Here is a 55,751-nt window from a genome sequence, read left to right as displayed (position 1 = left end):
GTTCAACCGTTCTTAGTGTCAACCTAATTCAGGACGGGTCAAGGGCTTCGTGCATGCATCGCAGGCGTGCGCAGGGCGGTTTGTGCCGTACCGGCCGGTATGCGATGGCCCGACGCCTGCTGTTAAATTGGTCTTATATTGGTTTTGTTGGATCCAAGATGGCTGCCGTGCTCCGCGCTCTGACCCCAGGTGTTTCCGTCCTCGCTTCGTGCCTGCGTCAGGCGTGCCGTGTTGCGGTTGGCAGCATGGCCTTGCTGGCCGCGTTTCCCGCCGGGGCGCAAGCGCCCAGCCTACCGTCCGGGCTTGCCCCGTCCGTGTTTGCTTCCAAGCTGGCCAGCCTGCCTGTGGAACAGTTGCGCTTGCGCAGCCTCTCTCCCGCCGACGAAGACTTCAGTGATCTGGCGCCTCTGGCCAAAGAGCTCGACGGTGTGCGTGTTTTGGCTCTTGGTGAGCAAACCCACGGCGGGCGCGAGGAATTCATGCTCAAGCTGCGCTTGCTGCGCTATTTGCACGAGAAGCTCGGTTTTGAAGTGCTGCTTCTGGAGAGTGGTTTCTACGACATCGGTCGCCTGTCTGAGGCCATGGCTGCCGGCCAGAGCCTGGACGACCTGGCGCCCGGCAATGTGTTCTTCATGTACTCCAAGACTGCCGAAGGGCGGCTCCTGCTTCAGTACCTGGACCGTCAGCAGCGCAGCAGCCGGCCCCTGCTGTTGGCGGGTTTTGACAGCCAGCACAGCGGCGAGCTCAGCCTGAAGGGCTTGCTGCCGGGGCTGCGCGAGCGCCTGCAGCAGCGAGCGCCCGAATTGGCCGTGGAGGGCACTTGGCGGCCCTTTGAGCAACTGGCCCAGCCACTCTTGAGTCTGCGTCCGCCGGTGCCAGAGGCCGCGCGCCAGGTCGACTTTCTGCAGCGGCTCCAAGCTCAGCGCCAGGCGCTGTGCCTGAAGCTCCCGCAGGATCAGCTTGGCGGCGTCGGCTCGGACGGCTGGTGGTGCCAACTGCTTGGCAGTATCGAGTCCCAAGCTCGGAGCCTCTGGAGCCAGGGCCGCGATTTTCAGCGCGACATCCAGATGGGCAAGCATGCCATCTGGCTGATGGAGCAGCAGTTCCCGGGCAAGAAGGCGGTGGTGTGGGCGCATACCGTTCATGTGGCACGTGGTTTCGAACGCAGCCCCGAGCACCCCCAAGCTGGTGAGGTGATGGCCCGCCATTGGGGAGCGGCTTACAAAGTGCTGCAATTCAGCGCCAGTGGCGGTGAGGTGCTCGATTACCTGCGCACCGTGCCGCTGTCCGTACCACTGCCACAAGCCGGCAGTCTGGAGGCCCTGCTGGCGCAGCCCGGCCCGGCCAGTCTTGCCGCCACCGCCACCTTGCTGATTGCTCGCGGGCCGGTGCCGCTGCCCCAGCACAGCTTCGAGTACCAAAGCGGCGGCATCGAGTCGTCGCTGTTTCCGGGGCAGCTGGGGCAGAACTGGGACTTCTTGATTCACATCCCACGCATGAGCCCGGTGCAGATGGTGCGATGAACCTCAAAGCATGCTCAGCCTGCTGTCAGCTTGCTTGGTAAGAATCAGACCTGACTTATCTCCATTCTTTTTCGGGAACACACCATGTGGAAACTGCTCGTCGGATTTTTTCTGTTTGCGGCTCTGGCCATTTTCATCATGAGCAAGGGTGGTGACATCGACATGAGCGGCGAGAAGCATGATGTGACAGCCGGCCATGCCGAAGCACCTGCGGCCGCCTCCGAGCCGGCTGCTGCCGTGGCAGCCTCCGCACCTGCCTCTGCTGCCTCCAACTGAGGGGTTCGCGCTCGGGCTGCCGATGCAGTCGTCAGCGCTGCATTGAAGAACTCTGATGCGGCGCTTTAGTGCAGTGCTTCTTCGCTGCCGCTGCCGCGCTGCGGCGCGACGATAGGCAGGTGCATCACCATGCGGGTGCCTTGACCGACGGTGCTGAATACTTCGATCTGGCCGCCCAGCACGTGGGTGACGATGTTGTGCACGATGTGCATGCCCAGACCAGAGCCACCGGTTCCCAGCTTGGTGGTGAAGAAGGGGTCGAAGATGCGGCGCCGCACCGACTCATCCATGCCTCGGCCATCGTCCTCGACGCTCAGTTCGACTTCATCGGCGCTGGGTAGGCTGCAGCGCACCAGAACTTGGCCCTGCTCACGCCCTTCGAAGCCATGCACCAGGGCATTGATCAGCAAATTGGTCAGCACCTGGCCCAGCGAACCTGGGTAACTGCTCATCTCGATGCCCCGCACCAACTCGGTCCGAATCAAGAAGGGCGTGTGCTTGAAACTGGGCTCGACCATGACCAGCACATCCTCGATCACCCGGTCAAGTTCGAAGTCGCGGCGCGAGTCGGTGGTCTGGTCGATGGCTACGCGCTTGAAATCACGCACCAGATCGGCCGCTTTTTGCACATTGCGTTGCAGAATATCCTGGCCTCGACGGGTGTCGCGCACCAGGTCCTCGAGCACGCTGCGCCGCATCGGTGTGTTGTTGCTCAGCATTTCGCCGAGTTGCCGGTAGCGATCCTCCAGCGAAGACACCACCGTCAAGGAGTTGCCCAAGGGCGTGTTCAGCTCATGGGCCACGCCCGCCACCAGGCGTCCGAGGGATGCCAGCTTTTCAGATTCGACCAGTTCATGCTGGGCGGTCTTCAGGTTGGCCAAAGCCTGGGTGAGATCGCCGTTGCTGGTGGTCAATTCAGCGGTGCGCTGCTCCACCTGTTCCTCCAGGGTGTTGGCGTGTTCGCGCAAGGCATCGAAGGCCTGCAGCAAGGACTGGCGCATGCGCTCCATGGACAGCCCGACGCGGGCAATCTCATCGCTACCGCCCAGTTTCAGCGGCTGCTGCAGCTGGCCGGCGGCCAGGGCCTCGGCGGCCTGGGTCAGTTGGGTCATGGGCTGCAAGACGCGGCGTTGCATGACCCAGAGGATCAAGGCTGAGGACAAGGTCAGGGTCAGGAAGCTGCGCCACAAGGTGCGCAGCATTTCGGCCTGCTTGGCCTCGAGCAAGGGCGCGGCGCTCATTTCCACCGTCAGCTCGGCGATCTTGCGGCCGTCGCGCATGACGGCTCGGCTTTCGCTCAGAGTCAGGTCCGGTTCGGTGGCAGCTTCTTGCTTGCGGCGCAACTCTTGAAACGGGGCGACGGAAGAGGGCTCGCGCACCACCACGGAAACAAAGCGAGGGTCATCGAACTGGGCCTTGATCATGGGTTCGGCCAAGTCGGGCGAGACTTGCCAGACCGGCTCGGCCAGTGACAGGGCCATCACTTCGGTCGTGCGCACCAGATCGCGCTTGAGATCTTCCAGCGCCGTGCGCCGCGTTTTTTGCGCGTCATAGAGCAGGACCAAGGCCGTCGGCACCAGCAGGCCAATCAGCAGAGCGACGATGACCGCGTAACGAAGCGACGCGCGTTCAAACATCATCAAGCCCGGGCCAGGTGAGGGCGGCGATGCAAACCAGGGTCGGCAGGGGCAGGAAGCGGTGCGTCATCACGTCAACAGGGGCCGAGGTGCACCGAGTGTATGGGCAGTTGCTCGTGGGTCAAGCGGCGCACGGGCCCGGCGTCGTGCGCGCGCGTCGCAGGGGGGTGCTGTCTTGCGTGGCAGCCATCAAGCGGCTTGTGCGCTCAGCACCGTGACACAGTTGCGGCCGCAGCGCTTGGAGGCGTAGAGCGCCCGGTCCGCCCGCGCGAAGAAATCGTTGGCACTCTCGCCGGGGTGCATCTGGGTGACACCCATGGAAATGGTGATGCGCTCCAGCGCGGCTTGGGTCTGCGCGGGGCGAATGCGACTGGCCGCCACCGAGGCGCGCATCTGCTCGGCCACGCTCCGCGCTTCAGCGAGCTGAGCCCGCGGCAGCAGCAGGGCGAATTCCTCCCCACCGACGCGCGCCGGCAGGCTGTCGTGCGTGGCCACTCCTTTCAGCGTCTGAGCCACGGCGCGCAGCACATGGTCTCCGAACAGGTGGCCGAAGCTGTCATTGACACGCTTGAAGAAGTCGATGTCGCCGAGCACCAGGCAGGGTGCCGTGTGCCCCGCGTCCGGCGCTGCGTCTGCCGCGCTGCCCGGCCCGCGATGGCTCGCCGCGCACAGGCTCAGTTGTTGCTCGAAGGCGCGCCGGTTGGCCAGGCCGGTCAGTGCGTCCACCAAAGCATCGGCACGGGCTTTCTGCACTTCGGCACGAAGGAGACGGATCTCGTTCTGGCTGCTGTCCAGACGACCCTGCAAGTGCTGCAGACTGGCGCGCACTTCCCGGGTGCTGTCCAGCAGTTCGCGGACCACGCCTGCCGGGTCCTGTTCGGCGGACGGCGGGTGCAGTGCGGCGTCGGCCAGTACATCTTGGACCCAGCGCTGCAGCGAGGATTCGAAGCCGGCAGTGCACTGGCCTGCCTGTGCGGTCGAGGCCGACAAGCTGTCCAGCACCCGAGCCATGCCGTCGCCTATGGTCTGAGCGGTTTTAGGGTTGAAGTCGCTGACATGGGCGTCGTAGAGCTGCCAAGTCTGGGCTTCGTCAAGGCTGCGGCCCTCTTGCGTGAGCTTGTGCAAGGCGCGACTCAAGGGCGGGTTGATGCCGCTGACATGCTCGTACCAGACCGCATAGCTGACCGGGTGCAGTGCCGCGCGCTGCCGGGTCATCAGGGGCAGGGCGGCGCGCAAGTGTTCGGCGCTGCGTGACATCGAATCCTGGTATTTCATCGGGCTTGCCTTTTCTTGTCCTGGCGCGGTTTTGGCCAGACGCGTCGCGGCGGAGGCAGGGTTGCTGTGCCGCCTCGGACCGTGCCGCCTCGCTCTTGCAGCGCCGTCCTCCTGGCTTGCTGCGCTTTCGGCCTGTGATTGGCGAACTCAAGCGTGGCGGCAGATCGTGATCGCAGCGCTGCTGACTTTCGTCAATTAGTACCGCCTCTCTTGGCCTTAGTCTGCGCCCTGATCTTCTTTTCAAGGCGCCGACAGCGCCATGCCATGCCCATGACCGCAAACCTCAGTCCTCAGCAGCAGCTGCAAACGGCTTTCGAACGCAGCGGCTTGCTTGCCCTGGAGCTGCAGGGGCGCCGTCTCTTGCCCATCGTGCAAGGCGGCATGGGTGTGGGTGTCAGTGCCCAGCAGCTGGCCGGCACGGTGGCCTCGCTCGGGGGCGTGGGGACTTTGAGTTCGGTCGATCTGCGCCGGCTGCATCCCGATCTGATGGCGCGCACAGAAGGCCACTGCGCGGGCGATGCGGCCAAGCGCCTGATCAACGAAGTCAATCTGATCGCGCTGGAGCGCGAGATCGCGGGGGCCAAGCAGCGGGCCCAGGGTCGCGGCTTGGTGGCGCTCAATGTCATGCGTGCCGTCGCCGAGTATGCGCCGCAGGTGCGCCGGGCGCTTGAGTGCGGCATCGAGGCGGTGGTGGTCGGCGCCGGTCTGCCTTTGGACCTGCCGGATCTGGCCGCTGCCTACCCTCGGGTGGCCTTGATTCCCATCCTCAGCGATGCCCGCGGTGTGCAGCTGATCGTACGCAAGTGGGAGCGCAAGCAGCGCCTGCCCGATGCCATTGTGATCGAGCATCCCCGCCTGGCTGGCGGCCACCTCGGCGCTGCCAAGGTGAGTGATGTCAATGATGCGCGCTTCGACTTCGAGCGTGTCATACCCGAGTGCCTGGAGTACTTCGAGAAGGCCGGCATCGCCGGCAAGATTCCTTTGATCGCGGCCGGTGGTGTGCGCACTTTTGAAGACATCCAGCGCTTGCAGGCCCTGGGCGCAGCGGCCGTGCAGCTGGGCACGCCGTTTGCCGTCACGCTGGAGGGCGATGCGCATCCTGAGTTCAAGCGTGTCCTGGCCGAGGCCAGCGACACCGATCTGGTGGAGTTCATCAGTGTGGCCGGCCTGCCTGCGCGCGCTGTGGCCACGCCTTGGTTGCGCAACTATCTGCGTGCAGCTCCCAAGTTGCAGGCCATGGCTCAGGTGAAAAGCCGCTGCACCAAGGCGTTCGACTGTCTGGCGCAATGCGGGCTGCGCGATGGCCTCAAGGAGGCCGGCCAGTTCTGCATCGACAACCAACTGGCCGCCGCCCTGCGCGGCGACGCCAAGCACGGGCTGTTCTTTCGCGGCGTGGGCACCTTGCCTTTCGGCAGCCAAATTCGCAGCGTTGCCGAGTTGATGCAGTGCCTTATGAGCCCCGGCGCTGGACGGGCCGCACAGGGAGTCTGAGTCGGGCGTTTAGCCCGTGCGCGGAGCACCTGCGGAGCCTTGGGTTCACGGGTTTGTCCGGGTGCCGATGGTCACCCGGCAGGCCTTGCCCTGCGCCACAATCGCGCCTTGAATTTTCGCTGACGGCTCCTTCGTGGCCGGCGAAAGACAAGAGACGAGGGTGAGGGGGAGAGTCATGCGTGACGCTGGAGGAAGGGCTGCAGTGGCGGCCCGGCAGCAGGGCACCGTGGTGCCCGTGTGGAGCAGGGCTGCTCGTGCAGCCCTGCTGGCCTGCCTGTGTGCGACAGGCCTGGCACATGCCCAGATCAAGATCGGCCAAACGGCTGGTTTCAGCGGACCCGCGGCCGCCGGGGTGCAGGAGATCACCGATGGCGCACGCTTGTATTTCGATGCCATCAATGCCCAGGGCGGCATCAAGGGTCAGTCGATCGAGCTGATCTCGCTGGACGACAAGTACGAGCCACAGCTCAGTGCCGCCAATGCCGAGCGCTTGATCGAGCAAGGCGTGGTGGCTCTGTTCCTGAGCCGTGGTACAGCCCAGAGTCAGGCCCTGCTGCCCTTGCTCAGCAAGCATCAGCTGGCCCTGGTGGCGCCGTCCAGCGGCGCCATGGTCTTGCACCAGCCCTTCATCCCTCAAGTCTTCAATGTGCGGGCCACCTTTCAGCGCGAGGCGGCGCGGGCGGTCCAACATCTGGCCACCATCGGCGTCAAGCGGGTGACCGTGGTGCAGGTCAATGACGCCTTCGGCAACGACGCTGGTGTTGGTGCGATCAAGGGCCTGGAGGCCCAGGGCATGAAGGCCTCGGCGATCCTGCGCTTCGATCGCGACAAGCCCGAGCTCGCTCCTTTGATGGAGCAGGTGGCCAAGGCGGGCGTCGAGGCGGTGCTGTTCATTGGCCCCAGCTATGCCGTGGTGCAGGGTGTCAATGCCCTGCGCGCCACGGGCTCCAAGGCCCATATCGCCACCCTGTCGAACAATGCGTCCACGGACTTCGTCAAGGCCTTGGGAGAGAACGCCCATGGCGTCATCGTCACCCAAGTCTTTCCGTATGAACGCTCCAGCAACAACCCTCTGGTGCGAGAAGCCCTGGGCCTGGCCAAGGCGCGCGGCCGCAACGAGCTGAGCCCGGCGCAGATCGAAGGTTTCGCGGCCGCCAAACTGATGGTCGAGGGACTCAAGCGCAGCGTCAAGGACGTCAACCGTGCCAGTCTGCTCAAGGCATTGGAAGGGGTGCAGCGCTTGGACCTTGGCGGCGTCGAGCTGCATTACGGCCCCAAGGACCGCAGCGGCCTCGATTTCGTCGACATCTCCATCATCGGTCCTGACGGCAAGTTCTGGCGCTGAGCCTCTGCCCCCTGCGCGGCAGCCTCGCCGAGGAGAGAAGGCCCAGTTCGCCCACGGGCAGAGCCCGGCTTCTATGATGGCCGGCGATGTCTTCCCCTGTACCGAGTGAGTGTTCCCCCGCGCCCGCACGCCTGTGGCCGGGTTTTGTCTTGGCGACGGCCGGGGCTGTTGCTTTCTCGGGCAAGGCCATCATTGTCAAACTGGCCTATCGGCACGGTGTCGATGCGGTGACGCTGCTGATGTTGCGCATGCTGATGGCGCTGCCGATGTTTCTCTTGCTGGCTTGGTGGGCCGGTCGGGGCAAGCCGGCGCTGAGCCGGCGTGATGTGCGCGTGGTGCTGGGCCTGGGGTTCAGCGGCTACTACCTGGCCAGTTTTCTGGACTTCGCCGGCCTAGCCTACGTCAGTGCCAGTTTTGAGCGCCTGATCCTGTACCTCAACCCGACCTTGGTGCTCTTGCTGGGCTGGGTGTTTTTCAAGCGCAGGGTCACGGGTCGGCAGTTGATGGCTTTGGCCATCAGCTACAGCGGCGTGCTCTTGGTGTTCGGTCAGGAGTTGTCCGTGCAGGGCCCCGATGTCGGCCTGGGCGCCGCGCTGGTTTTTGGCAGTGCGCTCAGCTATGCCTGTTATTTGCTCTTCAGTGGCGAGGAGGTGCAGCGCCTGGGCGCGATGCGCCTGACCGGCCTGGCCACCAGCGTGGCCTGCTTGCTGTGCATTGTTCAGTTTCTCGTGTTGCGCCCGATCGGTGGCCTGGCTCAGCTGGCGCCCGAGGTGCTGTGGTTGTCCCTGCTCAATGCCACGGCCTGCACCTTTGCGCCGGTGTTGATGGTGATGTTGGCGATTGCTCGCCTGGGCGCCAGTTTGGCGGCGCAGACCGGCATGGTGGGGCCCATGTCCACCATCGTGTTGGGCGCGCTGATTCTCGATGAACCCTTCACCGTCTGGGTGCTGTTAGGCACCTTGTTGGTCCTGGGTGGGGTGTGGTTGTTGACACGTTGGAGGTGATGACGATGGATCTGGGACTATCGGGCCGTTGGGCCTTGGTGTGTGCGGCCAGCAAGGGCCTGGGTCGAGGCTGTGCCGAGGCCTTGGTGAAAGAGGGTGCCCATGTGGTGATCACAGCGCGCGGCGCCGAGGTACTCGAGGCCACGGCTCAGGAACTGCGGGCTCTGAACCCTGCCGTGCAGGTGCACGCCGTGGCCGGTGACATCACCACGCCCGAGGGCCGTGCCGCCGCCCTGGCCGCCTGCCCGCAGGTCGATGTGCTGGTCAACAACGCCGGCGGCCCACCGCCGGGCGATTTCCGTGACTGGGACCGTACCGCCTGGCTGGCCGCCATCGACGCCAATATGCTCACGCCGATCGAGCTGATCAAGGCCACGGTGGATGGCATGGCGGCGCGCGGTTTCGGCCGCGTGGTCAACATCACTTCGGGCGCGGTCAAGGCGCCCATTGATGTGCTGGGTCTGTCCAATGGTGCCCGCTCGGGCCTGACCGGCTTCGTCGCCGGTCTGGCGCGCCAGCCGCAGCTGGCCGGCCGCAATGTCACGCTCAACAACCTCTTGCCGGGCGCCTTTGACACCGAACGCTTGCACAAGACCTTGGTGGCCGGTGCCAGCAAGAACGGCCTGGCGCCCGAGGAGTTTGCGCAGCGCCGCAAGCAAGGCATTCCGGCCCAGCGTTTCGGCACGGCCGCCGAGTTCGGCGCGATGTGCGCCATGTTGTGCAGTGCCCAGGCCGGCTACCTGACTGGGCAGAACATCCTGCTCGATGGCGGCGCCTACGCTGGAGTGTTCTGAGCGGGGACGGCCCGGACTTGGTCGGTCGCAATTTGTTACTGCTCGCTGCCCTTTTTGGGGATGGGTGAGCGGGCCGCACTTGGGCACAATGCCCGGCTTCGTGTGGCTATGCCTGAATGGGAGTGCATCTTGATGATGAAGCAGAAGGTCTTGGTCCAGACCGGCCTGGTGGCTGCGGCCGTGATGATGCTGTGGTCGGGCAGTGCCCGTGCCGAGGAGCAGGGCTCCAATGTCGAAAAATGCGCCAAGAAGCTGGGCGTGATCGCCGTGGCCGAGCCGCAGACCGGCTGGCACCACCTGTCGCGTTACGGCCTGGGTTCGCCTGAGGCCCTGCTGCGCATGATGATCCAGCAGTCGGGCTGCTTCGATGTCGTCGAACGCGGCGTGGCCATGCAGAACTTGCAGCAAGAGCGCGCTCTCGGTCAGAACGGTGAACTGCGGCAGGAGTCCAATGTGGGCAAAGGCCAGATGCAGGCGGCCGACTTTGTCATGACGCCCAATGTGCAGGTGGCGGCTTCCGACACCGGCGGCATCGGCGGTGCCTTGATGGGTCGTCTGGGTGTGCTGGGCGCCATCGCCGGCGGCCTGAAGTTCAAGGAGGCCTCGACCAGCCTGCTGATTGCCGATGTGCGTTCCAGCATCCAGGTGGCCGCAGCCGAAGGCAAGGCCACCAAGACCGATTTCGGCATTGGCGGCTGGGCCTACGGCAACGGCATGCTGGGCGCCCTGGGCGGCTACACCAAGACGCCAGAAGGCAAGATGGTGGCCGCCAGCCTGCTGGACAATTACAACAAAATCGTCCAGTCCGTTCGTGACCAACCCCAGCTGATTCGTAGCAACAGCGCGTCGGGCGATGCCAACGCCGCCGCTTCACAGAAGGCCGAAGCGCCGCAAAAGCCCGGCCAGACCCTCTGCCCCAAGATTGCCAATGTGAAGGCCTATGCCAGCGCCTCGCGCGAGGGCAAGGTGGTGGCCACGCTGACCAAGAACGATGAACTGATCGCCTCGGGCGAGCTGAGCAACGGTTTCGTGTATGTCGACGCCGCCAACTTCAGCGGCTGGGTGCAGCGCACCTTGGTCAGTGCTTGCGGCCTGGTCTCCAGTGCGCCGTCGGCACAGCCGGTGGCGCAGTCGGTCGCACAGCCAGTCGCCGGGGGCATCTTTGGTAATTTCTCGGGCAGCTTCAGCGGCCCCGAGCAGGGCAGTTTCACGGTCAGCATCTTGCCCGGCCTGAACGGCAGCGGCACCGTGACGGGCAGCGGCATGTCCAGTCAGACCGGCGCCTTCAGTGTCAGTGGTGCGGTGCAGCCGAACGGGCGCCTCACCATGGTTGCCTCGGGTTCGGCCGGCTCCGCCCATTACCAGGGCGGTGTCGACCCGATCAGCGGCACGGTCAGCGGCAGCTGGAGCTACGGTGGCGGCCTGAAGGGCGGCGGTTCCTTCAGCGGCCAGCGCAGCTGAATCCTCCGGGCTTGGAATTCAAGGCCGGGCTGAAACCCAGATCCCGGCCGCGATCAGACCCAATGCCGCGCCGTGGTACCACTGCGGCCATTCGCCCAGCAGGGCGGCTGACATCAGTCCAGCAAACACCGGTGTGAGGTTGCCGAAGAAGGCCGCCACCGCCGGTCCGGCCTGAGCAACGCCCAGGCCCCAGCAGCGGTAGGCAATCAGCGAAGGCCCCACCGCCACGTAGATTAGGGTTAGGGCAAGACCTGGCCCCCAGGCGATGGGTGCTGGCTTGCCCATCGCCTGCTCGGCACCTGCCATGCCACCGGCAAAGACCAAGCCGAAGAACAGTTGGGCCATCAAGGTCTCGGCCCAGTCCCAGTTGGGGCGCTGCTCGCCGCGCATCGAGGCTGGCGGCCGTGCCAGCAGCCAGCTGTACAGGGCCCAAGACAGAATCGCCAAGAGCATCAGCAGATCGCCGCTGACGAAGTGCACCTGTGCCAGGCTGGCCAGTTGCCCGCGCGCGATCACCAGGGCCACGCCGGCCAGCGAAAGCAGGGCACCCAGCAGCTGGCGCCGCTGGGGCCGCACGGCGAACAGCAGTGCGCCGATCGCCAGCATCCAGACCGGCAGGCTGGCGGCGATCAGGGTGACGTTGAGCGCGCTGGAGCTGCGCAAAGCCTGGTACTGCAGAGCGTTGTAGCAGCCCATGCCCAGGAAACCAGTCAAAGCCAGATAGGCCCAGCGCTGGCGCAGCAATTCGGTCTGCCTCAGCAGCCGCCAAGACAGTGGCAGCAAGAGCAGGGCCGCCAAGGCCCAGCGCAGGCCGTTCAGTGCCAGGGGGCTGATGCTGTCTACCATCAGCCGGCCCAGCACCGCATTACCCGCCCACATCAGGGGAGGCAGTGTCAGTAACAGGGCCAGGCGCGGGTTCAAAGGCCGGTGTCCGAGCGCTTGGAGGCTTCGCGGCGCTTGCTGTTCTTGCTGCCGCTGCGCAGGCGCCAGCGCAGCAGCAAGCCCACTACCACCGTCAGGCCGGTCAGCAGAGGCAAGGCAGAGCGGGTCTGGGTGGCTTGTGCTGAGCCCAGTGTGCTGACGGAGTCCATCAGCCAAGCGAACAGGCCGCCGATCAGGGCGAGCGAAAGCAAGGCCAGGGCTCCCGCCAACAGCAAGCCCCAGGCAAGGCGGCGATAACGGGCCTGGCTCGTGAGGTTCATGTCCATGGCAGGCGGAGGATCAAGCTGTGGTGGAGGGCGGCGTCGCGTGGCTGTCTGCGGCGGCTGTCGAACCGTCGAGCGCCACTTCAAAGCTGAAGCAGGAGCCCGTACCCGGTTGGCTCTCGACCTGCACCTGGCCACCCATGAGGCTAACCAGACGCTGAACAATGGTCAGGCCCAAACCCGTGCCGCCGTAACGGCGGGTGATACTGCCGTCGGCCTGACTGAAGGGCTCGAAGATCTGCTGGATCTGATCACGTGTCATGCCAATGCCGGTGTCATGGACACTGAAGCGCAGGCGCAGCGCCGTTGCGGCGGCGCTGGTGGGCGGCAGCTCGTTGGCCTCAGCGTCGATGCGTTCCACTTCGACGCGGACCTCGCCTTTTTCGGTGAACTTGAGCGCGTTGCCGACCAAGTTGACCAGCACCTGGCGCAGGCGCAGGGCATCTCCGGTCGCGTGTTGGGGCACCCCAGGCTGCACGCGTGCATGCAGGTGCAGGCCTTTTTCATGGGCTTGCAGCAGCAAGGGGTGCAGGGCCTCACGCAAGCAGTCGTGCAAGGAGAAGTGGGCTTGTTCGATATGCACCCGGCCCGACTCGATCTTGGCGACATCAAGCAGGTCGTTGATGATGACCATCAAGCCCTTGGCCGAGCTGTGCGCCAGCTCGATGAACTTGCGCTGCTTGTCGCTCAATTCGGTCTGCAACACCAATTCGGTCAGTCCCAGCACGCCGTTCATGGGCGTGCGGATCTCGTGGCTCATATTGGCCAGGAAGCTGCTCTTGGCCTGGCTGGCGGCTTCGGCCACTTCGCGCGCGGCTTCCAGAGCGGCCTGGCTGGCCTTGAGGTCGGCGATGTCACGGGCGTTGAGCAGCAGCACCTGGTCCCCGGTCACCGGGTCGCGCATGGGGCGGGCGTTGACCCCATGCCAGCAGCGCCCGCCGTCGCTGAACAATTCCAGGTCGGCCTTGAAGCTGTGCCCCGCCCGAACCTGGTTGAACACTTTGATCGCATCGGCGCGGTCGGCAAACAGGGCTTCGAAATCGCTGATGCGATGGCCGTCGCTGGCCGGTTTGCGGGTGTCGAAGGCCAGCGCAGCGGCTGGGTTCCGCATCAGGGTGTTGCCATCTTGCAAGCTGAAGACGGCGATGCGCACGCTGGTGTGCTGCAAGGCTTCGACGCCGCGCAGCATGGCTTTGTCACTGCCGCTGGACAGGGAGTCGGCCGCGAACAGCATGACCTGGCGACGGTCGGGGGTGAGGATGCCGCGCGAGACCAGCATGACAGTGGCTGGTTGGCCTTTGGGGTAGAGCGTCCATTGCTCGCGCACGATCTTGCCTTGGCCATGGTCGGCGGCGGTCACTGCCAGGCGCTCTCGCACGGCTTCGCTGGTGTCCGAAAAATCACGTGACAGGAATTCTTCGGCACTGCTGGCGCGCCAGAAGCTCAAGGCGGCTGCATTGGCCCAGAGATTGCGCTGGCGTTCGGGATCGAATACCCACATCGGCACATCGAGCCAGTCGTAGTGGGTCAGGCAGGCAAAGTCGAGCATGGAGGATCAGTGGGGCAGTGGGCTGCCGGTCCGTAGGCGGTGGGGCGCGGAATGCTGCGCATTGTCGCCTGCGCGACCCCATGCTCGGGCCCGCCTGGACGCTGGCTCACGCAAAAATTTGCGCAAACAAGGCAGGCCTCCCTGGTTCCAGCGGCATGTGGTCAGCAGGGCCCTTCAATCGACCACGGCCGCCCGGTAGGCGTGCCAGCTGGCATGCCCCAGCACCGGCCCCACCACCAGCAAGCCGGCAAAGCCGGGCAGCAAGGCCAGCACCACCAGCACTGTGATCATGGCCCCCCAGCACAGCATGACGCCGGTCTGAGTGAGTACCAAACGCAGGCTGGTCAAACCGGCCGTGACCGCGTCGGTGGGCCGGTCCAGCAGCATGGGGATGGAGACCACGCTGACGGCGTAAATGAGACCGGCAAAGAAACTGCCGATGCCGAGGTAGGCGGTGATGAAGCCCAGGTTCTCCGGATTCAGCAACTTGCCGAGCGAGCCGCTCAGGTCTGGCATGCCGTCAAAGCTGACCGCGAACACCACCAGCGCCGCGCGGCCCCAGATCATCTCCAGGATCAGCAGCACGGTGCCGAAGATGGCGATCTGCGACATGCGCTTGCGCCAGGCGGTCAGGCAGTCCAGCAGTCGCGGCTGGAAACCCTGTTGCAGCCGGCGGCTGACCTGGTACAGACCCAGACAGAGAAAGGGCCCCATCAGCAGGAAGCTTGCGGACAAAGCCAGTGTGTAGATCGGCGCATGCTCGTAGACACCGAGCAAGCACCAGCCCATGAGCATGAAGCAGGCGCCGAAGAAGAGGCCGATCAGGGGCGCACGCCGAAAGTCCCGCCAGCCCGCGGCCAGCCAGCGAAACGGGTCGGCAAAGCTCAAAGGCCTCAGCTCGATGGCGAAGGCGCTGTCGGCGGGAATCTCATCGCTCGGGCTGCTGGCGTCAGCGGGAGGCGTGGGCGGCGTAGCTGCGTCGGGCGAAGGCAGGTCGGCGGGTTTCATGGGCGCAGCTTAGGCGCCCAGGCGGCCCGCGCACCAGCGGGCTTTCCAGCAGACTGCGCGCCGTGCCGGCCTTGCGGCTTGCTTTGCGCTGCCTTCAAAGTTCAGCGGCAGCGCCGCAGACCTCAGCCTTTGCGTACCCGGCGGATCTCGTCCCAGATCAGCAGAGCCGCGCCGACTGAGATGGCACTGTCGGCCACATTGAAGGAAGGGAAAGCCCGGCCGTTCCAGTGCAACTGGATGAAGTCCACCACATAGCCGTGTAGCATGCGGTCGATGACATTGCCGAGGGCGCCGCCCAAGATCAGGCTCAAAGCGGTGGCAAACAGCGTCTGCTGGCCATGGCGCTTGAGCATGACAAGGATGAAGACCGTGGCCGCGGTGCCCAAGCCGACAAAGAACCAGCGCTGCCAGCCGGCCGCCCCGGCCAGAAAATTGAAAGCGGCGCCGGTGTTGTGCCATCGCACAACGTTGAAGAAGCTGGTCACGAAACGGCTGTCGCCGAGCTGGAAATTGCCCAGGATCAGCACCTTGGTGAACTGATCCAGGACGATGATCAGCAAGGCGATGGCCAGCCATAAGGGCAGCTTGTTGCCGCCGCTGCTGCCGCTGATTTTTTTGATCGTATTTGCCATCGCTCAGGCCACCGTCCGGGTTTCGCCGCTGCCGTGCAAATTGCTGTCGCAACGGCCGCACAGGGTCGGGTGGCTCGCGCTGAGGCCCACGTCGGCGCTGTAGTGCCAGCAACGCTCACACTTCTGATGAGCCGACGGTGTGACCGAGACGCTCAGCTCCTCCGCAGCTATCAGGCTGGCGGCTGAGGTGATGAAGACGAACTTCAGGTCCGCACCCAGCGATTGCAGCAGGGTCAGGTCTTGCGCATTGACGCCCAAGGCCACCTCGGCCTGCAGGGAAGCGCCGACGCTGCCGGCTGTGCGCAGCTCCTCAATGGACTTGTTGACCGCCTCGCGGATCTCGCGGATGCGGCCCCACTTGGCCAGCAAGGCCTCGTCGGGTGCGGCGAAGGGCCAGTAGGTCTCGACAAAGATGCTCTCGCCGCCTTGGCCGCCGTCGAAGATGGCCCAGGCTTCCTCGGCGGTGAAGCTCAGGAAGGGCGCCATCCAGCGCAGCATGGCCTGGGTGATGTGCCAGAGCGCGGTTTGCGCCGAGCGGCGCGCCAGGCTCTTAGGCGCGGTGGTGTAGAGCCGGTCCTTGAGCACGTCCAGGTAGAAGGCGCCCAGGTCTTCCGAGCAGTAGACCTGCAGCTTGGCCACCACCGGGTGGAACTCATAGCGCTGGTAGTGCGCCAGGATGTCGGCCTGCAGCTGCGACGCACGGGCCAGAGCGAAACGGTCCACTTCCAGCAGCTGATCCAGCGGCACGGCATCGGTTTTGGCATCGAAGTCTGAGACATTGGCCAGCAAGAAGCGCAGGGTGTTGCGGATGCGACGGTAAGCGTCCACCACGCGGGCCAGGATCTTGTCGTCCAGGCCCAAGTCGCCCGAGTAGTCGGTCGAGGCGCACCAGAGGCGGATGATCTCGGCGCCCATCTTCTCGCTGACGGCTTGCGGCGCCACCACATTGCCCTCCGACTTGCTCATCTTGCGGCCCTTGCCGTCGACGACGAAGCCGTGGGTCAGCAAGCCCTTGTAGGGCGCGCGGCCGTAGAGTGCGCAGCCGATCAGCAGGGAGCTGTGGAACCAGCCGCGGTGCTGGTCATGGCCTTCCAGGTAAAGGTCGGCCTCGGGGCCGCTGTCGTGGGCGGCGCCGGCATGGCTGCCCTTGAGCACATGCTGGAAGGTCGAACCGGAGTCGAACCAGACGTCAAGGATGTCACTGCCCTTGCTGTAGTGCTCTGCCTCTTCGCCCAGCCACTCGGCCGGGTCCAGCTTGGCCCAGGCCTCGACGCCGCCGGCTTCCACCAGCTGCGCGGCGCGCTCGATGAACTCCAGGGTCTTGGGGTGGGCCAAGCCGCTGTCCTTGTGCAGGAAGATGGGCAGGGGCACGCCCCAGCTGCGCTGGCGCGAGATGCACCAGTCAGGGCGGCCGGCGATCATGTCGCGCAGGCGGGCACAGCCGTTCTCGGGGTAGAAGCTGGTGGCGTCGATGGCTTCCAAGGCGGTCTGGCGCAGGGTCTTGGCGGCCGGGTCGACGGCGAACAGGCCTTCGCCTTCATCCATGCGCACAAACCACTGCGCAGCCGCCCGGTAGATCACCGGCGTCTTGTGGCGCCAGCAATGCGGGTAGCTGTGGGTGATCTGCACATGCGAGAGCAGGCGGCCGGCTTCTTCCAGGGTCTGGGCGATGACGGCATTGGCCTTCCAGATGTGCTGGCCACCGAACAGGGGCAGGCTGGCTTCGTAGGTGCCGTTGCCGGTGACCGGGTTCAGGATGTCCTTGAAGGCCATGCCATGCGAGATGCAGGACTGGAAGTCATCCAGGCCGTAGGCGGGCGCCGAATGCACGACGCCGGTGCCGTCCTCGGCGGTGGCGTACTCGGCCAAATAGACGGGGCTGTTGCGGTTGTAGCCCGCATCGACATGGGCCAGCGGATGCTTGAATTCCAGGCCGGCCAGGTTCTTGCCGAGCGTGGTGGCCAGCACCGAGCCCTCGAGCTTCCAGCGCGCCAGGCATTTCTCGACCAGAGCCTCGGCCACCACGTACAAGCCGCGCGGCGTGTCCACCAGGGCGTAGCTCAGCTCGGGGTTGAGGTTGAGCGCCTGGTTGGCCGGGATGGTCCAGGGCGTGGTGGTCCAGATGACGGTGAAGGCATCCTTGTCCAGCGAGCTCAGGCCAAAGGCCGCGGCCAGGCGCACCGGCTCGGCGCTCAGGAAGGCCACGTCCACGGCCGGGCTCTTCTTGTCCTGGTATTCGATCTCGAATTCGGCCAGCGAGGAGCCGCAGTCAAAGCACCAGTAGACCGGCTTCAGGCCGCGGTACACGAAACCGCGCTCGAACATGCGCTTCAAGACCCGGATCTCACCGGCCTCGTTCTTGAAGTCCATGGTGCGGTAGGGGCGGTCCCATTCGCCGAGCACGCCCAGGCGCTTGAAATCAGCGCGCTGGGCGTCGATCTGCTCGCCGGCGTAGGCGCGGCTCTTGGCCTGCACCTCGTCGCGTGGCAGGCCGCGGCCGTGGGTCTTCTCGATCTGGTTTTCGATCGGCAGGCCATGGCAGTCCCAGCCGGGGATGTAGGCTGCGTCCAGGCCTTCCAGCTGGCGGGCCTTGACGATCATGTCCTTGAGGATCTTGTTGGCGGCATGGCCGATGTGGATCTGGCCATTGGCATACGGCGGGCCGTCATGCAGCACGAACTTGGGCGCGCCGCGGCGCGCCTCGCGCAGACGCTGGTAGGTGCCTTGCTCTTCCCAGGCCTTGATCCAGCCCGGCTCGCGCTTGGGCAGATCGCCGCGCATGGGGAAAGGGGTGTCGGGCAGGTTCAGCGTGGCGCGGTAATCGGCGGGGGTGTCTTTGGCGGCTGTCATGGTGAAGCGATGGCTTTCAGGCGTGAGCCCGTTCAGGTGGGGCGCCGCGCAGCAGGGCGCGGGCGGAACGTGCGAGCGGGCGATGTGGAGCCCGCTTGGGGAGCTGCGGCAGGTCGGTGCTGCTCACCCGACCCCCGCGCCGATCAAATTCGATCGCGGGTGGTCTGCCGGCGTTGGGCGGCATGGGTGGCCAAAAAGGCGCGTGCCTGCTCGGCATCCTGCCGGATGGCGGCCGTCAAGGCATCGAGCCCGTCGTAGCGGGCTTCGTCGCGAAGTTTGTGCAGGAGTTCCACGCGCACGAGTTTACCGTAGGCCTCCTCACGCCCCAGCGCAGTAGGCCAGGCTAAGCAATGCACCTCGAGCAGCACGCGGCCGGCGTCTTCTACCGTGGGCCGAACGCCCAGGCTGGCCACGCCGTCGAGTGGCTCGGCGGCCAGGCCATGGGTGCGCACGGCGAAGATGCCGTGGGCGGCCGGCTTGTCATGGCTGAATCGCAGGTTCAGGGTGCGAAAACCGTCCAGTGCGCCGGGGCTGGATTCGCCCAGGCTGCGGCCCAGCTTCTGGCCATGAACGACATGGCCCGAGATGGCGTAGGGCCGACCGAGCAGGCGCGCTGCACCTGCCATGTCACCGGCGGCCAAGGCTTCGCGGACCGCCGAGCTGCTAACCCGCAAGCCATGGACCTCATAACTCATCATTCGGGCGACATCAAAGCCACGCTGGCGCCCGGCGGCGTCCAGCGTGGCGTAGTCGCCTTGTCGTTTGGCGCCGAAGCGGAAGTCATCGCCGACCAGGATGTAGCGCGCCCCCAGGCCCTGCATCAGCACTCGCTCGATGAAAGCTTGTGCGCTCAATGCCGCCAGCGCCGCATCAAAGCGCAGCACGATGACCTGATCGATGCCGCAGCGCTCGAGCTCGCTGAGCTTGTCGCGCAAGGTGGCAATGCGTGCTGGTGCAAGCTCGGGCTTGCCGGCGAGCTGGGCGAAAAAATCGCGTGGGTGGGGCTCGAAGGTCATCACGCAGCTTGGCAAGCCGCGGTGGGAGGCCTCGGACTTGAGCAAGGCCAGCATGGCCTGGTGGCCGCGATGGACGCCGTCGAAATTGCCAATCGTCAGCGCACAGGCGCTGGCGATGCCGGGATGATGGAAACCGCGAAAAACCTGCATGGCGCCGATTATCGTGCGCCGGCGCAGCGGCCGGATTTGCCCTTCAGACCAGGGCGGCCGAGCGGCTCAGCTGCGCGACCTGCATATGGCGCTGCACCACGGCCACGAGGTCGTCCATCTCGAAGGGTTTGACGAGGTAATCGTCCATGCCACACTGGATGCAGCGTTCGCGGTCGCCGTTCACGGCGCTGGCGGTCAGAGCGACGATGGGCACAGGCGGCAGGAGCTTCTGGCGCTCCTGGCTGCGCCAGCGGCGCGTGGCCTCGAAGCCATCCATGCGCGGCATCTGGCAGTCCATCAGCACGAGCTGGTAGTCCTGTTGATTCAGGCAAGCCAGCGCTTCGACCCCGTTCTCGGCGGTGTCTACCTGCAAGCCACAACATTCAAGCATGGAGGAGGCCACCAGCACATTGACCAGGCTGTCGTCGACCAGCAGTACGCGGCCGCTGAGCTGTGGCGCCAGTTCACTGGTCGGCGTTGTTGCTCCGAGCTTGCGATAGTCGCTGGCCACTGGCGTGCGTGCCGCAGCTGGCTGGCAGGCTTGCAATGGCAAGGTGAATTCGAACAGCGAGCCCTGGCCGGGGACCGAGCTGCAGCGCAAGTCGCCGCCCATGGCGCGAGCCAGTTCGCGGGAGATGGTCAATCCCAGGCCGCTGCCGTCCTGGCGCACAGCCTGTGCCTGCTGTGTGGCTTGCTCGAAGGGGGCGAAGATACGCTCCATCTGGTCGGCGGCAATGCCTTCACCGCTGTCGCGGACCGCGAAACGCAGCAGGGTACCTGCGCGCATGTCCAAGGTGGCGCTGACTTCCACCTGTACGGTGCCGCGCTCGGTGAACTTGATGGCGTTGCCGATCAGGTTGTGCAGCACCTGCTTGATGCGGGAGGCGTCACCGAGTGCATGACTGGGCAGGGCGGGGCTGAACTGCAATTCGAACGCGAGGCCCTTGTCTCGCGCAGTCTGCACCAGCAACTGACAGACATCGTCCACGACCTCACGCAGGCTGACCGGTCCGGCGTCGACCGCCAGCTTGCCCGATTCGATGCGCGCCAGATCCAGGATGTCGTTGACCAGGGCCAGCAGATGGCGGCCAGAGCGTCGCACGATGTCGATCTGTTCCCGTTGCTCCGGGTTCAGCTCACTGCGCTCCAGCAATTGGGTCATGCCCAGGATGCCGTTCAGCGGTGTACGTATCTCGTGGCTCATGACGGCCACAAAGCGGCTTTTGCTGGTGCTCTGGTGCTCGGCCGATTGCAATGCTTGCTGTCTCTGCTCGGCCACCCAGGCATTCGCAAAGCGCAGGCGCAGCAGTTCGGTCAGGCGCAGCTCGATTCGGCGTGACTCGCTCAAGCCAAGGCCGAGAAAGAATCCCAGGCCAATGGCAATGACAGCGCCGGTCTGCGTGCCGAGGCTCAGTTGGTAGGCCATCAAGGGTGCGAGGGCCAGAGTGGAGAAGACCAGATTGGCTTGGAAGCGGCCTCCCAGCACGAACAGGCCCATGGCGCTCAAGCCCAACATCGATGCCAGCATCACGCCTTCGAGCTCAGGTGCTTGCGGTGTATGGAAGAACCAGCCCATGGCGCCCCAGCTCAGCGCATCCAGGGCCAGCAAGCGCAGGGCGCGGCGGCGCCAGGGCAGCAGGTCCTCAAGCGCCGGGCTCTCTTGGCTGCCCTTGCCTTGGAACTGGCGCTGAAAGTGCAGGGCTTGGGTACAGCGCCACAGGGTCACGGTGGCGCGCACCGCCAACCAGGCCAACAAGAGTTCGTGAGAAAGGTGGGGCCAGAGCAGATAGACCGGCAAGGCACAAAAAGCCAAGCCCAACAGGGTGCGCTTGACGGTGCCTTCAAAGAGCCCGAGTATTTTTTCGACCTGAACCTGGGCAGAAATGTCGGGGCTTTGGCGCTCCTCACGCGTCAGCCCCATGTCTTGGGGCCACACCGAGGCCATGCTTGCGCCCGCCCTGTTCGCGGCCCATGAAGCCGACTCTGAAGTCATCTGGATACCCCTCGACGTCCCGGCTGCCACTTGATGGGCCGCTCGTTATGCGCAGCTCTGCGGCTGCGACCTTCGCTCACTCTCTCGGTCGACTTTCTACAGGGGCTTGATGACAAACTGAACGGGGTCAACCCTCGAAAAACAGATGCAGGCAGGAAATTTCCGGGAATTCCCTGGGTGAGCCGACGCTGGAGCGGCTATCCGCAGCGCAACTCAAGGGGTGATCAAGGAGGGACTGCTGACCCACTGCCACTCACCGGGTTTCAGATCGCTGGGCAGGACCAAGGCGCCGAACTCCGATCGATGCAGGCTTTCCACGCGGTTGCCCACAGCGGCCACCATGCGTTTGACCTGGTGGTACTTGCCTTCCGTCAAGGTCAGGCGCAGACCGTGGCTGCCAAAAGCTTCGGCGCCCTCGGCCTTGACCATCTCGGGCGTGAAGCCCGGGCGGTCGCTAGGGCTGGGTTTGTTCGACTTTTCAGGCTTGCGGGCCTCACTGGCGCGCCGGGCAGCCAGCTCCGGCGGTAGCTTGGATTCCGCAGGCTCGCGCAACTCCACACCGGCCAGCAATTGGGCCACCATTTCGGCAGTGACTGGATGCTTGCACTGTGCCTCGTAGACCTTGGGCACATGGTGCTTGGGGCTGGTCAGCTTGTGAATCAGGGTGCCGTCGTCGGTCAGCAACAGCAAGCCGGTGGTGTCTTCGTCCAATCGCCCAACGGGCTGGACATTGCGCTCGCGCAGCGGCGCGGGCAACAGGCTCATGACGCTGGGGTGGTGCTTGGGTTTTTGAGAGCACTCGTAGCCGGCCGGCTTGTTCAACAGGATCAGCGCCTTCTCATAGAAGGGCCAGGTCTTGCCGCTGACCTCAAAGCTGAAGCCCTCGGTCTCGAACTCGGCATCGGCGTCGTCGACCTCTTCGCCAGCGATGCGAACTTCGCCGTTGTAGATCAGGCCGGCACAGAGGCGGCGGGTGCCAAAGCCTTGTGAAAAGAGGATGTTGGAAAGGCGCATTTTCATGGGCCCTATTGTCCATGAGGACGCTGCGCTGTCCGCACGCGTCTGCCCATGTGGAGGTCGGTGCTGGCTATCATGATCCGACTGCCGCACGGCACAGCTGTTTCCCTGTGGAAGTAAGCGCCATGTCGCAAAGTCAGCACTTGGCTCGTCGCGATGTATTGATGTCGAACATCCCCCTTACGCTTGCGAGGAAGCCCCCAAGATGTCTAGCCCCCCAATTCATCATCCAGTGCCCGTTTTGGCCATTCACGGAGGCGCTGGCACCTTGACGCGTGGAGCCATGAGCGCTGATCAGGAGGCGCTGTACCGCGACGCCCTGAGTCGTATTTTGATGGCCGGGCAGGAGCAGTTGGCGGCGGGCGCCAGTGCGGTCGATGTGGTGGTGGAGGCCGTTCGTATGCTGGAGGAATGCGAGCTCTTCAACGCTGGCAAAGGCGCGGTGTACACCTCGGCTGGCACACATGAATTGGATGCCTGCGTGATGGATGGGCGTGACTGCCGTGCCGGGGCGGTGGCGGGTGTCAGTCGTACGCGCAACCCGATTTTGGCGGCGCGCGCGGTGATGGATCACAGCGCCCATCTGCTCTTTGTTGGTGCCGCTGCCGACGAGCTGGCGGCGCGCCACGGCTTGGAGCAGGTGGCTCCCACTTGGTTCGGCACGCCGCATCGGCTGGAGCAGTTGCGGCGCGCGCAGCGTTTGCAGGCGGGCGCGTTGCGTGATCATGATGGGCAGGATCTTCTGCGTCAGGCGACACCTAGCGAAACCCCTGGTCCGATTGATGAGGAAACGAAGTTCGGTACCGTCGGCGCCGTGGCACTAGATGCTGCCGGCCATGTGGCAGCTGCCACTTCGACGGGCGGCATGACCAACAAGCAAGTCGGTCGTGTCGGCGACACGCCGTTGGTCGGTGCGGGAACCTACGCCAATGATGCCACGGTGGCAGTGTCCTGCACGGGCACAGGAGAGTTGTTCATTCGTGCCTGTGCCGCGCACGATGTTTCCGCTCTGATGGCTTATGCCGGCATGTCGCTCGAAGAGGCTTGCGATCGTGTGGTGATGCAGAAGCTGCCAGCCGATGCCGGAGGCTTGATCGCTGTGGCCGCGAATGGCGATGTCTGCCTGCCGTTCAATTCTGAAGGCATGTATCGTGGATACGTCCGTGCAGGTGCTGCACGGCCTGTGGTCGCGGTGTATCGCTCGGAATGAGTCTTTGTGTTCGGTGGCCTTGCACCCGGATACACAAAGCGTAAACCGAGCGAGTGAGTCGGGCAAGAAAAAAGCGGCCAAAGGCCGCTTTTTTGTCTGGATCCGGATGAGCCGAAATCAGCTGTTCTTTCCCTTACGACGCGTGTACACCACGCCGAACACAGCCAAGCTGACCAAGGCCAGCGAACCCGGCTCCGGTACGGCGTTTGCCGTTGCACGGATCAGGGCTTGGCCGCTACCGCTCGGATTCGGGTTGTAGACCGAGAAGGTGTAGTTTGTGGTGCCGGTCAGACCAGCGGCCCAGGTTCCGTTCAAGCCATTCAAGTAGGTATCGACTTGAGCCCTGAATGTGGTGCCTGTTTCGTTTGCGTCCAAGCCGCTGTTAGAGTATCCAGCGCTGTAGTACTGCTTGTTGCCTGACTGACCGGCTCCATCGCCGAGGATTTCCCAGATAGCGAACTGGAAGGCGGCCGATTTGACCGAGGATGTGATGCTGTCAGCGTAAGCGTGCTGGAACAGGTTGGTCAGGTCGCTCAGGACACGAGCAGTCGTCGTGGTTGAGTCGTCATACATGGTCTTGACGCCTGCCGCCTGGTAGTTGGCGCCAGCAAAGATCGAGGCGTAGCCCATGGTCGCGCCGCCGGGCGTCGCCTGATAACCGTTGACAAAGTTGCTCAGGGAAACCTTGTCGTAGGTGTCCGGAGAGATGTAGTTGTTCAGTGGGTCGAGGCAGTAGACCCAAAAGCTGCTTGCGCCCAGGGTGCTGCTGGTGCCCTCGTTGACCTTCCAGGCACCCATATTGACGTTACGTGCAGCTGTGCTGCCGAACACCAATGAGTGAGATTCCACCAGGGAGGATCCCGTGCCGGTCGCCTTCGTCAAGGTCGTTGCACCTTGAGCGTAAGCGGAGCCTGCGGCCACCACAAGCAGAGCCGACGCGGCGAAAGACGCAAATCGACCGGTGGTAGTTGTCGCTGTAGCAGCGTAGTTCATGGTGTGGACCCTGTCGGCGTAGATGGTGTTACGAAATCTTGGGTTGCATCCTACGTGTCCGGTGATTCCGAACAATCCCGCGAACCGGGGGGTGCTTGGAAAGCGTAAAAATTCACAGCTCGATTCTGCTGCCCAAACCAGGATGCAATCTCAGTTCTTGTTTGGATTCTGCCTGCTCAATAGCTGACAAGTGAACCCCCGATTTCGAGGGTCGTGAGTAAAGTCTCAGTTGAATTCAAGGTGAACGTGAATATTTGTATGGCCCATTCGGAAGAATCGCTTCAACTTGCCGCGCCATACTTTAGTCACGAAACAAAAATCGAGTTTTTGATTACAAACCCAATTCGATTTTCAGGCGATTCAGTTCCGGTGTCATTGGCAGCTTGGGCTGGCTGTTGAGGGCCGCGCTCAGCTCTTCCTTCGCCTCTGCTTTGCGGTTCAATTTCGCCAGTGCAAACGCCAAGTGGTAACGGATTTCTCCGCTGTTGGGGCTGCGGAGCCGAGCTTCGCGCAAATGGCGCAAACCGCCTTCGATATTGCCGCGCTGGACGAGGATCCAACCCAGGGTGTCGGCCGCATCGGCATTTCCTGGTGCTTGTTTCAAGGCTTTTTCTGCGACGGCGACCGCGCCGGCGTCGCCCATGCGCTGCAGCAACTGGGCGTAATTCAGCTGAATCCCGATGTCGGCCGGTTGCAGCGCCAATATTTGCTGGTAGTTTTTCTTGGCTGCCTCGTTGCGACCAGCCTGCATTTGGACTCCAGCCACGGCTTTAAGGGCGGTGATGTCACTTGGAGATTTTTTTGCCCAGGCTTCCAGCATGGCCAAGGCCTTGTCCAGCTCGCCAGCGGCAACCATGGCACGGGCCAGCAGGATGGCGTTGGGTGTACTGGGCTCCTTCTCAAAGACGGTGCGGTAGCCCGTTTGCGCAGCAGCAAACTGGCCGCGCGACATGGCCACATGAGCGCCAACCAAGGCCACTTGTATCTTGCCTGGGTGGGTGCTGTTCAAGGTCTTGAGAGCGGCATCGACCTTGGCAGGGTCTCCGCGGCGGGCTTCCACCTCAACTTGGAGCAGCAATGCTCCGAGATCCCCTGTCTGGGATTGCAGGGCCTTCTGCACGTTGTAACTGGCGCCATCGATGTTGCCGGCTGCCAGTTGCATGCGGCCAATCTGCACTTGCTGTTGGGCATCAAAGTCTGCCACTCGCGTCGCTTCCTGAAAGATTTGGCGAGCATTCGCGCCATCGTTCAGGGCCAGATAGACGCGACCCAAGGCCAATAGGGCGGGCAACTTGCTGGAGTAGTTCGCAGCCAAAGCCTTGGCCAGCGGCAGTGCCTGGTCTACCTGACGCTGTTCCATATAGAGGTCGACCAGCATCAGACCAGGACGCGCGTCAACGCGTTGCACCTCGTGGGCGTGCTTCAGGTGCGCAATGGCTTCATTGGGGCGTTTGGCGCGCAGCTCGAGAATGGCCAATTGATAGAGCAATTCGGCGTCGTCTTTGTTGCCGCCCTCCATGAGCTTCTCCAGCCGCTTGCGCGCCGGCTCGAACTTGCTTTCCTCCATGTCCAGCCAGGACAAATTGATCGCGGCGGGCCGGAAATTCGGCTCCTTTTGCAGCAGTTGCAGAAAGGCTTCTCGCGCCCCCTTTTTGTCGCCGGACCTGCCCTTGATATTGCCCAGGAAGTTGAGCATGGTCAGGTTCTCGGGCTCCCGTTTGACAATCGCCAGCGCGGTCTGCAAGGCTTTGGCTGTTTGGCCTTGGCTCAAGTACACATTGGCCAGTTGAACGCCGGCACGGCCATCGCCTGGTGTGGCAGCGAAGGCTCTTTCCAAGTTCGCCAGGCCCAGCTTGTCTTGACCGAGGCTGAGTTGACTGAAACCCAGTTCACGGATGGCCGAGGCCGAGCCACCGCGTGCGGCCGATTTTTCAAAGAATTCACTGGCCTGGGCATAGCGTTTGCGCGCCATGTTCACCGTGCCGAGAAGGAACAGCACCTGCGGGTCGTCCGGGTTGATGCGCTGAGCACCCTCCAGCAGGATCATGGCCCGGCCATAGTCGCGGGTGTCAACCAAAATGGACGCCAACATCACCTGGGCGGCGTAGTTCTTGCTGTTGAGTCCTAGCAGGAGATCGAGGTAGCCGCGAGCTTTCTCAGGATTGCCCAAGGCTCGGTGTGACATGGCTCCAGCCAGCAGCAAGGGGTCATTGCCCGCCAGCACCTCAGGAGCGATCGCGTCAATCAGGTCGACGGCGTTGGCGAAGGCCGTCTTTGCGCTTGCGAGGTCGCCTTTGCGATTGGCCAGAAAGCCGCGCAAAAATGATGCGCGCGGGTCTTCCAACTCCCATTCCAGCAATTGCGCCAAGTCTTTGCTGGCCTCGGCTTCCTGGTTCAGGCCGATCAAGATGGAGGCTCGTGCAACGCGGGCGTCGACCTGTTTGGGGTTCAATTTGAGAGCGCGTTCCTGTGCCGCGAGGGCGCCTTTCAAGTCTTGTTGACCCTGCAAAATCGTGCCAAGGGTGTACCAGGCACCGGCTTCGCCCGGTGAAAGTTCCGTTCCTTTTGTGGCCGATGCTTTGGCCTTGTCGCGCTCTCCCTGGCGCAGCAGCATGGGCGCTTCCGCGGTCCAGGGGCTGCCCGAGCGAGGGTTCAAGGCCTTGGCTTCGGCGAAGCTCTTGGCCGCCAAGGACACATTACCCGACATGGCGTAGGCCGAACCCCGCAGCGTCAGGACTTCGGCCTGGGCGTTGGTCGGAAGGCCGCTGGTGTTGATTTGATCGATCAGCTTTTTCCGGTCGCCCAGCAGCAAATAGATCTGCGCCAAGGGGATGGCCACCTCGCTGCGGCTGACCCCCTGCTTCAGCGCCTCTTCCAGAGCAGCTTCCGCGGCCTTCAGCTCCCCTTGACCCAAGAGCACCTTGCCCAGCAGCAGGTGGGCCGCCAACATCTTTTGATCCTCCTGGATGGAGTTCTTCAGCTGGATGACGGATCCAGGAAGGTCGCCGCGTTCGAAGCGACGCAGGCCATCTTCGTAATAGGTCGAGGCCTTGTCGGCCGCCGCCAAGCTCCAGCTTGTGCCGCTCAACAAGAGCATGCCCAGGACCAGGGGCCGCAGCAGGCGAGGTGCAACAGAGAAGCTCGAATGAAGTGCAGTCGAAGAGGCGGGCGTTTGTTTTGATCGCATGGGCGAAGTATCGTCAAGCGCCAAGAGCGGCGGGCGGAATTTATACCGGGCAGAAGTGCAATTGTGCAGCTTGGGTCGACCCGCCTGCAGCAAGCAAGCCGTGCCCTGAGTTGCGTCTGAAGCGCAGCGCCTGGCGCCTCTCAGTAGCGCAAGTCCAGCGTTAGCACATCATTGTCGCGTCGCATCTGGAAGCGGGTCAGGAAGCTGTTGCCCAGCAGGACGTGGCTCATCTGGCCTGGAACCACGATGGCCTCGACGTTGCGCACTTCGACGTCGCCGATGCGCACGGTGTCAAGGTAGAGCGCATGGGCGGGCACGATGCCGTTGGCGGTCTGGGTTTGCAGGCGGCGGCCATCCCGGTACCTCAAGCTCAGTCGTTCAGCCTCTGCTTGGCTGATGGAGATGGCCGTAGCGCCTGTGTCGACCAGGAACTGGGTGGTGCCGCCATTGATGGTGCCGCCCGTGGTGAAGTGCCCACCCTGGCCCGAGGCCAAAACAATCTGGCGCCCGGTGTTGGGCGCTGGAGTCGCGCTGCCCACGCGGCCCGGCGAGGCGCCCAGCAGCAGGCTTTGACGTCGCCCGGCGATTTCAACGACGGCCTGGGTCTCGTCCAGGGACAGCAGCTTGACGCCACGCACACGTTCGCCCACGGGCACGGTGCGCGGCTCGCCGTCGATCAGGAGTAGGGCCGCTTTGCTGCCCAGACTGCCGTTGAAGCTGACGATCTGGGCCACTGCCGCCGAGCCCGACAGGGCAATGGCCATTGCAAACAGGCCCGACCGCAGTGTCTTAATCACGGAAATTGCCGTAGTCGAGCGGCACATCGGCCATCTCTTTTTTCAGCATATTGATGGCCACCTGCAAATCGTCGCGGTTCTTGCCGGTGATCCGCACCGTGTCGCCTTGGATGGAGGCCTGCACCTTGAGTTTGCTGTTCTTGACCGCAGCGACGATCTTTTTGGCCAGATCCGATTCGATGCCGTTCTTGATCTTGTAGACCTGACGCACCTTGTCGCCACCCATCTTCTCGACCTTGTCTTGCTTGTCGAGGAAGCTGATCACCACGCCTTGCTTGACCAGCTTGGCATACAGCACGGCTTCGATCTGCTCCAGTTGGAAGTCACTTTCGCCGACCGAGTGAATTTCCTTTTCTTTCTCCTTCAGCGTGACTTCAGCGGCCGTGCCTTTGAAGTCGAAGCGGGTGCTGATTTCCTTGATGCTGTTGTCGACCCCATTGCGGATCTTGACCATATCGGCTTCAAGGGTGGTGTCAAAGCTGGGCATAGGTTTGGGTTTCTTATTTCTGTTGGACGGCGGGAGATGCCGCCTTGATCTGGGAAAATTCTGCCATGCCGGAACAAGCTGTAAATCCCCCGAATGAGCTGACTGCGCCATCGCTGCTCCTGGAGCGCGAGGTCAATCTGAAGCCCTACAACACCTTTGCGCTGCCCGCGACGGCGCGCCGACTGGTGCGCATCCGCGAAGCGGCCGATGTGCGCCGGGTCCTTGATCACCCTGAATTGGGCCGGGCACCCAAGTTTGTCCTGGGTGGCGGCAGCAATCTGGTGCTCAGCAAGGACCTCGATGCGGTGGTCTTGAAAATGGAGATTCCTGGCCTGCGCCTGCTGGAAGAGCGAGCGGACGCCTGGATTATCGAGGCAGGTGCTGGAGTGCCCTGGCATGAGTTGGTGCAATGGACGGTGGACCACGGCTTCCCGGGCCTCGAGAACCTGGCCCTGATCCCTGGCACCGTGGGTGCAGCGCCGGTTCAGAACATCGGCGCCTACGGCCTGGAGATGAAAGACCGACTGGACAGTGTGGAGGTGGTCGACCTGGTCACCGGCCGACCGGTGTTGCTGCCGGCTGAGGTCTGCAAGTTGGGCTACCGGGACAGCGTCTTCAAGCACAGCACCGATGGCGGTCTGGCAGGCAAATGCGTGATCACCCGGGTGCGCCTGCGTCTGCCCAAGCCCTGGCGGCCGGTGCTCGGCTACTTGGAACTGGAGCGCAAGATGGCTGAAACCGGCATCAGCGAGCCCAGTGCCCGGCAAATCTTCGACTGGGTGTGCGCCGTTCGCCGTGCCAAGCTGCCCGACCCGGCCGTCATCGGCAATGCAGGCAGCTTCTTCAAGAACCCGGTGGTCACCCCCGAGCAATGCCGCGACATCATCGGCCGCGACCCCGGCATCGTTCACTACCCCATGCCCGACGGCAGCATCAAGCTGGCGGCAGGCTGGATGATTGATGCCTGCGGCTGGAAGGGCAAGGCCGTCGGCGGCGCCGCGGTTTACGAGAAGCAGGCCCTGGTCTTGGTGAATCGAGGTGAGGCGCGTGGTGCCGAGGTGATCACGCTGGCCCGGGCAATTCAGGAAAGCGTCTACGGCCGATTTGGCATTCGCCTGGAACCTGAGCCAGTCCTGATCTAAGAGCCAGGCTCAGGCCAGCTGATGCTGCTGGCAGAGCCTTTCGCTGTGGGTCAGTTCGGCCTGCAAGGCCAAACTCAATGCTTGCAGCTCGGCCCAGTCGAGGTCGTTCGGCATGGCCGGCAGGAGCTTGATGCGAAGCTCCAGGGCTTGTGCCGCCCGCGCGACCGCTCTCAGCCCCAAGTTGGCCGCGGCACCCTTGACGCCATGGGCTGCCTCGCTCAGCTGACGGGTATCACGTGCCTGCAGGCTGGCCTGGATGGCATCTCCGGTGTTCGCCAGGCTGCCCAGATAGCTGTTGTAGAGCTGACGTACGGTTGCGGCCGGCAGTAGCTCGCGCAAGGCTGCCAAGGCCTTCATGTCTAGCGCGGTCTCCGCGACCTGGCCTTCGGCATTTTCCAGACCTGGCGCGCCCGCGGCCACATCCACCATGTCGCGAGGCGGTGGGCGCAGCTTCATCGCCAACTGGTTCAAGGCCCGGGACAGCGCTTCCACGCCGATCGGCTTGGGCAAGAACTCGTCCATGCCGGCTTGCAGGGCGCGCTGGCGTGATTCGGCAAAAGCATCGGCCGACAGGGCAATGATGCGCACCTGGCATTTGGGCATGGGCAGGCGACGCATGGCTCGGGCGGCATCAAAACCATCCATGACCGGCGTGTGCAAGTCCATCAGCACCAGGTCGAAGTCCTGCTGTGCCAGGGCCTGCAAGGCTTCGTGACCGTTTTCGCAGAAAAACGCGGCATGGCCCAGACGTTCCAGCACGGCTTGCAGATAGCTGCGATTGGTCGCGTGGTCTTCTGAGACCAGGATGCGCAGCCGTGGCGGCGTGTTGTTGGGCGCCTCTTCGCTGGCTGAGGACGGGTTGACAGGCGGCGCCGCGCAACTCAACAAAGGCAGGTCGACAGTGAACGTGGAGCCTTGGCCCGGGCTGCTGACCACCGAAATGTCGCCGCCCATGGCGCGCGCAAGATTGCGCGAGATTTCAAGGCCCAGACCGGTGCCGCCGAAGCGCCGCATGCGCGTGCTGTCGCCTTGGCTGAAGCGTTGAAACAGCTTGCCTTGGGTGTCGGCGTCCATGCCCAGGCCGGTGTCGCTGACGTCGCAGCGCAGCAGGGTCTGACCCAGGGCGGACTGCTGGCGGCTCAGGTGCAGCATGACCTGACCTCGCTCGGAAAACTTGAGTGCGTTGCCGAGCAGATTGAGCAGGATCTGGCGCAGTCGGGTCGGGTCTGCGCTGATCCACTCGGGCACATCGGCATCGGCTTGCAGGCGCAGGGCCAGCGCCTTGGACAAGGCTTGCGGGCGGCTCAGTTCGTCGAGCTCCTGCAGCAAACGCGGCAGGTAGACGGGTTCTGGCTGGATGTGGATCCCGCCAGCCTCCATCTTGGAGACATCGAGGATGTCGTTCAGCACGCTCAGGAGGTGGCGGCTGGAGTCATGCGCGGCGCGCAGCTGGCTTTTCTGCGAGGGCGTCAGCGCCGTGTCTTGGAGCAGGTCCAGCATGCCCAGCAAACCGTGCATCGGCGTGCGCAGCTCATGGCTCATATTGGCCAGGAACACGCTCTTGGCTCGGCTCCCCGCCTCGGCTTCGGTCTGGGCTTGCAGCAGGCGTTCGGCCAGATCATGCTGTTCCTGCCCGTACTGTTTGAGCCGGCGGAATTGGCGCAGAACCAGGGTGGCGAAGCTGAGTGTCAGGGCGCACAGCAGCACCGTCAGCCACAAGCTCATGCGGGCTTGTTCGCGCACCAGCCGGTTGCGCTCGTCGACTTGCTCGGCGACATGGTGTGAGGCGGTGAGCGACAGCTCGCGCACCGAGCTGGACAAGCCCTCCAGCTGCTGCAAGGCCGACTGCAGCTGCTCGCCGCTGTGTCCCGGCTGGGTTTGCAGGCGCAACCATTCGGCTTTCAAGGGGAGGGCGTCGGCCCAGGCGACGAAGCGCTTGCTGCGGTCCAGGGTCTGGAGATAGTCGGGGTGTTCACGCAGCACCAGCGTGGCATGTTCACCCTCAATCAGACCCAGGCGGCTGACGAAGATCTCATAGCGCTGCTCGATCTGCTCACTGTCGATGGCGCCGGCCGCATGCGTGGCTTCGTCCAAGGCCAGGCGCAGGCGCAGAGATTCCACCTCGAACTGGAACAGGCTCCAGATCATGTAGTCGTCTTGGTAGCTGCGCGTGGCATTGAGCAGCTGGTACTGCCGGAACTGCAGAAAGCCCACCGATCCCAGGGCCAAGACCAACATGCCGGTCATGACCAGAAGGAGCACACGCCAACGGCGCAGCTGGCCGTCGCCAGCCTGAAGTTGCGCTTCGCTGTTCACCTGACCTCCAGCGCCTTCAGCTGCCAGATCGAGCGGCTGTAGTAGACGCTGCTGCGCAGCTGTGGGTCATGGTCGTAGGGGTAGACGATGAAGATGGGGCCCTTGTCGCGCAAGGTGATGGGCTTGCCGTCGATCTGCAGGGCCAGCACGGGCTTGAAACGCTCGGCGTCACTGGCCGGAATGTTGACCTTGTAGTCATTGATGGCACGCGCGTGCAAGACCTGGCCCTTGGCACCGGCGTGGCTCAGCACGTCCCTCAGCAAGGGGCCGCTGAAGGTGCGCGGGCCGGGGTACCAAGGGGTCTGCGTGTGGATGCTGTGCTGGGGCATGGCGTTGAGCTGGGCCAGATCAAACTGGACCACCTGGTCCTGCCCACCTGCGAGCTTGCCGCTGACAGTCAGGACCACAGGCCCTCGCACGGCCACGGCTGCGGCGTCCTGGGCCAGGGCGGGCCGGGTTCCGGCGGCAGCCAAGACCAGCCACGCCAGCCAGGTCCGGCGTCTGGCCTCTGCGCTGCGGAGCTTCATGGTCGTGCGGCGGCTGAGGGTCAGCGCGACTCGTCGCTCTTGTCGTTGGCGAGCTGGGGCAGATTGCCGCTCTGGCCCGGCGTCAGCAGGCCGGCCTGGGTGTAGGTCATCAGCTTGGCGCGCGTGTCGACGATGTCCAGATTGCGCATGGTCAGCTGGCCGATGCGGTCTTGCGGCGAGAAGGGCGCGTCCTCGACCTTTTCCATGGACAGGCGCTCGGGCTTGTAGGTCAGGTTGGGGCTGCGGGTATCCAGCAGCGAATAGTCATTGCCACGGCGCAGCTCAATCGCCACCTCGCCGGTCACGGCGCGGGCCACCCAGCGCTGGGCGGTTTCGCGCAGCATGATGGCTTGCGGGTCGAACCAGCGGCCTTGGTACAGCAGACGGCCCAGCTTGAGGCCGTTCATGCGGTACTGCTCGATGGTGTCTTCGTTGTGGATGCCGGTGACCAAACGCTCGTAGGCGATGTGCAGCAGCGCCAGGCCCGGGGCCTCGTAGATGCCGCGGCTCTTGGCTTCGATGATGCGGTTCTCGATCTGGTCACTCATGCCCAGGCCATGGCGGCCGCCAATGCGGTTGGCTTCCAGCAGCAGGGCGACTGGGTCGCTGTACTCGACGCCGTTCAGCGCCACCGGCATGCCTTCTTCAAAGCGCACGGTGACTTCCTCGGCCTTGACCACCACGTCATCGCGCCAGAAGGCCACGCCCATGATGGGGTTGACGATGCGGATGCCGCTGTTCAAGTGCTCCAGGTCCTTGGCCTCGTGGGTGGCACCCAGCAGGTTGGAGTCGGTGGAGTAGGCCTTCTCGGCCGACATCTTGTAGCCGAAGCCCGCCTTGCTCATGAAGGCCGACATCTCGGCGCGGCCGCCCAGTTCGTCGATGAAGGCCTGGTCCAGCCAGGGTTTGTAGATCTTCAGGGCAGGGTTGGTCAGCAGGCCGTAGCGGTAGAAACGCTCGATGTCGTTGCCCTTGAAGGTCGAGCCGTCACCCCAGATGTGAACTTCATCTTCCTTCATGGCCGCCACCAGCATGGTGCCGGTCACGGCGCGGCCGATGGGCGTGGTGTTGAAATAGGTCACACCGGCGGTGCTGATGTGGAAGGCACCGGCCTGCAGGGCGGCAATGCCCTCGTGCACCAGCTGGGCGCGGCAGTCCACCAGCACGGCTTTCTCGGCGCCGTACTGCATGGCCTTGCGCGGGATCTCGTCGTAGTCCGGCTCGTCGGGCTGGCCCAGATTGGCGGTGTAGGCGTAGGGGATAGCGCCCTTGTTGCGCATCCAGTGCAGGGCGGCGCTGGTGTCCAGGCCACCGGAGAAAGCGATACCGACCTTCTGGCCGACGGGGATGTTCTGAAGAATGCTGGACATGTGGAACTCGAGGGGGCTGAGTGGCTTCGAGCGAAGCGGTCGGGAGCCAGGCTCAGCAGGTGGACAACAAAGGGCGCAAAGGACAGACGGGCTGCATTTTCTGTCAATTTTCACGCCCGGCCCGGCGCAGCGTCGCGCCGGGCTGACAAGGCATGGCGCCGCCAGGGATCAAAAGCCGGCGCCCGGTTGGGCGAGGTACTGCTGTTCGGCCTCGGTGGAGGCCCGGCCCAGCAGGGCATTGCGATGAGGAAAACGGCCGAACTGCGCGATCACCTGCTGGTGGCGGTGGGCGTAGTCGGCCGCGCCGGCCAGGCGTGCGTCTTCGGCAGCCAGGGCTTCGAAGGCCTGCACGCAGCGGTTTTGCAGGCCCAGGTCTTCGGTATGTTCGAGCGGCATGAGCATGAACCAGCGCTGCAGGGTGGACAGCTCACGGGCTTGCGGCAGGTCCATCAGGCCCAGAGCCAGCTGCAGCGCCAGCGGGTCGCCCGCAAAGGCTCGGGCGCTGTCGCGGTAGATGTTGCGGGTGAACTGGTCCAGCAGCAGGATGCGCGCCAAGCGCGCTTGTGCGCTGTCGCCCCAGTGGCTCAGGCCTTGTTGCAAGGCCTGTTCGACCAGGGGGCCAAAACGGCTGCGAATCTCTTCATCGGTGGCCGCGCTCTTGGTGAACCAGAGCGGGCGCACCTGGCCATCCTCAGCACTGCCCAGCGTGCCGAACCAGTAGTTGAGCACCGCCTGGGCCTCCGCCGGCAGGCGCAGGCGTTGCCATTGCGGGTGGCGCTGCAGATAGGCTTCGACATAGCTGCAACCCGGCAGCAGGGGCAGGCCCAGACCGGCCGCCCAGCGCAGGCCGTGTGCCACCAGCTGGCTGGCCAGGCCGCGGCCTTGCAGGGCTGGCGCCGTTCCCGTGTGAGTGAAGACCAGATCGCGGCCGCTGAGTTGGTAGTCCAGCTCGATTTGCTGGCCGTCGACCAGGGCCCAAATGCGGCCTTGAATCGCGCCGCCGGCGCCGCTCTCGCTGTGGTGTTGGATGTCGAGGGTGTTCATGACTTCAGCGTCCCAGTTGTTGCCAGAGGTAGCTGTATTCCAGCGCTTGCAGCGTGGCGCGCTGCTCGTTGTCGGCCGCGCCGCCGTGGCCGCCCTCGGTGTTCTCGAAGTAGTAGAGCGGGTGGCCTTGTTCCAGCATCAGCGCCGCCATCTTGCGGGCGTGGCCGGGGTGGACACGGTCGTCGCGGGTCGAGGTGGTGAACAGCACCTTGGGGTATTTCACGCCGGGCTTGACGTTCTGGTAGGGGCTGTACTTGGAGATGAAGCTCCACTCCTCGGCGCGGTCCGGGTCGCCGTACTCGGCCATCCAGGAGGCGCCGGCCAGCAGTTGGTGGTAGCGGCGCATGTCCAGCAGCGGAACCTGGCAGACCACGGCGTTGAACAGATCGGGCCGCTGCACGAACGTGGCGCCGACCAGCAGGCCGCCATTGCTGCCACCCATGATGCCCAGATGCCGGGGCGAGCTGATCTTGCGGGCAATCAGGTCTTCGGCCACGGCGATGAAATCGTCGTAGCTGCGCTGCTTGTTGGCCTTGACGGCCGACTGGTGCCAGGCCGGGCCGAACTCGCCGCCGCCCCGGATATTGGCCAGCACGAACACGCCGCCGCGGCTGTACCAGGCACGGCCGAAGCCGCCCGAGTAGAAGGGCTGCATGGACGCCTCAAAGCCGCCGTAGCCGTAGAGCAGGGTGGGGTTCTGGCCATCCAGGGCGGCGCCTTCCGGGCGCACCACGAAGTAGGGCACGCGGGTGCCATCCTTGCTGGTGGCGAAATGTTGCTCGGCCTTGAGGCCGTGGGCCTCGAACTTGGCTTCACGCGCCTTCAGCAGCTCGCGCGCGTCGCTGCCGGCGCGGGCGAGGAAGAGGCTGTCGGGGGTCAGAAAGTCCGCGTAGTTGACGAGGTAGTGCTCGGCCAGCTCGTCCTGGGCCAGCTCGCTGTCATGCAGGGCCTGAAGATGCAGGGTGCCGGGGAAGGGCGCCTGGATCTGGCGGTGCCGGGCCGGGCGGCCGGGCGCAAAACTCCATTCTTCCAACTTGCTGGCCACCTGGTCGTTGATATTGAGCACCAGGTGCTGGCGGGTGGTGATGAAGCTGTCCAGCGAGCGGGTGGCGCTGGGCTTGAACAAGGTGCTGAACTTGCGCTCGCCGCGGATGAAGGCGGCCGCCGGTGCGCTCAGCAAGCTGCCGGCGGCATGCCGCACGCCGCCGACGCGCCAGTCCTTGCGCGGCTGCAGCAGCACGCGGGCGCCCCAGAAGCTCAGCTGCACATCGGTGGGCACGTCCAGGTCCCGGAGCTTGTCGCCCTGCAGCAGGAAATAGCGCTGGTTGTAAAAGTCCAGCGCGCGGCTGAACACGGTGCGCTCATGGCCGGGCGTGCGGTCCACCAGCACCGACACCGCCACGTCCTGGGCCTGGCCCTCGAACACCGTGCGGGCCTGGGCCAGCGGCGTGCCGCGCTGCCAGCGCTTGATCACCCGCGGGTAGCCAGAATCGGTCAGGCTGCCGGGGCCGAAATCGCTGGCCACATAAAGGTGGTCGGCATCGATCCAGCTGACCTCGCTCTTGGCCTCGGGCAGGACGAAGCCGTCGGCGACGAACTGCTTGCTGACGGTGTCGAATTCGCGCAGCACATGGGCGTCCGAGCCGCCGCGCGACAGCGAGATCAGGCAGCGGCGGTACTCGGGCGCCAGGCAATGGGCGCCGGCAAACACCCAGCTCTCGCCCTCGGCGGCGCCGAGTGCGTCCAGGTCCAGCACGGTTTCCCAGGCGGGGCTGGCTTTCTTGTACTCGGCCAGGCTGCTGCGGCGCCACAGGCCTCGCTTGTGGTTCTGGTTTTGCCAAAGGTTGTAAACCCAGGCGCCCTTGCGGCTGATCTGCGGGATGCGGTCGCTGGCGTTGAGCAGGTCCAGCATCTCGCGGCGCAGGCCCGGGTACTCGGGGCGGGCTTGCAGCTCAGCGAGGGTGAGCTGGTTGCGTTCCTTGACCCAGGCCAGGGCGCGCTCGCCTTGCACCTCTTCCAGCCACTGGCGGGGGTCGGCGCTTGGCGCATCGGTGGAAGGCTGTGCGAGGCTCATCGGGCTTGTGCTCATCAGTGCGGTGAAGGCCAGCGCGCAGGCGCTGAAGGAAATCCGGCTCATCGAGGGCATACAAGGCATCCTGGTGTTCATGCGTCAGAACAGGTGTGGCGTCTGAGAGGGTGAGAACTTTTTACTGCGCGGCCGCCATACGTCGTTGGCCGAATGCTCGGAATCCTCACGTACATAGCGTACGTTCCGGTTCCTGCGCTCCGCCCGCCTGGTCTGACTGCCGCTCGCTACAAAAGTTCTCACCCTCTGGGCTCAGGCCGGCGTTTTGAGTGCCACTGGGTTGATCTCCACCGAGGCATCTGCGGTGGACACATAGATGCCACCGTCCTGAACCGTGACCTGCAGCTGCATGCTGCGTTGTGCCAGGGCGGCCAGGGCCTGTGATTGCTCGGCCGGAATCTGCCAGACGGCCAGGCGCGGGCAGCGCTGCAGCTTGGCTTCGATGCCGGCCCACCAGATCGGCGTGCTGTAGGCATAGCCATAGACCGACACCCGCTCCGAACGACCATGGGCCTTGAGCAAGCGGCGGTCATCGGGCTGGCCGAGGTCGATCCAGTGCAGGATGTCGCCAGTCAAGTCTCGCTGCCAGAGCTCGGGTTCCTCGGCGTCGGCCAGGCCCTTGCTCAGTTCCAGCTTGCCGCGCAACTCGTCGGCGGGCACGTTCAGGGCGAAGGCCAGGATGCGGATCATCATGCGTTCGTCCGTCTCCGAGGGCTGGCGCGCGATGGTCAGGTTGTGCTCACCGTAGACATGGCGGTCCATGTCAGCGATTTGCAGCTGGGCTTTGTGGATGGTGGCTTTGATGGCCATAGGGCGTGGCTACTCTCGGATTCTTGCGGCTGGACGGTGCGGGCTCGGTGCGAGCCGGCGCCGGATTATCAACGTAGGGGACAATCAGACCCTTGTTTCCCCCAAAGCCTTTGCCGGCGCCCCTCCGATGAGCATGAAGAAGACCGACCTCGACCGCCTTGCCGGCATCAAACTCGACAGCCAGATGCGTGGCGCGGCCATCCCTGGTCGCTTTGGCAAGCAGGCGGCCCAGCTGCCGGACCGCAAGGAGCAGCGCCGGCTCGACGCGGCCGCCGGTCTCGTGCCCTTCGCCTGCAAGCTGCCGGCCGAGCTGACTCAGCAGCTGCGCGAGCGCGCGGCCACGCACGCCGGCGGCATCAACGGTCTGGTGGCCGAGCTGCTGCAGAAATCCCTGGCCTGAGGCCGGGAAGACGCCAGCCCTCATGCCGCTCCAGCCATGGCATGATGGCCGCCGTTGTGCACCGGCTCAAACCTGCGCACTACAGCTTTTTTTGCATGCGCCCGGATGCCGCCGCCAGCGAGCTCCGGCCGGCACTCCCGTCATCGAAAAAGAGTCATTGCCATGAAACGTCTCCTCATCTCTCTGGCCGCTGCGGCCCTGATGCCCGCGTTTGCTCAGACCGCCAACCCTGGCGCCAAAGTCGACCCGAAGAACAACAAGGTCGGCAAGCCCGTGGTTGAAAAACCCAAGGCCAAACTCTTGAGTCGCGACCAACTGCGCAGCTGCATCGAGTTGAGCGAGGCGAATAATGTCGAGGCCGATGCAGTCAAGGCCGATCAAAACACTTACAAGGACACCGCCAGTGCCCTGAAGGCTGAGCGCGATGCGCTGCAGAAGGCCGACGAGGCCGCTGGTGTGGCCTTGGCTGAAATGAAGGCCGAGCGTGAAGGCATCTTGAAAGAGTTCGAGAACATCAAGGCCTATGCCGACAACAAAGACCCGCGTCCCGATCCGGAAGTGCTGGCCGCCCGCAACAAGGCTTACCAGGAGCGCGCCAAGGCTTTCGATACGCGCGTGAACAGCATCAACGAGAACAACGCCAAGAGCAACGAGGCCCGCAAGGCCTTCGGCGTTAAGGTCGATGCCTTGAATGCCAGTTTCAAGGCCCTGGAAGAGCGCCAGGAAAACCATCTGGACAAGGTCGACACCTGGAAGCAGGAATGCGGCAACAAGCAGTACGACGAAGAAGACGAAAAAGCCATCAAGAAAGAGCGTGCGGCTGCCGGCAAGTGATGCCCGCCTGCTGAGTTTTTCGCACTGCGCATGAGGCGCCAGGCTCACCGGCTTGGCGCCTTTTTCTTTGCTTTTTGGAGTTCCCCTGTGTCCTCGACGTCCTTCAATCCCCTTTTGCAAGACTGGACCGGCCCCTTTGGTTTGCCGCCTTTCGCGGCCATCGAAGCGGCACATTTCCAGCCCGCCTTCGAGCAGGCCTTGGCGCAGCACCGCAGTGAGCTGGATGCCATTGCCGGGCAAGCCGAGGCGCCCACTTTCGCCAACACCCTGGCCGCCTTTGACCGCAGCGGCCGCCTGTTGACCCGGCTGGAGCATCTCTTTTATTCCCTGGCGGCCTCGGCCTCTTCCCCTGAGATCCAGGCGGTGCAGCGCGCTCTGGCTGCGCCGCTGGCGGCGCACAGCAATGCGGTCTACATGCATGCCGGTCTGTTTCAGCGCGTGCATGCGATCTACGAGCAGCGAAGCGCATTGGGCCTGGCTGCTGAGCCGCTGCGCTTGCTGGAGCGTGTGCATCTGGACTTCGTGCGCGCTGGTGCCCAGCTGGAGCCCGCCGCGCAAGCGCGTTATGCCCAGGTCATGGAGCGCCTGGCCGAGCTCAACACCCAATTCGGCCAGAACGTGCTGGCGGACGAAACCGGCTTCCGCCTGGAGCTGCGCAGCGAAGAAGAGCTGGCCGGCTTGCCCGGCTTTGTGCGTGCAGCGGCGGCCCAGGCTGCGGCCGAGCGCGGCCTGGAGGCAGGCGTGCATGTGATCACCTTGTCCCGCTCCCACATCGTGCCCTTCCTGACCTTCAGCGAACGGCGCGATCTGCGTGAGCAAGCCTGGCGTGCCTGGGTGGGCCGCGGCGAGAACGCCGGCCCGAGCGACAACCGCGCGATAGCGCAAGAGATCCTGAGCCTGCGCCAGGAACAGGCGCGTTTGCATGGCCATGCCTGCTACGCCGACTTCGCCCTGGCCGACACCATGGCCGGTTCGCGCGAGGCGGTGCTGGGCCTGCTCAATCAAGTCTGGGAGCCGGCCAAGGCGGCCGCCGAGGGTGAGCGCCAGGCCCTGGAGGGCATGATGGCCTCGCTGGATCACCACTTCCCGCTGGAGGCCTGGGACTGGCGCTTCTACGCCGAGAAGGTGCGCAAGGCCCGCTATGACTTGGAGGAAGCGGAGGTCAAACCTTACTTCCCGCTCGATGCCATGGTGCAGGCCTTGTTCGATTGCGCCCAGCGCCTGTTCGGCCTGCGCTTTGTGCGTCGCCCCGAGGTGGCCGGCTACCACGCCGACGTGCAGGTCTACGAGGTGCGCAATGCCGACGACAGCCTGCGCGGCATCTTCCTGCATGACAACTTCGCCCGCAGCACCAAGCGCAGCGGCGCCTGGATGAACGCCATGCGCTGGCAGGCGCGCAATGGCATGGATTGCGTGCCCATCATTCTGAACAACAACAACTTTGCCAAGGGCGCGCCAGGTGAGCCGACGCTCTTGAGCTTCGACGACGCCCGCACCTTGTTCCATGAGTTCGGCCATGGCTTGCATGGCCTGTTGTCCGAGGTGGAGTTCGAGCGCCTGTCTGGCACCCAGGTGCTGCGCGATTTCGTGGAGCTCCCCTCCCAAATCTTCGAACATTGGATGAGCGAGCCCGAGGTGCTCAAAAAGCACGCCCGCCACTACCAAAGCGGCGAGCCCATTCCCGACAGCCTTCTCGCCAAACTCAAGGCGGCCGAGCTGTTCAATCAGGGCTATGAGACCGTGCGCTACACGGCCAGCGCCCTGGTAGACCTGGCCGTGCATTCGCGCAGCGAATCCGAGGGGCCGGATGTGGTGGCTTTTGAAGCCGATTGCTTGGCCGCTTACGGGCTGCCGGCTGCCGTCGGCTTGAACCACCGGTTGACGCATTTCCAGCACCTGTTCTCGGGTGCCAGCTATGCCGCCGGCTACTACGTCTATATGTGGGCGGAAGTGCTGGACTGCGACGGCTATGAGGCTTTTGTTGAAGCCGGCAGTGCCTTCGATGCTGCCACTGCCGAGCGCCTGCGCCACAGCATTCTTTCCAGCGGCAACAGCCAGGAGCCGGGCGCGGCTTTCCGCGCCTTCCGCGGCCGCGACCCGGTGGTTCAGCCCATGCTCAAGAGCCGGGGCTTGCTGCCGGCTTGATGCATTCGGCCCGCTGGGCCAGTTCGGCCAGGAACTGGTCCAGGCCGGCGTGGAAGGCTTTGAAATCCACCGGCTTGGTCCAGTAGTCGGAAAAACCGGCGGCCTTGGCGCGGCGCAGGTCTTCCGGCATGGCGTTGGCCGAGAGGGCAATGCAGGGGATGTGGGCTGTGGCGGCCGATGCGCGCAAGGCCTGCAAAACCTGGAAGCCGTTCATGTCCGGCAACTCCAGGTCCAAGAGGATCAGATCCGGCAAATAGCTGGCTGCCCGATTCAGGCCCTGGGCGCCGTCGCCGGCCAGTTCCAGGCGCCATGCAGGGCGCATGGCCGTCAGTTCCTCGACCAGCAACTGATTGACGAGGTTGTCTTCAATGTAAAGGAGGCGGGCTTGGGTCTCGGGTCTGTCCAGCTCTGAGTCAGGCCGAGCCAGCCGGGCATCGGTGTTGCCCTGCCGGTGGCTGTGCACTTGCTTGGGGGCCGCGTGGATTCCGCTGAGGAATTCCGGGCTCTGACTGGAGAGCGAGAACATATCGTTACAGTCTACGGCGCCTCTGTGACAGCCCCTGCGACAAGGGGCGCGCATGTTGAAATGCTGCCACGCTCCGCGACAAGGCTTGACAGTCCCGTGGGCCTTCGTTCCATAACTTTGAATTCCACTGCCATGAGTCCCCGTACTTCTGAAAGCAGCAGCCCGACTGCGCCGGCTGAAACGTCCCCGGTGGCCCTGGTCACCGGTGCAGGCTCGGGCATCGGCCGGGCCGTAGCGCTGGCCTTGTTGGCGGCCGGCTACCGGGTTGGCTTGCTGGGCCGGCGCCTGCAGACGCTGGAGCAGACCGCGAGCCTGGCCGGCGAGGGCGGCCGGAGCTGCCTGCTGCTGGTGGCGGATGTCACCCAGCCGGCCGAGGTTGCTGCCGCCTTTGAGCGACTGGGTCAGCAATGGGGCCGGCTCGATCTGCTGTTCAACAACGCCGGGGTCAGTGCCGCCGCGCTGCCCATCGATGAGTTGAGCTTTGAACAATGGCGTGCGGTGCTTGATGTCAATGTCAGTGGCGCTTTTCTGTGCGCCCAGGCCGCCGTCCGGATGATGAAGCAGCAACAGCCGCGAGGCGGCCGCATCATCAACAACGGCTCGATTTCCGCCCATGCGCCGCGCCCCAACTCGGCTCCGTACACCGCCAGCAAGCATGCCATCACCGGCTTGACCAAGTCCTTGTCCCTGGATGGCCGGGCTTTTGACATCGCCTGCGGCCAGATCGACATTGGCAACGCCCTGACCGAGATGGCACTTCCCATGACCCGCGGGGTGCCGCAGGCCCATGGCGCTGTGGCTGTGGAGGCGACCATGGATGTCGCCCATGTCGCCAGCGCCGTGCTCTATATGGCCAGCTTGCCCTTGTCGGCCAATGTGCAAAGCTTGACCGTCATGGCCACGACCATGCCTTTTGTCGGCCGGGGTTGAATTGCGCTTCAATGCCCCGATCTGAATTTCGTTTTGCCGTTTCAATCACCACGAAGGTCTGACCTTGTTCTCCGCCCTCATTTCCCTGATCTTCCGCCTGGTCCTGGCTGTGGCCACTGTCGTGCTGGTGCTGAGCCTGATGGCGGTGGCGGTGCTGACCGTGATCGGCCTGCTGATCTGGAGCCTCTTGCGCGGCCGCAAGCCCGTCATTGACATGGGGCGCTTCCAGCGCGCCCGTCAGGCACGACCTGGTTTTGCTGCCCGTCGCACCCGCCAGCCCATGGGCGAGGTGGTCGATGTCGAGGCCCGCGAGGTCAGCCCTGGGAGCCCGCGCCTGCCTTGAGCCGTGCCGTGCCGTGGGTGGAGGTCGGCGCTGAATTGACTGCAAGCGGCACAGAGCAGCCGAATACCAAAGGCAACCACAGAGGCACAGAGGCACAGAGAAATACAAAGCCGAATTGGTTTTAGCTCTGTGCCTCTGTGCCTCTGTGGTTGCATTTGAACTACCGCTATGCGCCGGGAGCCGCCATCGCTCAAATTCAGCCAGCTGCAGACTCAGTAGCGCTTGTTGGACAGCTCGGCGAGGATCTCTCCGTAGATGCGGTAGCGTGAGGCGCTGATCTGGCCGGCGGCCACGGCGTCGCGCACGCCGCAGCCGGGTTCGTGCTGGTGGCTGCAGTTGTAGAAACGGCAGTGGTCGGCGTGGGCGCTCATGTCGGGCATCAGCCGCGCCAGGGTGGCCGGGTCGATTTGGTGCAGTCCGAATTCTTGGAAGCCGGGCGAGTCGATCAACGCGCTCTCACGCGCCGCGTCGACCCAGTACCACTGCGTGGTCGTGGTCGTATGCCGGCCCGAGTTGAGCGCGATCGAGATGTCGCCGACTTGGGCCTTGGCGTCAGGAATCAGTAGATTGATCAGGGTGCTCTTGCCGGTGCCGCTGGGGCCCAGCACAAAGCTGCGCTTGCCGCTGAGCCAGGGCGTCAGCTGGGCGCGCGCGGCTTCGGGGTCGGCCTTCATGGCCAGCTCCATCATGGGCAGGCCCATGGCGCGATAGGGGGCCAGGCGTTCACGGGCATGGGCCGTGCCGGGCAGGTCGGTCTTGTTCAGGGCGATGGTGGTGGCGATGCCGGCGCTCTCGGCCGCGATCATGGCGCGGCAGAGCTGGCTTTCGCTGAACACGGGCTCCACCGCCACAAGGATCAGCAGCTGGTCGAGGTTCGAAGCAAAGCTCTTGGTCTTCCATTCATCCTGGCGGAACAGCAAGTTGCGGCGCGGCTCCACCGCCTCAATCACGCCTTCGTCTGAACCCGAGGGCGCCCAGCGCACCTGGTCACCGACCACGCAATCGCTCTTCTTGCCGCGCGGGTGGCAGACGCGGCGCTGCCCTTCGGCGTCTTCAACGATGTAGTGGCGGCCGTGGCCGCGCACCACCAGGCCCAGGTCCAGTTGTGAAAACTTGCCGCTCACGACGCGGCGCCCTGCAGACCAGCGGCGGAAGAAGGGTGCTGCGCAATGGCCGCCAGGCGTTCGCTGGCCGGTGGGTGCGAATAGTAGAACGCCGCGTAGACCGGATCTGGCGTCAAGGTGCCGGCATTGTCTTCATGGAGCTTGAGCAGGGCCGAGGACAGCTCCGAGCCGCTGGCATGGGCGCAGGCGTAGGCATCGGCCTGGAACTCGTCGCGGCGTGACATCAAGCTGCCCAGCGGTGTGAAGAAGAATGCGAAGACCGGCACGACCAGCATGAAAAGCAGCAGGGCCAGGGCATCGTTGGGCGCCGCCATATTGGGTTGCACATTGAAGGCGATGTAGAAGCCCGCCTGGCTGGACAACCATCCCAGCAGGGCGAAACCGGCCAGGCTGAGCGCGAACATCGTCAGCATGCGTTTGAGCACATGACGGTGTTTGAAGTGGCCCAGCTCATGGGCCAGCACCGCTTCGACCTCGCTGCCGTTGAGGCGCTGCAGCAAGGTGTCAAAGAACACCACCCGCTTGGCCGGGCCGAAGCCGGTGAAATAGGCATTGCCATGCGCCGAGCGGCGGCTGCCGTCCATCACGAACAGGCCTTGTGAGGCAAAGCCGCAGCGCTGCATCAAGCCTTCGACGCGCGCCTTCAGGGCCTCGTCCGGCAAGGGCGTGAATTTGTTGAACAGCGGAGCGATCACGGTCGGGTAGAGCACCAGGATCAGCAGGTTGAAGCCCATCCAGCTGCCCCAGGCCCAGAGCCACCAGGCCTGGCCGGCCGTGCCCATCAGCCACAGAATCAGGGCCGCAATCGGCAGGCCGATCAGGGCGCCGACCAGGGTGCCCTTGAGCGCGTCGGCCACATAGAGCTTGAGCGTCATGCGGTTGAAGCCGAAGCGCTGCTCGATGCGGAAGGTGTTGTACAGCTCCCAGGGCAGGTCCAGCAGGCTGCCCACCAAGGTGAAGGCCACCAGCAGACTCAGCTGGTAGCCCATGGGGCCGAAGCGTTCGGCCGTCGCGGCATGCACCCAATGGTTGAGCAGATCCAGGCCGCCGAGCAGGGTCCAGCCGAGCAGCAGGGCGCTGTCGAAGGCCAGGCTGAGCAGGCCGAAGCGGCTGCGCGCCACGGTGTAGTCGGCCGCTTTCTGATGGGCGGCCAGCGGCACGGTGGCAGCAAAAGCGGGCGGCACGGCACCGCGGTGCTGCATGACATGGCGCACCTGGCGGCTGCTCAGCCAGAGCTTCAGGCCCAGGGACAGCAGCAGGGCCAGGGCGAAGGCCAGGCTCAGCACGGTGGGGTGGAGGGTCGGGGATAGGCTTGCAAACATGGGTGGCAAGTGTAGGGCTGCGACAATGCGCCGCACTGATTGCATAGAAAGCCCTGCCCATGAGCGACCTGACCCCATCCGCGCCGGCCGATGCCGCACCCGTGCTGCCCGTCAACGACCAGAACCTGATCTGGATCGATTTGGAAATGACCGGCCTCTACCCCGAGACCGACCGTATCATCGAGATCGCGGTGGTGGTCACCGATGCGCAGCTCAATGTGCGCGTTGAAGGCCCGGTCTTCGCCATCCACCAGAGCGACGAAACCCTGGACAAGATGGATGCCTGGAACAAGGGCACCCATGGCCGCAGCGGCTTGATCGACCGAGTCAAGGCCTCGACCATCAGCGAGGATGAGGCCGTCGCCCAGACCATCGCCTTCCTCAAGCAATATGTGCCCGCCGGCAAATCGCCGATGTGCGGCAACAGCATCTGCCAGGACCGCCGCTTTCTGGCCAACTACATGCCCAAGCTGGAAGCGTTCTTCCACTACCGCAACCTTGATGTCTCCACACTCAAGGAACTGGCGCGGCGCTGGAAGCCGGGCATCCTGGACGGATTCAAGAAGGCCCAGGCGCACACCGCCATGGCTGACATTCACGAGTCCATCGACGAGCTCGCTTATTACCGCGAGCAGTTTCTGTCGCTGTGAACCTGTCACCGTGACCACTTCAGCGTTTTCGGCGAGGGTGATTGCCTGTGGCTGAACCGGCTGCCGCCGAACTGTGGGCGGCCTTTGATTTCCCCCGCCATCCGCTGGCCCGGGAAGACGGCGAGCGGGTGCGTGGAGCCTTCTATCAGCCACCCTCGCGCTGGCTGCGCGCGCACCGCCCTGAAGAGGTCGCCAGCGTGCTTGACGCCGCCCATGAGGCCAGCCGGGCTGGCGCCTGGGTGCTGGGAGGCTTGCGCTACGAGGCGGCCGTCGCGCTGGATCCGGCCATGTGTGCCCGAGCGGGCAGCGGACCTTTGGCCGAGTTTGCGGTCTATGACGGCGCGCCTTCCGAGTGGCCCGCTCTTGCAGCTTCGCCCGGCCTGCTGACGGGTGACTGGCTGGACGCGCAGGACGAAGCGGACGAGGCCGGGCAGATCGAGCGCATCCGCGAATGGATACGCAGCGGTGATTGCTACCAAGTCAATCTGACCACGCGCCTGCGTTCCCGCTTGAGCGCCGAGGTGGATCTGGCCCAGTTCTTCCTGGCCTTGCACCGCAGCCAGCCCGGCGGCTTTTCGCTGTTTCTGCGCGAGGCCCAGGTGGCCAGCGTCTCCCCCGAGCTGTTCTTCGATTGGCGCCCGGTGCCCGACGCCCAGAGCAGTTGGTTGCTGGCGGCCCAGCCCATGAAGGGTACGGCCGCGCGCGGCCGCGACGCGGCCGAAGACGAGGCGGCGCAAGCTCATCTGCGCACCAGCGAGAAGGAGCGGGCCGAGAACCTGATGATCGTCGACCTGCTGCGCAATGACATCGGCCGGGTCGCCCAGCTGGGCAGCGTGCGCGTGCCGCGTTTGTTCGAGCTGCTGGCCTTGCCGACGGTCTGGCAGATGACCTCGACCATCACCGCGGTCAGCCGGTCGCGCCTGCGCCTGTCGGAGTTGTTCGCGGCCCTGTTCCCATGCGGCTCGGTCACCGGCGCACCCAAGATCCGGGCCATGGAAATCATTGCCGAGCTGGAAGGGCAGGCGCGCGGCTGGTACTGCGGTGCCCTGGGTCTGTTGCAGCCCGGTGGCGTGGCGACCTTCAATGTGCCGATCCGGACCGTCGAGCAGGCCGGAGAGCAGGATCTGCAGGCCGGCGTGGGCAGCGCCATCACGCTCGATTCCGAGGCGGGCGCGGAAGTGGCCGAGTGGCGGGCCAAGGCACGCTTTCTTTTGCGCGCGCAGGCGCCCGTGGCGGCGCTGGAAACACTGCGCTTGTCCGGTGGAGAGTTTGTTCGCCTGAGCGGCCACCTGAGCCGCCTGCAACGCAGCTGCCAGCATTTCGGGCTCAAGCCTCGCCTGCCCGAAGTTCGCGCCGCCTTGCAGCAGTTGGCGGTCGATCATGCGGTGGGCGATTGGCGTGTGCGCCTGAGCTTTTGCGCGCAACAGGGCCTGCAATTGCGGGCCACGCCGCTGGAGTCGACACCAAATTGCGTGATACTCGCGCTGGCTGCACGGGCCATCGCTTCGCAAGGGGCGGCGGCCGAGTTCATCCAGCACAAGACCACGCGGCGCGAGATCTATGAGGCCTTCGTCGCAAGCAAGCCTGCCGAGGCTTTCGATGTCTTGCTGTGGAACCCGGCCGGTGAACTGACCGAGTGCAGCTTTGGCAATATCGCCTTACAAATTGAGGGGCAGTGGCTGACGCCAGGCCTGCAAGCCGGGCTGCTGCCCGGTGTTTACCGAGAACAACTGCTGCAAGAAGGGCGGCTGCGTGAAGCGCGGCTCATGAAGAGCGATCTGCAACGCGCCCAAGCCCTTGCCTTTTTCAACAGCTTGCGTGGCTGGTGTCCTGCCCGCTTGCTGAACCCAGACGAAGCGCTGCTCTGAGACCAGAGCCCCGCCTCGTCTTTCGCGAAACCAAACAATCTCCCATGGCTACCAAATCCAAACCGCGCGCTGCGGCCGAAGCTGCTCCCGTCGCACCCAAAGCGCCTGCAAAAACCAAGGCCAAGAGCGCGGCTCCGGCCGCCGTCAAAACTGCGGCCGAGAAGCCAAGCAAGGTCGTGGCCAAGAAGGCGCCGACTGCTGTGGCGGCAAAAGTCGCCGTAAAGGCAGCTGCAAAAACTGCGGCAAAAACTGTGGCACAGGCGCCCGTGAAGACCGCAGCAAAGCCTTCAGCCAAAGTCGCAGCTCAGGTGGCAGTGAAGGCAGCAGTAAAGGCGGCAGCAAAGGCGGCGCCCAAAGCAGCCGTGAAAGCAGCCCCGGTGAAGGCAGCCGCCAAGAAGGCCGCTGCAACAGCCAAGCCGGCAGCGGCATCGTTGCCCGCTCCCGCTTCAGCCAAGAAGGCCGCGGCGAAGAAGCCGGCCCGAGCCGAGGCCAAGCCCAAGTCCAAGGCGAAAGCCGAAGTCGTGACCGAGCTGCCCGCACCGGCTGCCGCCAAGAAGACGCTGCCGGCCAAGTCAACCCGGGCGGTCGGCAAAGCTGCGGAGCTTGCGCAAGTCGTAGCGCCGGTCCCCGTTGCTAGCAAGCCAGTGACCAAGTCCGCTGCAAAGTCTTCGGAAAAGGCCGCCCCCAAAGTTGCTGCAAAGGCTTCAGCCAAGAAGAACCCGTCCGAAGCTCCAGCCGTGGCGATGCCCGCGCCGGCAGAGCCAGTCGTGCTGAGCGAGCCCAAGAAAAAGCCTGCTGGGAAGACGCCAGTGGCGGAGGCTGCCAAGCCCGTCGTCAAGGAAGTGCGCAGCCCGGCAGCTCGCTCGACAAAGGCCAAGGCCGCGGCGGCTGAGGAGGCTGCAGTGCCTGAGGTGCTGGCCACGGCCAGCAAGAAGAAGGGCAAGACCGGCAAGCTGCCAAAGCTCGCACCTGCGACGGCGGCTGTTGCCGCCCCGCTTGTGGCGGCCCCTGCGCCAGCGGCGGCCCCCAAGCCTGCAGCCAAACCGGCTCCCGTCCCTCCGCCCGCGCCGGTTCGCTTCACCTTGCAAGCACAGGATGCAGCGCTGTTTGGCCGTTACCTGGTCAGCCCCATCGAGGGCGGCGAGCCCTGGAGCTTGCAGTTGCGCGGTCCGCGTCCGCGTGATGTGCTGTGCAGCTGCCAGGCTTTTGCCCTGAGTGAGAACGGCAGCTGCGAACACAGCCAGTTCCTGCTGAGTCAGTTGCGCGCTGATCTGGCTGCGGGCTGGCAGGCCGAGTACAGCGAACTGGGGCTGAGCGGCGGTGCGCGTCGTCAGCTCTTGTGGCGCCAGTCGCCGGCTTGCCCGGCGGAGCTGGTAGACGAGGTGCAGGCTGGCCTGCGTGCCATCCAGCAAGGCAAGCGCCAGGGCGTGCAAGTCCTGACCCAGTTGCTGCAGCATGCCGCTGAGCTGGGCCATGAGCTGCGCGTGGATGCGGCTGTGTGGGAGCAGCTGGCTTTGGCTGGCGACGCCGCCGAGCGCGTGCGTCTGCTGGGTGAAGCCTACCCGCAGCTGTTTGACAGCCCGGGCCTGCGCAATTTGCTCAAGCTGCCCTTGCCGCATTACCAGTTGGAGGCCGCCTTGTTTGCGGTCTGCGCCGGCCGCAGCCTGGTGGCCGATGACCTGGGCCTGGGCCTGTACGCGCAAGCGCTGGGCGCGGCCGAGTTGATGCTGCGCCATTTCGGTGTCGAGCGGGTGCTGGTGTTGTGCGCCGAGTCTTCGCAGACCCGCTGGCTCAGTGAGACCCAGAGCCTGAGCGCACGCCGCGCCGGCTTGATCTGGGGTGATGCGTCGACGCGTCGCGAGCAATTGGACGCGGCCGGTGAGATCAAGATCGCTGCGCTCAACACCTTGCAGCAGGACCTGACTTTGCTGCAGGCCTACGCGCCCGAGCTCATCATCATTGACGAGGCCCAGCGCCTGGATGCGGCCACACTGGCGCGCTTGCAGCAGCTGGATCGCGGCGGTTTTGTGTTGATGCTGAGCAGCCAACTGCTCAATGCCCAGCCGCAAATCTTGTTGCCCTTGGTCGAGATGCTGGATTGCCACCGCCAAGGCGCTCTGGCGGACTTCCTGGCCGAGCATGTGCACCGCGATGCCGCGGGCCGCGTCTCGGGCTTCATGGCCCTGGGTGATGTCGATGAGACGCTGGAGCGCCTGGTGTTCAGCCGGGCCAAGTCTGAGCTGCTGCCCAATCTGCCCTTGGCCCTGGTTCAACTGCGGGCGCTGCCCTTGAGCGAAGCGCAGCTGGCCTTGCAGGCGCCGCTGCTGAATGAGTTGCGTCGCAGTGTCAGCCGTTGGCAGCGCAGTGGCTTTGTCTCGGGCGCTGAGCAGCTGCAACTGCTGCGTCTGCTGCAAGACCTGCGCCGTCTGGCCATCAGCCCGCAGCTCTTGGTCGGGCAGGCCGATGCGGGGCGCCTCAGCGATGCACCCAAGCTGATCGCCGTGGCGGCTGTGGCGCGCGAGCTGCAGGGCAGGGCGCTGGAACGCCTGCGTGTATGCAGCCAGTGGGATGACGCCTTGAACTTGCTGCAGCCGGTGCTCCAGTCGGCCGGCATTGCCTGTGTGCAAATACAGGCGGCACAGCCGCTGGCCCAGCGCCGTGCGCTGGCCGAGCGCTGGCGCAACGAGACGCGTGCGACCGTGCTGCTGTGCAGCGACGCGGCCGCCCAAGGTTTGGATCTGCAGCTGCCGCGTTGCGGCCTGCTCAACCTCGAGCTGGCCTGGGGCGAGGACGTGCTGGAACAGCGTCTGGCCAGCGTGGCCGATGACGATTCACGCGGCCTGCCGCTGGTGCAGTTGCAGGCGCAAGGTGGCTTCGAGTCTGCCTTGCTGCAGCTCCAGGACGGCAGTGAAGCCTTGCCCGCTTGCAGCCTGGATGGCGATGTTGGCCTGCAGGTGCTTCAGGGTCAGGCCTTGGCTGCCTTCATGCAGGCCTTGGTTGATCTCCTGGCCTTGTGGCCGGCCGACTGATCCGGCTTGGCTTCAGCCTCCAGGTAGCAGCAGCGGGCGTGAATTACACACGCCCGCTCTGCATTCCGGCGATTTCATTTCGCAAATGCAGATATTTCTGTCTTTGACGGCCTGATGAAGCTTCCGTGAAAACCCTAGTGTGCTATAGTCATGGACTTGCTTGCAGCTGAAGCTGCTCTGCAATTCGTTCGTCTCCTCTGACCTCGTTCAGGCCGCTGACCACAGTCGAAACTCCGCAAGGCGTTTTCGAGCATGTTGCGCTCAGTGACACGAATCCCCGGGCTCCGCCCTGGCTTCGTGAACATCCCTTACCGGGATGGTGTGCTGGACACCCTTCGGGTTCGGTCGGCGGCGATGCCGTCGCTTTGACTGTTCCCCCGGCGCCGCACCTGGCACCTCACGGCTTTGCTTTGCCGTCTCCCAAGTCCCGGTGCACGACGCGAGCTTTCTCCCAGCGACTTTACTGGCTTGACACGCATTATTTTGCTGCGTGGCAGGCGCGTGTTTTCGTCTCGTTGTTGCGAGGCGGGGCATGGCTTTGTTGAAAGAAGATATGAGCTTTGAAAATCTAGGTTTGCACGAGTCCCTGTTGCGTGCCGTGAAAGATTCCGGTTACGAAACCGCCACTGAAGTGCAAGCCCTGGCGATCCCCGCCGGCCTCAAGGGCCTGGATCTGATGGTGTCCTCGCGCACCGGCAGCGGCAAGACCGCTTCCTTCATCCTGCCGGCCCTGCAAAAGGTGCTGGACGCTCGCACCGCTGCGGCCGCTGCCGCTGGTGGCGAGAACACCCGCCGCGAAAAAGGCAAGGTTCTGGGCCCGCGCGTCCTGGTCCTGTGCCCCACCCGTGAGCTGGCCATGCAAGTGGCCAAGGCCGCACAGACCTACGGCCGCCACATCCAGGGCCTGAAGCTGTCGACCGTGCTGGGCGGCATGCCCTATGCCCTGCAGCTGCGTCAGCTGAGCGGCCCTTTGGACATCCTGATCGCCACTCCCGGCCGTCTGATGGACCACATCCAGTCCGGCAAGGCCGTGCTGGACAACGTCGAGATGTTGGTGCTGGACGAAGCCGACCGTATGTTGGACATGGGCTTCATCGATGACATCAAGTTCATCGCTGACCGCATCCCGGCCACCCGCCAGACCGTGATGTTCAGCGCGACCTTCGCCGGTCACGTCGGCCGCCTGGCCAACGAGCTGCTGCGCGAGCCGCAGCGCATCGATGTGGCTTCGCACACCGACACCCACGAGAACATCACCCAGCGTCTGCACTGGGCTGACAACAACAACCACAAGGACCAGTTGCTCGAGCATCTGCTGGCCGACAAGGATGTCGACCAGGCCCTGGTCTTCACCAGCACCCAGCGCGACGCCGACTGGCTGGCTGAGCGTCTGCAAGAGCTGGGTCATGCCGTGGCTCCTTTGCACGGCGGCATGCCGCAAGGTCGTCGCAACCGCGTGTTGATGGCTCTGCGCCGTCGTGAAGTGCGCGTGCTGGTGGCCACCGACGTCGCCGCCCGCGGCATCGACGTGCCCACCATCACCCACGTGATCAACTACGGCCTGCCCATGAAGGCCGAGGACTATGTGCACCGCATCGGCCGTACCGGCCGGGCCGGTCGCGAAGGCCTGGCTGTCACTCTGGCCACGCGTGACGATGTGTCCATGATCCGCCGCATCCAGCAGTTCACGACCCAGACCATTCCTTCGGCTCAGATCGAAGGGTTGGAGCCGAAGTCGCAAGAGCCGCGCATCTTCCCGCCCCGGCCCGCTGGCGCCGGTGGTTTTGAAGACCGTGGTGCACGTCCGAGCTGGGGTGGCAAGCCCGGCTTTGGCGGCAAGAGCTTCGGCGGTGGCGCCAAGCCTTTCAACCGTGACGGCGGCCGCCCCTTTGTGCGCGACAACCGTGACGGCGGTGCCCGTCCGCAAGGCTTCGAGCCGCGCGGTGGTGACTTCCGCCCCGATGCCCGTCCTTTCGACCGTGCCCCGGCCGACCGTGGCTTCGATCGTGGTTTTGACCGCGCCCCCGCTGGCGGCGGTTTCGACCGCGGCAATGCCGGCTTCGCCCCGCGTGGTGACAAGCCCGCGTTCGCCCCGCGTGGCGACCGTCCGAGCTTCGGCGACAAGCCTTCCTTCGGTGGCAAGCCCAGCTTTGGTGCTGACCGTCGCCCGGGTGGCTTTGAGTCCCGCGGCCCTGGCGGCCCGGCTGCCAAGCGTGGCGGCCCGGCCGGCCCGCGCCGAAGTGGCTTTGGCCGCTGAGCCAAATAACGGCGGCTTCGGCCGCTGAGCCCAGAGCAGCCATCCCGCTGCTCTAAGATGGAAAGGCCCGCTCAGCGGGCCTTTTTGTTTTCAGCATCCCCTTTTTGAGTTCGCTATGGCCGCGCCCCGTGAAACCGCCACCTTGATCCAATGGGATGACGCCAAGGGCTGTGGCTTTCTGCGCGGCGATTCGGAGCCGAGCCGGCTCTTCGTCAGGCTGCATGATTTCGAACTCTTGACCGAGCGCCCGCGGCAGGGCGAACGCTTCAGCTTCGAGCCCGGTGTCGATGGCCAGGGTCGGCGCCGCGCCCTGCGCGTGCGCCGGCCGCGCGCGCCCATCTCTGTTCGGCCTAGAAATTCGGCGGGCACGGCCGGGCTGCTCTTGATCCCGGGTTTTGCCGCGGTCTACCTGGTCTGCCACTTGCTCTGGGGCCTGCCGCCGGCGCTCTGGGGTGGCTATATGGCCCTGAGCCTGGCCAGCTTCATCGTCTACGCCGGTGACAAGCGCGCCGCCCGCTTGGGGCAGTGGCGGGTCAAGGAAAGCACCTTGCATGGCCTGGCTTTGGCGGGCGGCTGGCCCGGTGCTTTGCTGGCGCAGTCCGTCCTGCGCCACAAGAGCAGCAAGGCTGTGTTCCGGCGCCGCTTCTGGCTCACGGTCTGGGGCAACTGCTTCGCCTTCGCCCTGATCTTCACCCCGTTGCGCTCCTTGCTGTGGGCGGCGCTGGGCTTCGGCCCGATTTGACGCAGCAAAATGGATCGGCATTTCGGTCCATTTTGGCGCCGCCATTCCCCAGCACTCCGGCTAGGCTACGGCCTCATGGGGAAGTTCACATTCGTTTGTCGCCGAGGGCCGCCATGGAGGCTTTGAGTGCTGGCTGGAGTGCCTGGGTGGCACAGGCGCTGCCCTCGAGTTGGCCGCTGATCCGTGGCTCGTTGGCGCTTTTTCTCTTTGCCCTCGTGCCCGGCCTGTTGCTGCTGAACAGTGCGTCTGCCTTGCTGGCCGGCGCACTGGCTCGCGTGCAGCTCACGCTGCATGTCCGTCCACGAGGGGTGCCGCGCAGTCGTTGGCTCGGTGCGCTCTTGTTTGCTGCGGCCTTGTGGTGGCCCTGGCTTGGCGAGCTCACCAGCACCGAGGCCGTTCTGGCCAGCTTTGCTATGGCCTTCTGCGGGGCGCAGGCCCTGCTGGCCGGCTTGCAGCCGCGCCGCGCCTTGACGTCCAGCTTTCGCGGTCTGGCCTTGCTGGCCGCCGTGATCCTGGGCGCACTGCAGGCCTGGTTCACCCAGGGCAATTCAGGTGCCCTGTCCTTCGGTGTCGCGACCTCGCTCGCGGCAGCCGGGCTCTTGTGGATCAACGGTGGATCGCATCTGGCGCGCGCGCTGCGCTGTCTGTTGATGTGTGCGGTGGCGGGGCTGCCCTTGGCTTGGCGGCTGGTTCAGGGCGCCAGCGAGCCGGGCTTGCAGGCCGCACTGGAGGCCTGGCCGGCCTGGGGTCTGGGGGCGCGCGAAGCCGTGCTGCTCCTGTTCTTGTTGCTGGCGACCCGAGGTCTTCCGGCCCTCTTGCGCCATGTTGGTGAGTTGCAACTTGCGGCCGACAAGGAAGGCGAGGCGCATTTCATCGACCCCTTGACTGGTCTAGCCACCCGTCTGGGCCTGGAGCGGCAACTTGCCCTCGCCGTGGTGAACAGCGATGCCCATGAGCAGCCGCTGGCCTTGCTGCTGTTTGATTTGGACGGCTTCAACCCGGTCAACAGCAGTTTCGGTCATGACAAGGGAGACGCCTTGCTGCGCCTGGCCGGCGAGCGCTTGCGCGCCTGCTTGGGTGCCGGCGATGTGGCGGCGCGCATCGGCGGTGATGAGTTCGCCATCCTGCTGGCCGATGCCAGCAGCAAGGAGGCGGTGGCCAGCTTCACCGCGCGGGTGCTGGCGGAGCTGGCGCGGCCGTATCTGCTCGATCGGCGCGAGCTGGCCATTTCCTGTTCTGCCGGCATCGCCCGCTACCCGCTGGACGGCGGCAAGGCACGCATGCTGGCCTGTGCCGACGCGGCCAAGAGCGCGGCCAAGCGCCTCGGCGGTGCTTGCTACTGTTTTTATGCTGCCGGCATGGACGGCGACAGCCGCGAGCAGCTGG

Annotated in this window: 45 protein-coding genes (1 of these 45 running past the window's edge); 20 read left to right on the top strand and 25 right to left on the bottom strand. The window is 64.7% G+C overall.

The annotated features are described in order from the left end of the window. Positions 1-314: 314 nt before the first annotated feature. Positions 315-1,523: an erythromycin esterase family protein gene (locus LNV23_RS19575; protein ID WP_263564531.1), complete on the top strand. Its 1,209-nt coding sequence runs from the start codon at positions 315-317 to the stop codon at positions 1,521-1,523. A gap of 84 nt (positions 1,524-1,607) precedes the next feature. After that, positions 1,608-1,799, top strand: a complete 192-nt coding sequence (locus LNV23_RS19570) for a hypothetical protein (RefSeq protein WP_263517484.1) — start codon at positions 1,608-1,610, stop codon at positions 1,797-1,799. Between the two features lie 65 nt (positions 1,800-1,864). Here the strand turns inward: LNV23_RS19570 and LNV23_RS19565 are convergent, their stop codons facing one another. Together LNV23_RS19565 and LNV23_RS19560 are read right to left on the bottom strand one after the other, a co-directional pair. Further along, the gene (locus LNV23_RS19565; RefSeq protein WP_263564537.1) at positions 1,865-3,439 is read right to left on the bottom strand and encodes a sensor histidine kinase; all 1,575 of its coding nucleotides are present in this window, start codon (positions 3,437-3,439) and stop codon (positions 1,865-1,867) included. 186 nt (positions 3,440-3,625) lie between these two features. Continuing rightward, the gene (locus tag LNV23_RS19560; RefSeq protein ID WP_263564530.1) at positions 3,626-4,711 is read right to left on the bottom strand and encodes a GGDEF domain-containing protein; all 1,086 of its coding nucleotides are present in this window, start codon (positions 4,709-4,711) and stop codon (positions 3,626-3,628) included. 264 nt (positions 4,712-4,975) lie between these two features. Between LNV23_RS19560 and LNV23_RS19555 the strand changes: the two genes are divergently transcribed. The 5 genes from LNV23_RS19555 (at position 4,976) to LNV23_RS19535 (ending at position 10,806) form a co-directional block, all read left to right on the top strand. After that, positions 4,976-6,202, top strand: coding sequence for an NAD(P)H-dependent flavin oxidoreductase (locus LNV23_RS19555; protein WP_263564529.1), 1,227 nt, complete (start codon positions 4,976-4,978; stop codon positions 6,200-6,202). Positions 6,203-6,377: 175 nt separating this feature from the next. Then, positions 6,378-7,547: an ABC transporter substrate-binding protein gene (locus LNV23_RS19550; protein ID WP_263564528.1), complete on the top strand. Its 1,170-nt coding sequence runs from the start codon at positions 6,378-6,380 to the stop codon at positions 7,545-7,547. An 86-nt stretch (positions 7,548-7,633) separates the two neighbouring features. After that, complete coding sequence (locus LNV23_RS19545; protein WP_263564527.1) at positions 7,634-8,551, top strand: DMT family transporter; 918 nt, start codon at positions 7,634-7,636, stop codon at positions 8,549-8,551. Positions 8,552-8,556: 5 nt separating this feature from the next. After that, entirely contained in the window at positions 8,557-9,345 is a 789-nt protein-coding gene (locus LNV23_RS19540) for an SDR family oxidoreductase (RefSeq protein WP_263564526.1), read from the top strand. Between the two features lie 132 nt (positions 9,346-9,477). Continuing rightward, the gene (locus LNV23_RS19535; RefSeq protein WP_263564525.1) at positions 9,478-10,806 is read left to right on the top strand and encodes a CsgG/HfaB family protein; all 1,329 of its coding nucleotides are present in this window, start codon (positions 9,478-9,480) and stop codon (positions 10,804-10,806) included. An 18-nt stretch (positions 10,807-10,824) separates the two neighbouring features. On the opposite strand, the gene LNV23_RS19530 is transcribed toward LNV23_RS19535, so the two are convergent. The 9 genes from LNV23_RS19530 to LNV23_RS19490 all read right to left on the bottom strand — a co-directional run bounded on the left by LNV23_RS19530 (position 10,825) and on the right by LNV23_RS19490 (position 22,223). After that, a complete protein-coding gene (locus LNV23_RS19530) occupies positions 10,825-11,727 on the bottom strand; it encodes a DMT family transporter (protein ID WP_263564524.1) in 903 nt (300 codons plus the stop codon). Then, positions 11,724-12,014 carry a hypothetical protein gene (locus LNV23_RS19525; RefSeq protein ID WP_263564523.1) on the bottom strand — a complete coding sequence of 97 codons (291 nt, stop codon included), beginning with the start codon at positions 12,012-12,014 and terminating at the stop codon, positions 11,724-11,726. Before LNV23_RS19525 ends, LNV23_RS19530 begins: the two co-directional genes overlap by 4 nt. A 13-nt stretch (positions 12,015-12,027) precedes the next feature. Then, entirely contained in the window at positions 12,028-13,560 is a 1,533-nt protein-coding gene (locus LNV23_RS19520) for a hybrid sensor histidine kinase/response regulator (protein ID WP_263564522.1), read from the bottom strand. Positions 13,561-13,734: 174 nt separating this feature from the next. Next, complete coding sequence (locus LNV23_RS19515) at positions 13,735-14,568, bottom strand: DUF2189 domain-containing protein (protein ID WP_263564521.1); 834 nt, start codon at positions 14,566-14,568, stop codon at positions 13,735-13,737. Positions 14,569-14,690: 122 nt separating this feature from the next. Beyond that, positions 14,691-15,200, bottom strand: coding sequence for a signal peptidase II (gene lspA / locus LNV23_RS19510; RefSeq protein WP_263564520.1), 510 nt, complete (start codon positions 15,198-15,200; stop codon positions 14,691-14,693). Between the two features lie 3 nt (positions 15,201-15,203). After that, a complete protein-coding gene (gene ileS, locus LNV23_RS19505) occupies positions 15,204-18,050 on the bottom strand; it encodes an isoleucine--tRNA ligase (protein WP_263564519.1) in 2,847 nt (948 codons plus the stop codon). Positions 18,051-18,193: 143 nt separating this feature from the next. After that, on the bottom strand, positions 18,194-19,216 hold the full coding sequence (locus LNV23_RS19500; protein ID WP_263564518.1) for a bifunctional riboflavin kinase/FAD synthetase: 1,023 nt from the start codon (positions 19,214-19,216) through the stop codon (positions 18,194-18,196). 43 nt (positions 19,217-19,259) lie between these two features. After that, on the bottom strand, positions 19,260-21,137 hold the full coding sequence (locus tag LNV23_RS19495) for an ATP-binding protein (RefSeq protein WP_263564517.1): 1,878 nt from the start codon (positions 21,135-21,137) through the stop codon (positions 19,260-19,262). A gap of 285 nt (positions 21,138-21,422) precedes the next feature. Next, complete coding sequence (locus tag LNV23_RS19490; protein ID WP_263564536.1) at positions 21,423-22,223, bottom strand: pseudouridine synthase; 801 nt, start codon at positions 22,221-22,223, stop codon at positions 21,423-21,425. 208 nt (positions 22,224-22,431) lie between these two features. On the opposite strand from LNV23_RS19490, the gene LNV23_RS19485 reads away from it, so the two are divergent. Beyond that, on the top strand, positions 22,432-23,436 hold the full coding sequence (locus LNV23_RS19485) for an isoaspartyl peptidase/L-asparaginase family protein (protein ID WP_263564516.1): 1,005 nt from the start codon (positions 22,432-22,434) through the stop codon (positions 23,434-23,436). 117 nt (positions 23,437-23,553) lie between these two features. Here LNV23_RS19485 and LNV23_RS19480 read toward each other — a convergent pair whose 3' ends face one another. From LNV23_RS19480 to LNV23_RS19465, 4 genes are all read right to left on the bottom strand, one after another. Next, positions 23,554-24,429 (bottom strand): PEP-CTERM sorting domain-containing protein, encoded by an 876-nt coding sequence (locus LNV23_RS19480; protein WP_263564515.1) that lies wholly within the window; start codon positions 24,427-24,429, stop codon positions 23,554-23,556. Between the two features lie 331 nt (positions 24,430-24,760). Beyond that, the gene (prsT, locus tag LNV23_RS19475; protein WP_263564514.1) at positions 24,761-27,616 is read right to left on the bottom strand and encodes an XrtA/PEP-CTERM system TPR-repeat protein PrsT; all 2,856 of its coding nucleotides are present in this window, start codon (positions 27,614-27,616) and stop codon (positions 24,761-24,763) included. 140 nt (positions 27,617-27,756) lie between these two features. Continuing rightward, a complete protein-coding gene (locus LNV23_RS19470; RefSeq protein ID WP_263564513.1) occupies positions 27,757-28,413 on the bottom strand; it encodes a retropepsin-like aspartic protease family protein in 657 nt (218 codons plus the stop codon). Further along, positions 28,406-28,900, bottom strand: a complete 495-nt coding sequence (locus tag LNV23_RS19465; RefSeq protein ID WP_263564512.1) for a YajQ family cyclic di-GMP-binding protein — start codon at positions 28,898-28,900, stop codon at positions 28,406-28,408. The genes LNV23_RS19470 and LNV23_RS19465 overlap by 8 nt, the downstream gene beginning before the upstream one ends. 113 nt (positions 28,901-29,013) lie before the next feature. Here LNV23_RS19465 and murB point away from each other — a divergent pair, with 113 nt between their 5' ends. After that, a complete protein-coding gene (gene murB / locus LNV23_RS19460; RefSeq protein WP_263564535.1) occupies positions 29,014-30,042 on the top strand; it encodes a UDP-N-acetylmuramate dehydrogenase in 1,029 nt (342 codons plus the stop codon). Between the two features lie 9 nt (positions 30,043-30,051). On the opposite strand, the gene LNV23_RS19455 is transcribed toward murB, so the two are convergent. From LNV23_RS19455 to LNV23_RS19430, 6 genes are all read right to left on the bottom strand, one after another. Beyond that, positions 30,052-32,358, bottom strand: a complete 2,307-nt coding sequence (locus tag LNV23_RS19455) for an ATP-binding protein (protein WP_263564511.1) — start codon at positions 32,356-32,358, stop codon at positions 30,052-30,054. Next, positions 32,355-32,885, bottom strand: a complete 531-nt coding sequence (locus LNV23_RS19450; RefSeq protein ID WP_263564510.1) for a putative pterin-binding protein — start codon at positions 32,883-32,885, stop codon at positions 32,355-32,357. Before LNV23_RS19450 ends, LNV23_RS19455 begins: the two co-directional genes overlap by 4 nt. Before the next feature lie 20 nt (positions 32,886-32,905). Beyond that, on the bottom strand, positions 32,906-34,255 hold the full coding sequence (gene argG / locus LNV23_RS19445; protein ID WP_263564509.1) for an argininosuccinate synthase: 1,350 nt from the start codon (positions 34,253-34,255) through the stop codon (positions 32,906-32,908). A gap of 168 nt (positions 34,256-34,423) precedes the next feature. Beyond that, positions 34,424-35,299 carry a DUF924 family protein gene (locus tag LNV23_RS19440; protein WP_263564508.1) on the bottom strand — a complete coding sequence of 292 codons (876 nt, stop codon included), beginning with the start codon at positions 35,297-35,299 and terminating at the stop codon, positions 34,424-34,426. Between the two features lie 4 nt (positions 35,300-35,303). Continuing rightward, positions 35,304-37,445, bottom strand: coding sequence for a prolyl oligopeptidase family serine peptidase (locus LNV23_RS19435; protein ID WP_318023257.1), 2,142 nt, complete (start codon positions 37,443-37,445; stop codon positions 35,304-35,306). 192 nt (positions 37,446-37,637) lie between these two features. Continuing rightward, positions 37,638-38,195 carry a YaeQ family protein gene (locus tag LNV23_RS19430; protein ID WP_263564507.1) on the bottom strand — a complete coding sequence of 186 codons (558 nt, stop codon included), beginning with the start codon at positions 38,193-38,195 and terminating at the stop codon, positions 37,638-37,640. A 127-nt stretch (positions 38,196-38,322) separates the two neighbouring features. On the opposite strand from LNV23_RS19430, the gene LNV23_RS19425 reads away from it, so the two are divergent. The 3 genes from LNV23_RS19425 (at position 38,323) to LNV23_RS19415 (ending at position 41,574) form a co-directional block, all read left to right on the top strand. After that, positions 38,323-38,595, top strand: coding sequence for a hypothetical protein (locus LNV23_RS19425; protein ID WP_263517458.1), 273 nt, complete (start codon positions 38,323-38,325; stop codon positions 38,593-38,595). 162 nt (positions 38,596-38,757) lie between these two features. Beyond that, positions 38,758-39,429, top strand: coding sequence for a hypothetical protein (locus LNV23_RS19420; RefSeq protein WP_263564506.1), 672 nt, complete (start codon positions 38,758-38,760; stop codon positions 39,427-39,429). A gap of 87 nt (positions 39,430-39,516) precedes the next feature. Further along, a complete protein-coding gene (locus LNV23_RS19415) occupies positions 39,517-41,574 on the top strand; it encodes a M3 family metallopeptidase (RefSeq protein WP_263564505.1) in 2,058 nt (685 codons plus the stop codon). Here the strand turns inward: LNV23_RS19415 and LNV23_RS19410 are convergent. After that, positions 41,546-42,100 (bottom strand): response regulator, encoded by a 555-nt coding sequence (locus tag LNV23_RS19410; protein ID WP_263564504.1) that lies wholly within the window; start codon positions 42,098-42,100, stop codon positions 41,546-41,548. The two genes, LNV23_RS19415 and LNV23_RS19410, sit on opposite strands and share 29 nt — an antisense overlap. A 132-nt stretch (positions 42,101-42,232) precedes the next feature. Between LNV23_RS19410 and LNV23_RS19405 the strand changes: the two genes are divergently transcribed. Together LNV23_RS19405 and LNV23_RS19400 are read left to right on the top strand one after the other, a co-directional pair. Beyond that, complete coding sequence (locus LNV23_RS19405) at positions 42,233-43,030, top strand: SDR family oxidoreductase (protein ID WP_263564503.1); 798 nt, start codon at positions 42,233-42,235, stop codon at positions 43,028-43,030. A 64-nt stretch (positions 43,031-43,094) separates the two neighbouring features. Next, entirely contained in the window at positions 43,095-43,373 is a 279-nt protein-coding gene (locus LNV23_RS19400; RefSeq protein ID WP_263564502.1) for a hypothetical protein, read from the top strand. A 212-nt stretch (positions 43,374-43,585) separates the two neighbouring features. Here the strand turns inward: LNV23_RS19400 and rsgA are convergent, their stop codons facing one another. After that, positions 43,586-44,497, bottom strand: coding sequence for a ribosome small subunit-dependent GTPase A (gene rsgA / locus LNV23_RS19395; RefSeq protein ID WP_263564501.1), 912 nt, complete (start codon positions 44,495-44,497; stop codon positions 43,586-43,588). Further along, a complete protein-coding gene (locus LNV23_RS19390; RefSeq protein WP_263564500.1) occupies positions 44,494-45,819 on the bottom strand; it encodes a M48 family metallopeptidase in 1,326 nt (441 codons plus the stop codon). The genes rsgA and LNV23_RS19390 overlap by 4 nt, the downstream gene beginning before the upstream one ends. Before the next feature lie 59 nt (positions 45,820-45,878). Here LNV23_RS19390 and orn point away from each other — a divergent pair, with 59 nt between their 5' ends. Both orn and LNV23_RS19380 read left to right on the top strand, forming a co-directional pair. After that, positions 45,879-46,469 carry an oligoribonuclease gene (gene orn, locus LNV23_RS19385; RefSeq protein WP_263564499.1) on the top strand — a complete coding sequence of 197 codons (591 nt, stop codon included), beginning with the start codon at positions 45,879-45,881 and terminating at the stop codon, positions 46,467-46,469. Between the two features lie 47 nt (positions 46,470-46,516). Then, complete coding sequence (locus LNV23_RS19380) at positions 46,517-48,337, top strand: chorismate-binding protein (protein ID WP_263564498.1); 1,821 nt, start codon at positions 46,517-46,519, stop codon at positions 48,335-48,337. Between the two features lie 304 nt (positions 48,338-48,641). Here LNV23_RS19380 and LNV23_RS19375 read toward each other — a convergent pair whose 3' ends face one another. Continuing rightward, the gene (locus LNV23_RS19375; RefSeq protein WP_263564497.1) at positions 48,642-48,929 is read right to left on the bottom strand and encodes a hypothetical protein; all 288 of its coding nucleotides are present in this window, start codon (positions 48,927-48,929) and stop codon (positions 48,642-48,644) included. Positions 48,930-49,080: 151 nt separating this feature from the next. Between LNV23_RS19375 and LNV23_RS19370 the strand changes: the two genes are divergently transcribed. The 4 genes from LNV23_RS19370 to LNV23_RS19355 all read left to right on the top strand — a co-directional run. Next, positions 49,081-51,366, top strand: coding sequence for an SNF2-related protein (locus LNV23_RS19370; protein WP_411910602.1), 2,286 nt, complete (start codon positions 49,081-49,083; stop codon positions 51,364-51,366). A gap of 553 nt (positions 51,367-51,919) precedes the next feature. Next, the gene (locus LNV23_RS19365; RefSeq protein ID WP_263564495.1) at positions 51,920-53,623 is read left to right on the top strand and encodes a DEAD/DEAH box helicase; all 1,704 of its coding nucleotides are present in this window, start codon (positions 51,920-51,922) and stop codon (positions 53,621-53,623) included. A 115-nt stretch (positions 53,624-53,738) separates the two neighbouring features. Beyond that, entirely contained in the window at positions 53,739-54,365 is a 627-nt protein-coding gene (locus tag LNV23_RS19360; RefSeq protein WP_263564494.1) for a DUF1294 domain-containing protein, read from the top strand. Between the two features lie 113 nt (positions 54,366-54,478). Then, positions 54,479-55,751: the 5' portion of a putative bifunctional diguanylate cyclase/phosphodiesterase gene (locus tag LNV23_RS19355; RefSeq protein ID WP_263564493.1), read on the top strand. 818 nt of this gene lie beyond the right edge of the window; 1,273 of the gene's 2,091 nt are visible here — the first part of the coding sequence; the start codon lies at positions 54,479-54,481; its stop codon lies beyond the right edge, outside the window.

It is taken from the genome of Kinneretia sp. DJ1R-11, assembly GCF_025717595.1.
In the GTDB taxonomy this organism is placed as follows: domain Bacteria; phylum Pseudomonadota; class Gammaproteobacteria; order Burkholderiales; family Burkholderiaceae_C; genus Paucibacter_A.
Note: the sequence above shows the minus strand (reverse complement) of the source record. Positions and strands in the feature narration are given on the sequence as shown.

Bases quoted from the DNA above. Each gene is read 5' to 3' on its own strand.
- LNV23_RS19570 (WP_263517484.1), top strand. From the start codon at position 1,608: ATGTGGAAACTGCTCGTCGGATTTTTTCTGTTTGCGGCTCTGGCCATT.
- LNV23_RS19565 (WP_263564537.1), bottom strand. From the start codon at position 3,439: ATGATGTTTGAACGCGCGTCGCTTCGTTACGCGGTCATCGTCGCTCTG.
- LNV23_RS19560 (WP_263564530.1), bottom strand. From the start codon at position 4,711: ATGAAATACCAGGATTCGATGTCACGCAGCGCCGAACACTTGCGCGCC.
- LNV23_RS19555 (WP_263564529.1), top strand. From the start codon at position 4,976: ATGCCCATGACCGCAAACCTCAGTCCTCAGCAGCAGCTGCAAACGGCT.
- LNV23_RS19550 (WP_263564528.1), top strand. From the start codon at position 6,378: ATGCGTGACGCTGGAGGAAGGGCTGCAGTGGCGGCCCGGCAGCAGGGC.
- LNV23_RS19545 (WP_263564527.1), top strand. From the start codon at position 7,634: ATGTCTTCCCCTGTACCGAGTGAGTGTTCCCCCGCGCCCGCACGCCTG.
- LNV23_RS19540 (WP_263564526.1), top strand. From the start codon at position 8,557: ATGGATCTGGGACTATCGGGCCGTTGGGCCTTGGTGTGTGCGGCCAGC.
- LNV23_RS19535 (WP_263564525.1), top strand. From the start codon at position 9,478: ATGATGAAGCAGAAGGTCTTGGTCCAGACCGGCCTGGTGGCTGCGGCC.
- LNV23_RS19525 (WP_263564523.1), bottom strand. From the start codon at position 12,014: ATGGACATGAACCTCACGAGCCAGGCCCGTTATCGCCGCCTTGCCTGG.
- LNV23_RS19520 (WP_263564522.1), bottom strand. From the start codon at position 13,560: ATGCTCGACTTTGCCTGCCTGACCCACTACGACTGGCTCGATGTGCCG.
- LNV23_RS19515 (WP_263564521.1), bottom strand. From the start codon at position 14,568: ATGAAACCCGCCGACCTGCCTTCGCCCGACGCAGCTACGCCGCCCACG.
- lspA (WP_263564520.1), bottom strand. From the start codon at position 15,200: ATGGCAAATACGATCAAAAAAATCAGCGGCAGCAGCGGCGGCAACAAG.
- ileS (WP_263564519.1), bottom strand. From the start codon at position 18,050: ATGACAGCCGCCAAAGACACCCCCGCCGATTACCGCGCCACGCTGAAC.
- LNV23_RS19500 (WP_263564518.1), bottom strand. From the start codon at position 19,216: ATGCAGGTTTTTCGCGGTTTCCATCATCCCGGCATCGCCAGCGCCTGT.
- LNV23_RS19495 (WP_263564517.1), bottom strand. From the start codon at position 21,137: ATGGGGCTGACGCGTGAGGAGCGCCAAAGCCCCGACATTTCTGCCCAG.
- LNV23_RS19490 (WP_263564536.1), bottom strand. From the start codon at position 22,223: ATGCGCCTTTCCAACATCCTCTTTTCACAAGGCTTTGGCACCCGCCGC.
- LNV23_RS19485 (WP_263564516.1), top strand. From the start codon at position 22,432: ATGTCTAGCCCCCCAATTCATCATCCAGTGCCCGTTTTGGCCATTCAC.
- LNV23_RS19480 (WP_263564515.1), bottom strand. From the start codon at position 24,429: ATGAACTACGCTGCTACAGCGACAACTACCACCGGTCGATTTGCGTCT.
- prsT (WP_263564514.1), bottom strand. From the start codon at position 27,616: ATGCGATCAAAACAAACGCCCGCCTCTTCGACTGCACTTCATTCGAGC.
- LNV23_RS19465 (WP_263564512.1), bottom strand. From the start codon at position 28,900: ATGCCCAGCTTTGACACCACCCTTGAAGCCGATATGGTCAAGATCCGC.
- LNV23_RS19450 (WP_263564510.1), bottom strand. From the start codon at position 32,885: ATGAAGCTCCGCAGCGCAGAGGCCAGACGCCGGACCTGGCTGGCGTGG.
- argG (WP_263564509.1), bottom strand. From the start codon at position 34,255: ATGTCCAGCATTCTTCAGAACATCCCCGTCGGCCAGAAGGTCGGTATC.
- LNV23_RS19440 (WP_263564508.1), bottom strand. From the start codon at position 35,299: ATGAACACCCTCGACATCCAACACCACAGCGAGAGCGGCGCCGGCGGC.
- LNV23_RS19435 (WP_318023257.1), bottom strand. From the start codon at position 37,445: ATGCCCTCGATGAGCCGGATTTCCTTCAGCGCCTGCGCGCTGGCCTTC.
- LNV23_RS19430 (WP_263564507.1), bottom strand. From the start codon at position 38,195: ATGGCCATCAAAGCCACCATCCACAAAGCCCAGCTGCAAATCGCTGAC.
- LNV23_RS19425 (WP_263517458.1), top strand. From the start codon at position 38,323: ATGAGCATGAAGAAGACCGACCTCGACCGCCTTGCCGGCATCAAACTC.
- LNV23_RS19420 (WP_263564506.1), top strand. From the start codon at position 38,758: ATGAAACGTCTCCTCATCTCTCTGGCCGCTGCGGCCCTGATGCCCGCG.
- LNV23_RS19410 (WP_263564504.1), bottom strand. From the start codon at position 42,100: ATGTTCTCGCTCTCCAGTCAGAGCCCGGAATTCCTCAGCGGAATCCAC.
- LNV23_RS19405 (WP_263564503.1), top strand. From the start codon at position 42,233: ATGAGTCCCCGTACTTCTGAAAGCAGCAGCCCGACTGCGCCGGCTGAA.
- LNV23_RS19390 (WP_263564500.1), bottom strand. From the start codon at position 45,819: ATGTTTGCAAGCCTATCCCCGACCCTCCACCCCACCGTGCTGAGCCTG.
- orn (WP_263564499.1), top strand. From the start codon at position 45,879: ATGAGCGACCTGACCCCATCCGCGCCGGCCGATGCCGCACCCGTGCTG.
- LNV23_RS19370 (WP_411910602.1), top strand. From the start codon at position 49,081: ATGCCCGCGCCGGCAGAGCCAGTCGTGCTGAGCGAGCCCAAGAAAAAG.
- LNV23_RS19365 (WP_263564495.1), top strand. From the start codon at position 51,920: ATGAGCTTTGAAAATCTAGGTTTGCACGAGTCCCTGTTGCGTGCCGTG.
- LNV23_RS19360 (WP_263564494.1), top strand. From the start codon at position 53,739: ATGGCCGCGCCCCGTGAAACCGCCACCTTGATCCAATGGGATGACGCC.